At 27.2% G+C, this 57,671-nt stretch carries 52 protein-coding genes and 1 other annotated feature (2 of these 53 cut by a window edge); of the genes, 6 read left to right on the top strand and 46 right to left on the bottom strand.

Annotation, left to right across the window (positions count from 1 at the left end; translation table 11 throughout):
* The 4 genes from GOM42_RS04000 to trxA form a co-directional block, all read right to left on the bottom strand.
* Positions 1-665, bottom strand: the beginning of a protein-coding gene (locus tag GOM42_RS04000; RefSeq protein ID WP_252597704.1) for an alpha/beta hydrolase fold domain-containing protein. 1,057 nt of this gene lie to the left of the window's left edge; only the first 665 of its 1,722 coding nucleotides appear in the window; its start codon is at positions 663-665; its stop codon lies off the left edge, out of view.
* Between the two features lie 527 nt (positions 666-1,192).
* Positions 1,193-2,404, bottom strand: a complete 1,212-nt coding sequence (locus tag GOM42_RS03995; protein ID WP_078233420.1) for a cytochrome c biogenesis protein/redoxin — start codon at positions 2,402-2,404, stop codon at positions 1,193-1,195.
* 26 nt (positions 2,405-2,430) lie between these two features.
* Positions 2,431-2,763 (bottom strand): helix-turn-helix domain-containing protein, encoded by a 333-nt coding sequence (locus tag GOM42_RS03990; protein ID WP_003457093.1) that lies wholly within the window; start codon positions 2,761-2,763, stop codon positions 2,431-2,433.
* Positions 2,764-3,072: 309 nt separating this feature from the next.
* Positions 3,073-3,387, bottom strand: a complete 315-nt coding sequence (gene trxA, locus GOM42_RS03985; RefSeq protein ID WP_042266153.1) for a thioredoxin — start codon at positions 3,385-3,387, stop codon at positions 3,073-3,075.
* Positions 3,388-3,734: 347 nt separating this feature from the next.
* On the opposite strand from trxA, the gene GOM42_RS03980 reads away from it, so the two are divergent.
* Together GOM42_RS03980 and GOM42_RS03975 are read left to right on the top strand one after the other, a co-directional pair.
* Positions 3,735-4,013, top strand: coding sequence for a CD3324 family protein (locus GOM42_RS03980; RefSeq protein ID WP_003461479.1), 279 nt, complete (start codon positions 3,735-3,737; stop codon positions 4,011-4,013).
* Between the two features lie 273 nt (positions 4,014-4,286).
* Positions 4,287-4,949, top strand: a complete 663-nt coding sequence (locus tag GOM42_RS03975; protein ID WP_003453093.1) for an elongation factor G-binding protein — start codon at positions 4,287-4,289, stop codon at positions 4,947-4,949.
* A 157-nt stretch (positions 4,950-5,106) separates the two neighbouring features.
* On the opposite strand, the gene GOM42_RS03970 is transcribed toward GOM42_RS03975, so the two are convergent.
* The 3 genes from GOM42_RS03970 to GOM42_RS03960 form a co-directional block, all read right to left on the bottom strand.
* Entirely contained in the window at positions 5,107-6,438 is a 1,332-nt protein-coding gene (locus GOM42_RS03970) for an APC family permease (protein ID WP_078233418.1), read from the bottom strand.
* 87 nt (positions 6,439-6,525) lie between these two features.
* Complete coding sequence (locus GOM42_RS03965) at positions 6,526-7,812, bottom strand: YeeE/YedE family protein (protein WP_061426674.1); 1,287 nt, start codon at positions 7,810-7,812, stop codon at positions 6,526-6,528.
* Positions 7,813-7,917: 105 nt separating this feature from the next.
* Positions 7,918-9,618 carry an FAD-dependent oxidoreductase gene (locus GOM42_RS03960; RefSeq protein WP_003472186.1) on the bottom strand — a complete coding sequence of 567 codons (1,701 nt, stop codon included), beginning with the start codon at positions 9,616-9,618 and terminating at the stop codon, positions 7,918-7,920.
* A gap of 349 nt (positions 9,619-9,967) precedes the next feature.
* On the opposite strand from GOM42_RS03960, the gene GOM42_RS03955 reads away from it, so the two are divergent.
* Positions 9,968-10,864, top strand: a complete 897-nt coding sequence (locus GOM42_RS03955) for a LysR family transcriptional regulator (protein WP_252597703.1) — start codon at positions 9,968-9,970, stop codon at positions 10,862-10,864.
* Between the two features lie 213 nt (positions 10,865-11,077).
* On the opposite strand, the gene GOM42_RS03950 is transcribed toward GOM42_RS03955, so the two are convergent.
* The 16 genes from GOM42_RS03950 to GOM42_RS03875 form a co-directional block, all read right to left on the bottom strand.
* On the bottom strand, positions 11,078-11,761 hold the full coding sequence (locus GOM42_RS03950; RefSeq protein WP_011590334.1) for a diphthine--ammonia ligase: 684 nt from the start codon (positions 11,759-11,761) through the stop codon (positions 11,078-11,080).
* 127 nt (positions 11,762-11,888) lie between these two features.
* Positions 11,889-12,065, bottom strand: a complete 177-nt coding sequence (locus GOM42_RS03945; RefSeq protein ID WP_003452895.1) for a hypothetical protein — start codon at positions 12,063-12,065, stop codon at positions 11,889-11,891.
* Between the two features lie 373 nt (positions 12,066-12,438).
* Positions 12,439-12,903, bottom strand: coding sequence for an N-acetyltransferase (locus GOM42_RS03940; RefSeq protein WP_004460028.1), 465 nt, complete (start codon positions 12,901-12,903; stop codon positions 12,439-12,441).
* Between the two features lie 103 nt (positions 12,904-13,006).
* Positions 13,007-13,834: an SDR family oxidoreductase gene (locus GOM42_RS03935; RefSeq protein ID WP_078233417.1), complete on the bottom strand. Its 828-nt coding sequence runs from the start codon at positions 13,832-13,834 to the stop codon at positions 13,007-13,009.
* A 412-nt stretch (positions 13,835-14,246) separates the two neighbouring features.
* The gene (locus GOM42_RS03930) at positions 14,247-15,401 is read right to left on the bottom strand and encodes a cyclically-permuted mutarotase family protein (protein ID WP_110035009.1); all 1,155 of its coding nucleotides are present in this window, start codon (positions 15,399-15,401) and stop codon (positions 14,247-14,249) included.
* Positions 15,402-15,448: 47 nt separating this feature from the next.
* The gene (gene nanI, locus GOM42_RS03925; RefSeq protein WP_078233415.1) at positions 15,449-17,533 is read right to left on the bottom strand and encodes an exo-alpha-sialidase NanI; all 2,085 of its coding nucleotides are present in this window, start codon (positions 17,531-17,533) and stop codon (positions 15,449-15,451) included.
* A 663-nt stretch (positions 17,534-18,196) separates the two neighbouring features.
* Positions 18,197-19,219 carry a spore photoproduct lyase gene (splB, locus tag GOM42_RS03920; protein WP_011590330.1) on the bottom strand — a complete coding sequence of 341 codons (1,023 nt, stop codon included), beginning with the start codon at positions 19,217-19,219 and terminating at the stop codon, positions 18,197-18,199.
* Between the two features lie 203 nt (positions 19,220-19,422).
* Positions 19,423-20,211, bottom strand: coding sequence for a Cof-type HAD-IIB family hydrolase (locus tag GOM42_RS03915; protein ID WP_011590329.1), 789 nt, complete (start codon positions 20,209-20,211; stop codon positions 19,423-19,425).
* Between the two features lie 118 nt (positions 20,212-20,329).
* A complete protein-coding gene (locus GOM42_RS03910; protein WP_011590328.1) occupies positions 20,330-21,094 on the bottom strand; it encodes a DeoR/GlpR family DNA-binding transcription regulator in 765 nt (254 codons plus the stop codon).
* A gap of 187 nt (positions 21,095-21,281) precedes the next feature.
* Positions 21,282-22,121 (bottom strand): zinc transporter ZupT, encoded by an 840-nt coding sequence (gene zupT / locus GOM42_RS03905; protein ID WP_003456958.1) that lies wholly within the window; start codon positions 22,119-22,121, stop codon positions 21,282-21,284.
* 198 nt (positions 22,122-22,319) lie between these two features.
* Positions 22,320-23,495, bottom strand: coding sequence for an AI-2E family transporter (locus GOM42_RS03900; RefSeq protein ID WP_003453008.1), 1,176 nt, complete (start codon positions 23,493-23,495; stop codon positions 22,320-22,322).
* A 171-nt stretch (positions 23,496-23,666) separates the two neighbouring features.
* Complete coding sequence (locus GOM42_RS03895; protein ID WP_252597702.1) at positions 23,667-24,671, bottom strand: glycosyltransferase family 2 protein; 1,005 nt, start codon at positions 24,669-24,671, stop codon at positions 23,667-23,669.
* Between the two features lie 54 nt (positions 24,672-24,725).
* Complete coding sequence (locus GOM42_RS03890) at positions 24,726-25,928, bottom strand: DHHA1 domain-containing protein (protein WP_004458224.1); 1,203 nt, start codon at positions 25,926-25,928, stop codon at positions 24,726-24,728.
* Positions 25,929-26,148: 220 nt separating this feature from the next.
* Complete coding sequence (locus GOM42_RS03885) at positions 26,149-27,561, bottom strand: DUF4179 domain-containing protein (protein ID WP_011590326.1); 1,413 nt, start codon at positions 27,559-27,561, stop codon at positions 26,149-26,151.
* 75 nt (positions 27,562-27,636) lie between these two features.
* Entirely contained in the window at positions 27,637-28,155 is a 519-nt protein-coding gene (locus GOM42_RS03880) for a sigma-70 family RNA polymerase sigma factor (protein ID WP_003452919.1), read from the bottom strand.
* Positions 28,156-28,376: 221 nt separating this feature from the next.
* Entirely contained in the window at positions 28,377-28,880 is a 504-nt protein-coding gene (locus GOM42_RS03875; RefSeq protein ID WP_078233414.1) for a GNAT family N-acetyltransferase, read from the bottom strand.
* Between the two features lie 490 nt (positions 28,881-29,370).
* Here GOM42_RS03875 and GOM42_RS03870 point away from each other — a divergent pair, with 490 nt between their 5' ends.
* Together GOM42_RS03870 and GOM42_RS03865 are read left to right on the top strand one after the other, a co-directional pair.
* A complete protein-coding gene (locus GOM42_RS03870; protein ID WP_057257990.1) occupies positions 29,371-30,513 on the top strand; it encodes a glycosyltransferase in 1,143 nt (380 codons plus the stop codon).
* Between the two features lie 49 nt (positions 30,514-30,562).
* The gene (locus GOM42_RS03865; RefSeq protein ID WP_223932429.1) at positions 30,563-31,036 is read left to right on the top strand and encodes a hypothetical protein; all 474 of its coding nucleotides are present in this window, start codon (positions 30,563-30,565) and stop codon (positions 31,034-31,036) included.
* Positions 31,037-31,092: 56 nt separating this feature from the next.
* On the opposite strand, the gene GOM42_RS03860 is transcribed toward GOM42_RS03865, so the two are convergent.
* The 12 genes from GOM42_RS03860 to GOM42_RS03805 all read right to left on the bottom strand — a co-directional run bounded on the left by GOM42_RS03860 (position 31,093) and on the right by GOM42_RS03805 (position 42,738).
* Positions 31,093-32,118: a phospholipase C gene (locus GOM42_RS03860; protein WP_078233413.1), complete on the bottom strand. Its 1,026-nt coding sequence runs from the start codon at positions 32,116-32,118 to the stop codon at positions 31,093-31,095.
* A 114-nt stretch (positions 32,119-32,232) separates the two neighbouring features.
* Positions 32,233-33,411 carry an aminotransferase class I/II-fold pyridoxal phosphate-dependent enzyme gene (locus tag GOM42_RS03855; protein WP_003471875.1) on the bottom strand — a complete coding sequence of 393 codons (1,179 nt, stop codon included), beginning with the start codon at positions 33,409-33,411 and terminating at the stop codon, positions 32,233-32,235.
* Positions 33,408-33,890, bottom strand: a complete 483-nt coding sequence (locus GOM42_RS03850; RefSeq protein ID WP_003453052.1) for an Lrp/AsnC family transcriptional regulator — start codon at positions 33,888-33,890, stop codon at positions 33,408-33,410. The genes GOM42_RS03855 and GOM42_RS03850 overlap by 4 nt, the downstream gene beginning before the upstream one ends.
* A 94-nt stretch (positions 33,891-33,984) precedes the next feature.
* Positions 33,985-34,326: a binding site (T-box leader), on the bottom strand.
* Between the two features lie 349 nt (positions 34,327-34,675).
* Positions 34,676-35,665 (bottom strand): choloylglycine hydrolase, encoded by a 990-nt coding sequence (gene bsh / locus GOM42_RS03845; RefSeq protein ID WP_003461725.1) that lies wholly within the window; start codon positions 35,663-35,665, stop codon positions 34,676-34,678.
* A 114-nt stretch (positions 35,666-35,779) separates the two neighbouring features.
* Positions 35,780-36,991 (bottom strand): ABC transporter permease, encoded by a 1,212-nt coding sequence (locus tag GOM42_RS03840; protein WP_011590321.1) that lies wholly within the window; start codon positions 36,989-36,991, stop codon positions 35,780-35,782.
* A 1-nt stretch (position 36,992) separates the two neighbouring features.
* Positions 36,993-37,883, bottom strand: a complete 891-nt coding sequence (locus GOM42_RS03835) for an ABC transporter ATP-binding protein (protein ID WP_011590320.1) — start codon at positions 37,881-37,883, stop codon at positions 36,993-36,995.
* A gap of 125 nt (positions 37,884-38,008) precedes the next feature.
* Positions 38,009-38,188, bottom strand: coding sequence for a hypothetical protein (locus GOM42_RS03830; RefSeq protein ID WP_011590319.1), 180 nt, complete (start codon positions 38,186-38,188; stop codon positions 38,009-38,011).
* A 167-nt stretch (positions 38,189-38,355) separates the two neighbouring features.
* Positions 38,356-38,850, bottom strand: coding sequence for a hypothetical protein (locus GOM42_RS03825; protein ID WP_011590318.1), 495 nt, complete (start codon positions 38,848-38,850; stop codon positions 38,356-38,358).
* 211 nt (positions 38,851-39,061) lie between these two features.
* The gene (locus GOM42_RS03820) at positions 39,062-39,919 is read right to left on the bottom strand and encodes a permease prefix domain 1-containing protein (RefSeq protein ID WP_252597701.1); all 858 of its coding nucleotides are present in this window, start codon (positions 39,917-39,919) and stop codon (positions 39,062-39,064) included.
* Between the two features lies 1 nt (position 39,920).
* Complete coding sequence (locus GOM42_RS03815) at positions 39,921-40,253, bottom strand: PadR family transcriptional regulator (RefSeq protein ID WP_011590316.1); 333 nt, start codon at positions 40,251-40,253, stop codon at positions 39,921-39,923.
* A 126-nt stretch (positions 40,254-40,379) separates the two neighbouring features.
* Positions 40,380-40,895: a hypothetical protein gene (locus GOM42_RS03810; RefSeq protein ID WP_011590315.1), complete on the bottom strand. Its 516-nt coding sequence runs from the start codon at positions 40,893-40,895 to the stop codon at positions 40,380-40,382.
* A 736-nt stretch (positions 40,896-41,631) separates the two neighbouring features.
* Positions 41,632-42,738, bottom strand: coding sequence for an NADH:flavin oxidoreductase (locus GOM42_RS03805; RefSeq protein ID WP_252597700.1), 1,107 nt, complete (start codon positions 42,736-42,738; stop codon positions 41,632-41,634).
* Between the two features lie 255 nt (positions 42,739-42,993).
* Between GOM42_RS03805 and GOM42_RS03800 the strand changes: the two genes are divergently transcribed.
* On the top strand, positions 42,994-43,335 hold the full coding sequence (locus tag GOM42_RS03800) for a helix-turn-helix domain-containing protein (RefSeq protein WP_003457038.1): 342 nt from the start codon (positions 42,994-42,996) through the stop codon (positions 43,333-43,335).
* A gap of 20 nt (positions 43,336-43,355) precedes the next feature.
* Here the strand turns inward: GOM42_RS03800 and aroQ are convergent, their stop codons facing one another.
* The 11 genes from aroQ to fsa all read right to left on the bottom strand — a co-directional run.
* Entirely contained in the window at positions 43,356-43,790 is a 435-nt protein-coding gene (gene aroQ / locus GOM42_RS03795; RefSeq protein ID WP_003457042.1) for a type II 3-dehydroquinate dehydratase, read from the bottom strand.
* 195 nt (positions 43,791-43,985) lie between these two features.
* Positions 43,986-44,501 (bottom strand): shikimate kinase, encoded by a 516-nt coding sequence (locus GOM42_RS03790; protein ID WP_078233410.1) that lies wholly within the window; start codon positions 44,499-44,501, stop codon positions 43,986-43,988.
* Positions 44,502-44,756: 255 nt separating this feature from the next.
* Positions 44,757-45,572, bottom strand: coding sequence for a shikimate dehydrogenase (gene aroE, locus GOM42_RS03785; protein WP_078233409.1), 816 nt, complete (start codon positions 45,570-45,572; stop codon positions 44,757-44,759).
* An 821-nt stretch (positions 45,573-46,393) separates the two neighbouring features.
* Positions 46,394-46,687: a chorismate mutase gene (locus tag GOM42_RS03780; protein WP_003476986.1), complete on the bottom strand. Its 294-nt coding sequence runs from the start codon at positions 46,685-46,687 to the stop codon at positions 46,394-46,396.
* Between the two features lie 168 nt (positions 46,688-46,855).
* A complete protein-coding gene (aroC, locus tag GOM42_RS03775; RefSeq protein WP_078234317.1) occupies positions 46,856-47,929 on the bottom strand; it encodes a chorismate synthase in 1,074 nt (357 codons plus the stop codon).
* Positions 47,930-47,992: 63 nt separating this feature from the next.
* Complete coding sequence (gene aroA / locus GOM42_RS03770) at positions 47,993-49,267, bottom strand: 3-phosphoshikimate 1-carboxyvinyltransferase (RefSeq protein ID WP_078233408.1); 1,275 nt, start codon at positions 49,265-49,267, stop codon at positions 47,993-47,995.
* Positions 49,268-49,516: 249 nt separating this feature from the next.
* Positions 49,517-50,569: a 3-dehydroquinate synthase gene (gene aroB / locus GOM42_RS03765; protein ID WP_078233407.1), complete on the bottom strand. Its 1,053-nt coding sequence runs from the start codon at positions 50,567-50,569 to the stop codon at positions 49,517-49,519.
* Positions 50,570-50,689: 120 nt separating this feature from the next.
* Positions 50,690-51,703 (bottom strand): 3-deoxy-7-phosphoheptulonate synthase, encoded by a 1,014-nt coding sequence (aroF, locus tag GOM42_RS03760; protein WP_003457101.1) that lies wholly within the window; start codon positions 51,701-51,703, stop codon positions 50,690-50,692.
* Between the two features lie 165 nt (positions 51,704-51,868).
* A complete protein-coding gene (locus GOM42_RS15670; protein ID WP_003452864.1) occupies positions 51,869-52,000 on the bottom strand; it encodes a hypothetical protein in 132 nt (43 codons plus the stop codon).
* A gap of 174 nt (positions 52,001-52,174) precedes the next feature.
* Positions 52,175-57,235 carry an endo-alpha-N-acetylgalactosaminidase family protein gene (locus tag GOM42_RS03755; protein ID WP_252597699.1) on the bottom strand — a complete coding sequence of 1,687 codons (5,061 nt, stop codon included), beginning with the start codon at positions 57,233-57,235 and terminating at the stop codon, positions 52,175-52,177.
* 399 nt (positions 57,236-57,634) lie between these two features.
* On the bottom strand, positions 57,635-57,671 hold the final stretch of the coding sequence (gene fsa / locus GOM42_RS03750) for a fructose-6-phosphate aldolase (protein ID WP_003453088.1). Its footprint extends 611 nt past the window's final position; 37 of the gene's 648 nt are visible here — the last part of the coding sequence; its start codon lies off the right edge, out of view; it ends in the stop codon at positions 57,635-57,637.

Raw genomic sequence — 57,671 nt, 5'->3', positions numbered from 1 at the left:
CTCATGTGGTCAAGCTCAAAAGGTTTAAGTCTTTCTACAATATAATCTAAAGAAATATTTTCTACTATATATTCTTCTAATTCTTTATCATAATTAATCTCTTTCTTATCTTTAGAAACACCTAGTCTCTTTTCAACAATTTTGTCTAAATCTAAATATCCATCTAAAAATGTACTCTTTTTAATCCAAGAGTTTATTTCATTTCTTACATACTCTAAATTTTTATTTTCACCACTAAATGGAGGTATTGTTGTAAATATAATTCTCGCCCTATTTTTATGAGCAATCTCTATTAATCTCACAAATCTTTTTATAATTAGATTTAAATTTTCCTCATCTTCTTTTAATTTATTGCACTCTAACCTAATTAAGTCATTAATACTATTTACAACTAAAACTAAATTAGCATTATTCTTATTGAAAACCTCTTCATCAAATCTATCAGATAATACTTTTTCAAATTTTATTTCTGAATTATCAGTGCCATAATATTTATGTAATCTTTTTAAAATTCCTAGAGATAAATAAGAATTTTCATCTACTTCTTTTCCCCAAAGTACTAGGTTTCTAACTCCTTGTTCAGTATTAAAATTTGCTTTAGCTATTCCAGTTAAATTGTCCTCTGTTACTTTAATCCCATTAAAACTCTTTAAATTTTTGTCCATTTTAACCTCATTTCCTCTCTTTTTAAATAAAACTAATAACCTTTTAATTATTTAACCACCTTAAAACTATTTTATTATACCCATTTAGTTAAAGATGATTTTTTAGCACTATACTTAAGTCTTACGATTAATTTATTATAACTAATCTTTATTTAAGTATAATAAAAAACTGCACCAAAACTCAATTATAAAACCTATAAATTAGTATTAAAAAATTTTTATTATCATAATATATAGATTTTATTAAATTGTTTTGATACAGTACTTTTAAATGAAATATTGATATGAAAATTTTAAATTTGTATAACTATAAATTCTTAATAGTTTTAACTAACTATCTAAATATAACTCTTTAGGATGTAAGAAACTACTTAAGCTCTTATAAATTCTATTTCTATATGAGATTTAATCTCTTTTATATAATTGTCTTAAGATTTAATAACAATAAATTAATTAAGATATCCAAATAAGATTCTAAGTTCAATAAAGCAAACTTTAAACTTAATAATACTGTAATAATCCCATTGTTATCTTTCACTTTCAATTAAAGTTTTCATGGTTTCCTTTGTCATTGCACCTGGAATATATTTAGTTATATATCCTTCTTTATTTATAATGAAAGTTGATGGAAAAGCATTTATTCCATACTGGTAAACCATAGCTCCATTTTCATCAAGTACAACTGGAAAAACATGATTTTCTTCTTTCAAGAAATTCTTTATATGATCTTCTGAACCTTCTCTTCCTAAATTAGGTGAAGCTACTCCAAGGATTACAACATCATCTTTATTTTCATTGTATTCTTTGTAAAGCTCATCTATATAAGGCATTTCTCCTCTACATGGCGGGCACCAAGTTGCCCAGAAATTTAAGAATATAGTTTTTCCTTTATATTCACTAAGAGTATGTTTATTCCCATACTGATCATATAAAGTAAAATCTATTGGAGGAATTTTATTTTCCTCTTCTTGCTTCTTATTGTCACTTTCATTTTTACTATCTTTATTTACACTTTCGCTCTTATTTATCTGAGGGTTATTATTAATCTTTATCTCATTATTCATATTTCTTATTCCACCTACAAGCATTATTAAACCAGCTATTATGATGAAAATTCCGCTTATCTTCTTAATTAAGTCCATATGCTTCTTTATTCCATCGAACTTTTTAAATAATTTACCATAGAATAATGATGCTATTATAAATGGCAATATAAAACCAATTGTATAAACTAATATTAATAAGTTAGACATTAATAGATTTTTTGAACTTGATGCCATTACAAGAACTGATGCTAATATAGGACCTATACATGGTGTCCATCCAAAACTAAATGTAAATCCTAACACAAGGGCTGATAATGGTGACATATTCTTATATTTAAAATTCAATCTTTTTTCTCTGTTTAATATATTTAAGTTTATTACACCTAAATAAAATAAGCCCATGAATAATATAATAACTCCACCTAAAATCATTATAATATTCTTGTTAGTATTAAAGAATGAGCTTAAAGCACTTATTGATGAACCTAATATAAAAAATGTAGTTGATATTCCTAAAGTAAAGAATAATGTATTTCTTATTAAAACACCACTTTTAAAATTAGAATCCCTTATATCCTCTACACTACTATTAGATAACATACTTAAGTATATTGGTAGTATTGGCAATATACACGGCGAGAAAATTGATAAGATTCCCTCTATAAAAACAATAAAGAAATTAATATTTTCCACTAAACCTTTTCCCCCTTTATTTCTACTTATCCCTCACAAGATAAATTTATGTTTCCCCAAGATATCATCTTCTCTAAAATAGGTAATAACAACATCCCAGATTCACTTAAATAATAAGTTGATTCAACTATATTATTTATAGTTTTTTTATCATTAATTATTATGTTATTTTCCATTAATAATTCTAATTGTTGACTTAGCATCTTTTTGCTACATCCTTTTAATAATCTTTGTAATTCTCCAAACCTAACCTTATTATCTTTAATTCCCCATATTATCTCAGCAACCCATTTTCTTCCTAAAATATTTGATAAGGCTTCAACTGGACACTCATAAGTATCATTCTCTACTTTATACATTTTTATCCTCCTCAATTCCTTATAAAACATAATTAAAATTCAACCTAAAATTACTAAAAGTATATGTAAATATTATGAATTTATTTTAAATAAGTCTATATATTACTTATGGCCTTGTATTAGCTATTAGTTAAATTTGATAAATTAACTTCTTCCTAAAACAAAGCCATATTTACTAATTAAATCAATATCTTTATTAAATGTGAATTATATACCATATTTCAAAGTAGTTTTGACTAAGTAGATTAAAAAATATCTTAATATCTAAAAGACTATCCAAAATAAATATTTATATAACTTAATAAGTAATTATAAAGTTTTTTCTATCATCTCTTTTAATAAATTTTTAGGTACAAATCCTACATTTGTAGTAATCTCTTCTCCATTTTTAAATATTTTTATTGTTGGTATATTTTTAACTCCATATTCAGAAGCCTTATCTGAATTTTCATCTATATCTATTTTAACTATTTTTACATTCTTCATTTCATCTTGTACTTCATCCAAAACTGGTGCTAGCATTTTACAAGGTCCACACCAAGTTGCAAAGAAATCAACAACAACTACTCCTTCTTCATTTAGTACTTCCTTTTCAAATTCATCTTGATTTATATGTTTTACCATTTTCATGCCTCCATTTTTAAATTCATATTTCATTTCTAAAACAGAATCTCTTTAATCTCTAGCTTAATTCTATCAACATATGATTTTTTAACAATTAGGCACTTTTTAGTTACCACTTAAATTTAATGTGATATAATACACATTAAATAAAGGAGGTGTTTTTCTTGAAGGTAAATAATACATTCAGTTATAAATCATCTTGCTCCTTGCAAAGATTACTAAGAGTAAGCTATGCTTTGTTTGGAGCCTAATGTATTGAGTTAGCTGAATATAAATTAGGTTCTGTGACACATAGCTTTTAGTATTCTTTGCTTCAATAATATTATGTAAATTAAAGGAGCAAGGAAATGAAATATGTAAAAGCACAAGATGTGTTACCAGAGGAAATCATTGAAATATTACAAAAATATGTGGATGGAAAATATCTTTATATTCCAAGAAAGAATGAAAATCAAAAAGCTTGGGGTGAAAATAGTGGAATAAGAAAAAGCCTTAATGCTAGAAATACTGAGATATTCAAAAAATATAAAGACGGAACCTCCATAAATACTCTTGCAAAAGAGTACTTTCTTTCTGAGAAAAGTATAAGAAGAATTATAAGTGATAAAAAGAAACTATGCTCATAATCATTACAGAATTAATTATTAGATTGAATACTTATTTTAAAAGATGTTATTATCTCATTAAAGCAGTACTTAAAGTAATAACATCTAAATTTAAAACAAGCTATTAAATAATATGATTATGAATATATTACATTTTAAATATAGATGATTATTATTTCTCTAATTTGAGTAATAATAATCATTTTTTATTTTAGTTATTATTTAATTTTATCTATGAATTTAATAGTTAATATATAATATAAAAAATCAAATTTCTAAAAGGAGGTATATTTAATGAAACCTTTTATAAAAAAAGAAGATTTTAATTTTATAAAAAAATGCATCACTGATTTACATGGTACCCTAAGAAACTGTACTGATCCTAATATTATAGAAACAAATAAAGCGTATATAAATGAAAAAATATTAAGTAGATTTTCAGAATTATCTAATGAAGAAAAAGAATTAATTGATATTAATAAAATAACTGATCCACTACATATTGATAAATATTTAGAGGATTTAAATGAATATGTCTATGGAATGACTGCTATTAAAAGCAATGCAATTACTAAATTATTTAGAAAAGAAAAAAAATTAAAAATTCCTAATTTAGACTTTGAAAGCTCAAAAAAAGTTTACTTAGGATGGATTGATGAGGGAAGTAGAAAGTTATTTATAGCATATAACTTAAATGGTAAGCTTACTGGTATGGCATGTAAAATACCAAGCTATAATTCAAGCAATAATCACATTTGTACTCTTTGTAACCATATTGGAAATGATACTGAAGTAGCGTTTGTTTCAGCTATCTGTAAAACTTCTAATCCAGAGCAAGGAACTTATAGATCAATAGGTTTTGATATTTGCCTAGACAGTGAAAAATGTAATGAAAGAATTACTTCAACTGATAAGCTTGAAAAACTTTTGAAAGATGTTAATAATATTAAGAAATAATTGAAATCTTACAAAGTGTAATATTGATAATATCAAAAAATAACCTAAGGCTTATAATACTTACCTTAGGTTATTTTCATGTTTGTTTCAAGATGATATTTTCTATTTTAAATATTAACTAAATAACTTTATATGTTTTATTTATCATAAAATAAGGTTATACTTCTATATTATCCTTTTGAATTTTATAGTATGCAATAAAACCTATTATACACCATGCTATTAAAGCTATTAAAGATTCTTTAGACAAGGCTGCTGGTGAAATAGGTAAAATTAATAAAAGCATAAAAATTATACTTATTATCACTCCTATTCCCGATAAAATTTTATCTTTAGTATTTTTAGATTCTTTTAAAACTATAAAAGAAACATAAAAATATGCAACTGATGCTCCTAAAGAGGACATATCTACAATCCAAATTATTGCTTGTCTCCCAAACCAAGGGGCTATTAAACTTACTATAGTTATGAAAATTATAGCATTACTAAAGACTCCATTTTTATTTATCTTTCCCATCTTAGAAGGAAGCATTTTATAATTTGCTATAGATCCTAATAATTTTGAACTACAAATCATAAATCCATTTATTCCACTCCACACAGCGGCAGTTAAAGCTATTATAAGTAAAAAGAAGGCTCCTTTGCCTAAAGTTCTCAATACAGCACTTCCTGCTGCCCATTCTAAAGAACTTGCTTGTTCTGGTGAATAAGCTAAGGCAGTTATAATATTTAATATATTATAAATTAATGCACCCATAACTAAGGAAATCACTGCTACCCTTGATGCCTTTTTCTTAGAAAAGTTTAATTCTTTACTTAATTGTGGAATAGCATCAAAGCCTATAAAAGCAAAAGGTGTTATAGCAAATACTTTTATTATTTGACTTAAATCAAAAGAATATTTATTAATATATGTATTAATAAAATCTATTCTGTTTCCTTTAATTATCATGCCAACTAAAACAATAAAAGTCATTGATATTAAGCTAAAAATTATTAAGTTCTGAACTTTACTTGTTTTCTTTATCCCATTTAAATTTAATGCTGCAAAAGCAATTATTATTATACTTGATGTTAATATTTCTCCTAGATAAATATTATATCCAGCTACATTATATAAATAACCAAATTCTAAAATCCCACCAAATATCTTCTTGATTACAAGTGGAAATGCAGTTGCATTTAATGGAATCATTGTAAAATAAGCCAAAGTTAAAAACCATCCAACAATAAACCCATGTTTTTTCCCTAAATTATTATAAGTAAAAGAGAATTCTCCTCCCTCTTCATCGTGAGTTTGCATCATTATTAAATAATTTTTTTCAATAATAATTATACATATTACCCCTAAAAAAAGCCCTAAGAAAGTATTTATTACTCCAGACTCCTTTAAAAATTTAGTTCCAGGTAGCATAAATGATCCCCATCCAATTATGGCTCCCAAAACTATAGAAAATATATCTATTCTACTTAGTTTAATTTCTTTCATCATTATCTCCATCCATTTAAGAAAATAAAGCTATAATTAGTTTATTTTATATTAACCAATTATAGCTTTTTAAACTATTTTTTATCTCTATTTATTATTAACTTCTACTTTACAACACTTATTACCCATAATCTTTTTATAAACTATATTTCCTAAAACTCCTCCTACTACTAAGAATACAAGGAATATCCAACCTGATAATGAAAGGTTAGCTATTGGTGTATAAAGTGCTCCTACGTTACATCCATTTGATAATCTTGTTCCGAATCCCATGGCAAAACCACCAACGATGTATAATAAAGCTTCTTTAAAACTTATTTGTAAACCAGCTTTGAAAGTTTTCTTGAAGCTTCCAGCTAAAAGTAACGCAACTAATGTTCCTAATATTATACCAAAGTTTTGTACATTCATTCCATTTGAGAAAAATGGAGCCGTAAACATTTCTACTGGTTTTCCTGCAAAAGTTGCTACACTCTCTGGTGAAACTCCAACAGCTACAAGTGCTCTACCAAACCAGAATCCATAAGGTGTTGATGCTCCCCATCCTGCTTTAGTTACTCCCATTAATAGTATGAATATACCTCCTATTACTAAAGCTCCAGTAGCAAGAGTCCATGGTCTTACAAATAACTTTTCATATGTAGCTTCACTAAATAATTTAAATTCACCTTTTTCTTCATGTTTCTTTTCTTGAAGAATTTCTGTGTCAACTCCAGTATAAGTATTATTTGCTTTTCTCTTTTCTTCATATAACTTTGCCACCCAAATTGTTAAGCAAGCTAAGATAATAGTTACTATTATTGCTCCTAAATATCCTTCTAAACCATCCCATTTAAATAAGTCTGGTAAGAATACACCATTTTCAAATGTTCCTGTACATATCATTGTATCTTTTACCCAAGATGCTGAGTTTTGAACTGGGAATCCTAAATATACTCCCATTCCAAAGAATATTAATGTTATGAAAGCACGTGGTAATCCTGTTACTACGTCAGTAAGAACCCCTGATGCACAACAACTAGAGAATGCCATACCAAATCCGAATAATAATCCACCTAATATAAGTCCTAAGTTAATTGGATTAACCCATAAGTCATATTCTGTAGGGTCTTGTCCTATAAAGAAACAAACACTTACTATTGCTGTTCCTACAAATAATATCATTAACATTCTCATTAATTTTGTAGATCCTGTCTTATAACTTCTGTTTACTCCACCTGCAAATCCAAAGAATGATCTTGTAAGAGCATATCCTAATCCTAAACCTGCAAGTAATCTAAAAAATAGCATTGAACTACCAAGATTAATTTTACCTATTATTATTATTGCTGCTAGTAATATAAATCCAATAATATATTCCGTATATTTCTTCAACTTAATTCCCCCTATTAATTTGTTAATTAACAAACTATTTTATTTTTAATAATATTATTTTTTATCATGGTGTTTTAAAATTAATTAAAACACCATGGATTTACTCTAATTAAAATTATATTCTGTAACTATAGGCTCTCTATCTTGAACTTTATCATTATAGTATTCATAGAAGCTTATTCCCATGAATCCACCTGATACATTATAAATGTTATCAAATCCTAAATGTTGTAATGCTAAACATGCATTATAACTTCTTTGAGCACTTCTACAATGTAAATAAACTGGTCTATCAGTTGGTATTTCATCTAATCTATCTCTTATTTCACTTAAAGGAAGATTTTTGGCTCCTTTTATATGTCCTGCTTCATATTCACTTACTTCTCTAACGTCTATTATACATGCTCCACTTTCAACTAAATCCCTTACCTCATGTACATAAACTTGTTTAAATGTTCCTTCTAAAAGATTTGATGCAACTAATGCAGCATGATTTACTACATCCTTAGCTGTTCCGAAAGGAGGGGCATAACAAAGCTCTAAATCTTTTAAATCTTCTACAGTTCCACCCATTTTTATTAAGGTAGCTATTATATCAACTCTCTTATCTGCATTTCCTTTACCAATTGCTTGTGCTCCTAAAATTCTTCCTGTTGGAACTTCAAATATTAATTTAAAATGTAATGGCTCACTTCCTGGCATTAATCCTACCTTATCTTGAGGTATAACCCTTACAACATCATAGTTTAAGCTTAAATTCATAGCTTTTATTTGACCTTCTGTTAAGCCTGTTGAAGCTCCATTATAATCAAATATTTGAACACAGGATGAACCTATATATCCACTATTTCTTGATGGTCTTCCATGTATATGATCTGCTACTGCTCTCGCTTGTTTTTGTGCGGGTCCCGCTAATGGTAATCTAGATATTGAGTTTGTTAATGAATTATAAACTTCCACAGCATCTCCAACTGCATATATATCCTTATCATTAGTTAAATAATTTTGATTAACTTTTATTGCTCCAGTTTGTCCAATTTCTAACCCAGCTTCCCTAGCTAAATCTGTTTCTGGTGCAACTCCTATAGCCATAACAACTGCATCTGAATTTATTTTCTTTCCTGATTCTAATACTACTTTTCCACTTTCAAAAGAGCTTACTTTATCTCCAACTATTAAATTTACGCCCTTATCATACATTTCTTTATGTAAAACTTGAACCATATCATAATCAAATGGCTTCATTATTTGATCCATTGCTTCTATTAAAGTTACGTTATATCCAGCTTCATGTAAATTCTCTGCAACTTCAACTCCTATAAATCCTCCACCTATTACTGATATGTTCTTACTATTATTATCCTTTATAAAAGAATCTAATTTTGCTATATCCACAACATTTCTAACTGTAAATACATTAACATCTTCAATTCCTTTTATTGGTGGTACTATAGCCTTTGCTCCTGGTGAAAGAACTAATTTGTCATAGCTTTCAGTATATTCTTGTCCACTTACTACATTTCTTACTGTTACTTCTTTAGCTTTTCTATTAATTGATACTACTTCTGTATAAACTCTCGCATCAATTCTATATTGGCTATAAAATTTTTCAGGAGTCATAAGAACTAAATCTTCATGATTTTCAACTTTTCCACTTAAATAGTATGGTAGACAACAGTTTGAAAAGGATACGTGAGGCCCTCTTTCAAACATTATTATTTGATTGTTTTCATCTAATCTTCTAAGTCTTGCTGCTGTTGAAGCTCCACCTGCTACTCCTCCAACAATAACTATCTTTTTACTCATTATATTTCCACCTTTCTTAGTGAATATCTAAACAAATTCTCTTTGTTAAATTTTTATCTAATATGTGTGTAATTTAATTACCTCTACTTGATAGTATCATATAACTAGGTTTATACCATAATAAAAGTATGTTATACTTAATAACACTTTGTTATATACCTTGCTTTAAACAAAGAATTTACTTTAAAATTGATTTATATAATACTATTTATTTTTTAATGTTAATTATTTTAACAAACTAAACTTTTAAAATTATCTAGAAAACTTCATTATTTTTATATAAAAGTATGAAATAATAAAAAGACTACCTTTAATATAAATAGTAAAACAATATTTAGGAGGTGAACTCATGAATTTAACTTATCTTAGATCTTTCTATACAACAGTTAAGTGTAATAGTATTTCTAAAGCTGCAAAACAATTGCATTTAACTCAACCAGGAGTTAGTATGCAAATTCAAAAACTTGAAAATGATATAAATTTTAAACTTTTAAATAGAAGTAATACAGGAGTAAGTTTAACAAGTGCTGGTGAAATAATCTTTGAATTTGCTGAATCAATGTTATCCATAGAAGATAACCTACAAAAAAAATTAGATGAATTAAAAAATATTAATTCAAAACTTATTATTTCTTGTTGTAAAAGTTTAGGTGAGCATGTAATGCCTTGCAGTATATATACATTTAAAGAAATTCATTATAAGACTGATATCTCTATGGAAATAGATAATACCTCAGATATATTAAAAAAATTAACTAATCATGAAACAAATATAGGCATTATTCAAGGTAAACCTAGTGATTGTAAAAACTTAGAACTTATTCCATTGATGACTGATAAGCTAGTTTTAGTTGGTGGTAGAAATACTTCATTTAAATCAGTAAATGTTGAAGAACTTTATAAACTTCCTTTAATAACAAGAGAAGATGGATCAGCTAATAAATTATTGGTAGAATCAAGCTTAAAGAAAAATAAAATTAATATAGATAATCTTAATTTTGTTTTATCACTTAATTCTCCTCAATCAATAAAATCTTCTGTATCTTTTGGACAAGGATATTCATTTTTACCTGCAATTTCTTTAAACCATGAATTGAGAAGTGGTGAATTAAAGAAAATCGATATAAATGATTTAAAACTTCCTTTCCAATACTATATTGCACTTAGAAAAAACTATAAATTAGATTATTATGAACAAAAATTTGTAGATTTTCTAATCTCAAAAAAAAGGTGTTTTTGTTACTAATATTGTTTAATTATAAAGAGTCAAGATAAGTCTTATAAAACTTACCTTGACTCTTATTTACTAATATTATTAACTTTAATTAAAAAGCGAGATATAATTTTTTACTATTATAATTATTGAAATTCCTTTTAAGATAGGTTTATTATAACTTTTTTTACTCATTATTTTCTCCTTAGTAATAAATTATACCTCTAAATACTACTTCTCTAATAACTAAAGGTTCTCTAACTCTAAAGTTAAATACATATAGTTTCCCTCTGATATAATTTCTCCATGTTTAACTCTTAATTCTTTTTTAAAAAGTGGACCACCTATAACTGTTGAATGAAATTCACCTGCTTCACCACAAGGATCAATTCCTCTTTCTTCTAACTCTTTAATATAATCAAAGGTAAGAATCCTTCCAAGGTCTTCTTTTTTCATTCCTTTATTTAGGTTAACAGTAACAATTTTTGTTACAAAGCCTAAATTTACAAACTCTTCCACTACTTCTTTATGATTCTTTCTCCAAAGTGGCATACCTAGTCCAAGTCCAATACTATTAGTAACCCTTTCATGCCAACATTCCTCTTCTGGAACATCAATATCCCCTGTAACAAGCACTTCTGCCCCTAAATCTTTTGCTTCTTTTAATTTCTTCACAAAAACTTTTTCATAGTCATCCCAATTTGTAACTGCTGTAAACAAAGGTAATCCAATAGCCTCTGCTTGTGCTTTCAATACAGATGGAAATAGACTATGTGCTCTTGATCTCTCTCCATCTTCCTCCATCATTACAATTATCCCTATAGCTTTTCCTTCTTGCATAGCTTTATATAAAGCTAAAGTACTATCTTTACCACCACTATATGATGCTATAAATTTTTTACCTTTTGCACCATTACTCCATTTTTTCATACTTTACTAATGCTACTAAAAAAATATATTATCTATTAAGTAGCTTCTCCTTCCTTATAAAAAAATAGTTTTTTAAATTAAATTTCCTATAAACTCAAAATTCCTTTAAGTATAAAACCTATCTTTATTAATCATCACTACATACGCAGAAAGAGTTTTGAACTTCTATGTACTCTTCAGGAGTTAAGGAAAGTATGTATTTATCAAAATGATCTTCACTACAAAAATATCCTACTTTATTTTCTATATAATTTTCTTTTGGTTCTTTCTCTAAATCTTTTCCACAATATAAACATTTTTTCATTTTTCTCTCTCCTTTTTATATCTCATGTATTTCATAGCCTATTTATATATCATGCATTTCATAACCTAAGTCTGTATTTTACTTAATTTATACATAAATGCTTTATAAAAAATATAATAATAAGATTTATTTTTATGCATTCCATATAATTTTTCCTATATGTAAATTATTGCACAATTACACTACATATTTCTATATTCATATAAAAAGTTATCAATTAACCCCCTTAACTAATTAGTTTTATAAATTTTTAATTTCTACAAAATTTAACCTCTTTCTAAGTTTAACCTCTTTCTAAATCTAATTTCTTCATTATAAATACTAATAAAAAACACCTAAGCCCATTTACAATAAACTTAAGTGTTAATAATTTTTATTGGTTCTTACTACTATTTTTAGAATATGACATTAAATATTCTAAATGACCTGAATCTTCGTTTTCTTGCTCTTTTATTATTTTAAAATCATGTTTCTTATAAAATTCAACTGCCTTTTTATTATCTTTATAAACAGCTAATTCTATATTTTCATATCTATTTTTAACATATTCAAGTAAGCTTTTTCCTATTCCACGTCCTTGACTTTTAGTGTGAACAAATAAAGCACCTATAAAGTTACTATCTATTATACTTATAAATCCCTTTATTTTCCCTTCACCACAGTAAACAAAAGTTTTAGCCATTGGAATATAAATATCTCTTACAACTTCATAATTTTTCTTCCAATATTCTTCTTTAATAAAATAATGAGCTTCTATTGTACTCTCCAACCAAATTTTCATAATATCATCTATTTCACAATTTTTAAGTTCTCTAATTTCCAAAACTCTTTCCCCCATACTATTCCTATAACCTCTTTAAATTATCTAGTCCTTTGTAAAAATATCTTTTTTATACTTTGTATCTTAATTTTATAAAAAATTTATTAGCTTATTCAATATCTTATCTAAAAAATGTTTTAGCCATTAATTTATCTATTGCAGAATCTCCTAAAAATCTTTTTATTAATTTACATAACTTACAATCAATATTTATAGAATAATGTTTTTTAGGGTTTTTCTTAGAAATTATTTTTGATACAACTTTAGCTACCTTTTCTGGAGGTGGCGAACTAAGAATTAATTTAGTAGAACTCTTTCTAAAAAATTCAAACTCCTTCTTATAAGCCTCAGCATTTTTAGCTTTTGATGCTTTATTAAGTGAATTCATAAAAGGATTAATAAATTCTGTATTAATAAATGAAGGTTGTATTTTCACTATTTTAATTCCACTTTCCTTATTTTCCATTCTAAACCCATCTATCATTCCCTCTAAAGCATGTTTGGATGCTGGATAAAATGACATCATAGGGGTTGAAACTATTCCAACTAGAGAAGAAGTAACAATAATATATCCATATTTTTGTTTTCTCATTTGAGGCATTACAGCCTTAATCACTCTTGCTACTCCAAACAAATTAACATCAAATTCTTCCCTTGCATCATCTATATTTACAGTTTCTAATGCCCCAGCACAGGCATATCCAGAGTTAGCAAAAACCACATCTATTCTAGATTCCATTCTAATTATAGTATTTACAACTTTTTGTACTGCCCTTTCATCCTTAACATCTAAAAATATTATCTTTCCACCTAACCTTTGAAGTTCTCTCATGTTTTCTACTCTTCTTGCAGTACAATATACTATATGTCCGTCTTCTAATAATAATTTAGCAGTTGAATAACCTATCCCCGAACTAGCTCCAGTAATTAAAATAACTTTCTTATTCATTTTATCCTCCTACTAAAAATATTAAGTATATAAATCTAAAACCTCACTAAAAATAACCTTTAATAACCATATTACTTACTTTATATAATGAAATTATTTTTCCTATAACAACAAATTCTATACCTATAAACTAAAAAACCAATAAATGAATTTAATAAAGCTATCTAATACACCCAACAAAAAATTTAATTTTATTTATAAAAAATTTCCCTAAATCAAAATATTATCTTCTCTTAAGTTATTCATTAAAATATCAAAGATTATAATTGAACGACTAAAAAGGCATGTATCAAAATAAATTTCCTTAAAACTCACATACATTCTAAAGCTGATCTAACAACTATTAGAAGCTGTAAGTTTTATTGTATTTTGATACACGCCTATTTTTTTTACTTTCTCAATCTCATTTTATTTACTTTTTATATATTAATTCACCTGAATAAATTTTATTTGTTCTAATTCCTGGTTTGATTTCTCCATTTATTGAGAAGATATTATCTCCATCTAATATTAATGCTTCTCCACATGGAGCATTAAATGGTACATCTCCAATTGACTTCCACTCGTTATTCTTTGAGTTATAAATTAGAACTTTTGTATTCCAAGCAAAATCTTGAGGGTCTCTTTCAAAATACTCTTTCTTGAATTCAGCTAGACTTTCATCTTTTAATGTATTTAAATTTTTTACAGCATCATCATAAACTGCTTTATTAAATCCACCTATAACAAGCATTTCATCTTCATTTAATTTAACTGAATTAGCACCTAAAAGTGAAATTTCTTCACTTCCTATCTTAACGTCAGCTACTTGAGTCCATGAATTATCTTTAATGCTATATTTATAACCATCTGTGTAAGCAATTTTATCTCCACCACTAAATACGTATATATCGTCACCTAATAATTGAGCAACGGCTTGATTTCTAGTAGGTTCTCCTGGTATTTCCTTTAATTCTTCTGTTTTTCCTGTTTCAACATTAAATTTATAAACCTTATTACTAGCTTTTCCATCTTGTTTTCCAAGTCCTAAATAAATATCTTTATCTTTTTTAACTGCAAAGCCATCACTAAATGTAAAAGGTAAATCTCCAATATGCTTTAAACCAATTTTACCTTTTTCATCAGTTGTAATAAGAGAAACGTTATTTCCTTCTTCTTTATTAGGACTTCCACCTACATAATAAATTCCTTCCTCAGTAGTTATGGAACTTCCATAACCTATTTCATAATCTAATGTTGTATGATCTACTTGCTTTAAATCTCCATTTTCATTTTTTAATACATATATATCAGGATAAAGCTTTTTAGCTCCTCCTTTTGCTACTGGCTCCTCTGGAAAGTTAGCTCCACCTCCCACAACTATATAATCTTTTGTTTTACCATAAAGTAACCCTGCTGTTCCTATATTTTTGCTTTGACCTTTTTGAGCCTCTAACGCTCCATCAACAGTCCACTTAATTGAAGTAATTTCTTTATTTTTATTACTACCCTCTGAAGGCTTATTTCCACATCCCGCTAAAACTAATGGTAATGCAAGTAATACCCCATACTTCCATATCTTTTTCATAATCTTTTACCCCTTTCAAACCATAAAATAATATTTTTAATAATTTCTTATTTATTAGCTCCACTCTCTAAATATTTTAAATTCATTTCAATATAAGACATTTCTTCACTTGGTGTACCCTCATATAATAATCCAATATTTCCATTGCTTAATTCTGTTAAGCAAGAATAAGCATAATAACCTGGTTTAACTAATTTATTATATTTCCAATCAAATTCATATTTAGGTTCACCATTTTCGTATGTTCCAACTTGATTAATCAATCCAATTCTCACAGTACCATTTGATCTACTTCTTGCATTTGGATTTGAGAAAATAACAGCATCCTTTCCATCTACCTTTTGACTATAATTTATAACACTTAGTTGGCAATATGGCTCTAAAACATTAGTATCTTTCTCTACTGTTTCATCCCAAGTAGCTCCCCCATCAAAACTTGTAGCAATATTTAAATATCCACTTAAATTTCTCATAAATAATTTTAGTTGACCGTTTGGCATTTCTACTACTTGACATTCAGTTAATTGAGGTGCATCATCTGATAAGGTTTTAGAATTTATTATTTTTCCATTTTCTAATTTTCTATTATCATTTGGAGATTCTCCTATTGTCCAATTCTTACCACTATCATCACTATATATTACAGCACTAGATTGTTTACCTTTTTCATTTGTATAGTAAACAGGAACTACTATTCTTCCTTTATGTTCTCCATTTTTTATTTGTATTCCTCTACCTGGAGCTATTCCTAAAAACTTCATCCAATCCTTTTTAACTTGGAAATTAATATTTTGTGGCTCACTCCAAGTCTTTCCATCATCATCACTATATACAAGATTTATATAGCTTGTCCCTTTTGCTTTTAAAGGTGCTGTACTAGAATTTATATTATCTATCTTAGTTCCATTTTTAAATAAATCTCCTAAAGCATTTGTTGTATATTCTGTTTTATTGCCATCTTTGTCATATACTACATTTTCTCTTACAGTAAATTCTTTACCTGATGAATCGTAAAGACATAAATATTCTTTTCCATCAATATTTTTAAATCCACTTCCTAATCCAGCATTCCAAAAACCATATTTTGAAGGGAAATGAGTTACTAACAAGAATATTCTTCCTGTTTCATCATCTTGAATTAAAGTTGTATCTATAACAGAGGATTTATCAGGATAGTCCATTATTATTTGTCCTTCATCCCAAGTTTTCCCTCCATCTTCACTTCTTCTAACTGCTGTATCTATATCATTATTAGGAGCATCGGCCCCTCCATGTCTTCTTGCATCTATTGAAGCTATTAAAGTTCCTTCTTTTGTTTTAAATAAGGCTGGTATTCTGTAATTACTAGAATTTAAAAATCCTGGATGAAATAAATCAACTGGCTCTGTCTTTACAGCTCCCTCTACAAGAACTTCTTCTTTAGCTTTTGTCTCTCCAGTCTTACTAAGTAAATAATCATCGCCTAAAGGTTCATTATATATATTCATAAAACCTATATTGCCCTTAAAATTATATTCATTAGATTGTCCATATCTATTAGTTTTTCCAATAAAAGCACTATCTAAATTTTCTATATTATTTAAAAACTTTGTATTTGTATCTTTAACTTCTTTTATGATTTTTCCATTAAGGAAAAGCTTATAACCTTTATTTTTTTCAATCTTTAAGGCAACAGTATTATCCCCCTCATTTAAAGCAACATCTTTATACATATGTACTAGATTCTCAGTTCCATTTTGTGTATTTCCCTCATTTTTTTGATTTCTAAGCTCAAAACCAACTCTTGAATTAGTAACATAAAAATTAAAATATCCATTTTTAGTCTTGCTATTACTTATTCCTAATAAGCTTTGTATTTTAGAATCTTTGGAATTAAATCTTACAACAATAGTACCTTCATCTAAATTTTTATATTTTTCTAAATCATAAGTAATATTAGAAGCATTTGAACTTTCTAAATTTATATCCTTATATTCTCCTAGTGAACTTAAATTTTCACTATTATTTACTTTAATCTCATACCCACTATTATTTTTCCCTGAGTCTAAAGTACTTCCTTTAACCAATACATAATTACCACCACTTATAACCATAGCAGCTGTTAAAATTAAAGTTATCCCTTTGTAATTCATTTTACATCCTCCCATAAATAATTTTTTATTATTTTGAAATAGTATTAATTTAAAATACTATGACATACGAAGTAAAATTTTTATTATTGTATTTGTAACTTTGGATTTATAACATAGAATATCTTAAATGCTTCTTTTAGTAGAATTTTGCCTTAATTTGAAAAAAGATTTTTACTCTTAGTTCTCCTTAAATCTTTTATGAATATACTTCTTGAAATGCAACGATTAAAATTTGAATACTAAAATATTTCATTTTTATGAAAAGTATTTTCAAAATAAGAATAATTTGAAAATATTTTTCTTATATTTAACATCGTAATCCTTTTCTAAAGAAATTTCAATATAATAAAGATATTTTTATGGTAAGTTTTTCTATAAAATTTTCTTATTCTTTCTTATTATTCTTTAATTATTGATACATAAACCTTATTTCAAACTACTTATTATCTAACCTTTACTGCTATACAAACAATTACTCTTGGAGTTACAGAAAGAAAATATTTCTTAACTCTAAATAAAAAGAAAATTATTTTCGCAAATAAAATTTATTGAAAATAATTTTCTTAAAACTTAAAGGTGTTTTTTTAATTTCTTTTAATTTTAGATACTTAAAAAAATTATACTAAACAAACTCATTTTAAAAACTCTAAGTGTACTAATTTTTTAAATAATATATTTTATTTCACTCATTGGAAAATATTTATCTATTATTTCCATAAAAAACTCTTTTATTTCATGTATATCTTCTTTTTTATAAACATATTTTCCATAACCAAATTGACCATATTTAAAAGTCCTCTTTTCATCATCCATAGGCAATTTATTATCTGGAAATATATCCATTATTATATTTTTAGCTCTTGTAGTATACCTATGGGAAATAACCTCAAAGGTTAATTTGTGTTGTAAATCCCTTGGTAATTTTTCTTTTAAATCCTTTAATAAGTTCTCATAATCCTCTTTCCATCCCTCATATATAAATACCGGAGCAATTATAAATCCTAATGGATAATTAGCCTTAGCTATTTTCACACTGGCATTTATTCTTTCACAAAGAGATGCTGTTCTTCTCTCATAATTATTTATTACAAAATCAGTATTTATAGTAAATCTTACTTCTGTTTTGCCATTATGATTTAAACCTAATAATGAATCAACATCTGTATATTTTGTTACGAACCTAAATCTTGCAAAATCATTATTTGCAAAAAATTCTATTGCTATCTTTAAGGAATTTGTATATGGCTCAACTGGTATAGGATCAGATGTGGCTGAACCTTCAAATATGGTGATATTAGGTTTTCTTTCATCAATATATTTCTGAGCCTGATTTAATATATCCTCTACATTAACATTTATTTTTACATAAGGTTTATCCCCTAAATTAGTATTTAAATAACAATATTGACAATTACCAACACAGCCACTTAGTAATGGTAATTGCCAATGTGCTGATGGTTTACAAGACTGAAATTTTCCTACTCTCTTAACCCCAACAACAATTGTACTCTTTCCTTCTTTATAAAATTCCTTTATATCATCTCCAGGTATATTTTGCTTTATTCTATTATTTTTAAGCTCAATAATCTCTATATCTTTATATTCCTTAAAATAATTATAGATATTTCTTCCCATTTCATAATTTAATGAATTTTTCTCAAATAAAATTCTTTTTGGCTTAAACATAAACATTATCTCCATTCATAATATTTTTTAATTTACTAAATATAAATAAAAAAAATAATAGTAGTAAACACTACTATTATTCTTAATTTTCATATATAAAATGTATTATATTTTAAATGACATATAGAAAATTTCACCTATGGAGTAAATACTATTAATAGTAATAAAAAAAGAGTTGATTTAATACAACTCTTTAATTTATTCTATAATCCTATAACTTCTTTTATTTGATGCATAACTCCATCTTCATCATTATTTTTATGAGTTATAAATCTTGAAACCTTCTTTAAATCTTCATGAGCATTTTCCATTGCATAACTATGATAAGCACTTTCCATCATTTCTAAATCATTTAAATAATCTCCAAATACCATAGTTTCTTTAAAGTCTATTCCTAAAAGATCTTGAATTTCTTTTATGGCCACTCCTTTATTAACTCCTCCAGCAGTTATATCTAACCATATATCCCCTGAAACAGTTACTTGAAGCTTCTCTCTATACTTATCAAAATATTTATTACTATTTTCTTCTGAACCATTAAAATCACACATAGTAACTTTTAAAACTGTATCATCTACTTTTTCTAAATCATCTACTATTTCGCATCTTTCATAGTATTTTCTAACTTCTCCTAAGAATCTTTCATCACTACTTTCAACATATGCTGAATTCTTTCCACATAAAACTACATTTGAATTTTCTATAGTTCTTCCTATTCTTATAAGTTCATTAGCTAATTCCCTGTCTAATCCATTAACAACAAGTTCTTTTTCTTTATAAACAACAAAAGTTCCATTTTCAGCAATAAATAGCATGTCCTCTTTTATATCATTAAACTCTTTAGCTAAAGTATAATATTGTCTTCCACTTGCAGCTGCAAAAAGTATATTTCTTTTCTTTAGTTCCTCAAATACATCATAGAATTCTGGACTTAACTCTTTCTTACTATTTAATAAAGTTCCATCCATATCTGTTGCTATAAATTTTATCATATATATATCCTCCTAAGTAAAAGTATAAATTAAAGTTAATTTTATATATTTAATATAAATTGTAAAATAATTTATTTAAAATAATCAAAGTATAAATTTAGATGTAAAGTATTAAGTCCTAGTATATTATAGAAATATTTCTTTCTTTTAAAAGCTTTAAAATTTCTTCATTAGGCTTTTTATCACTTATTATAAAGTCAATATCATCACATTTAGCAAATTCACAAACACCATCAATATAAAACTTTTCATTTTCAGCAACTAAATAAGTTTTTAAGCTAGATTTAATTATAGCATTTTTCATACTAGCTTCTTCTAAGTTAAAGTTACTTATGAAGTCTTCTACTAAATTTATTCCTCCAACCCCTACAAACGCCTTATGAAATCTATAACTTTTAACATCCTCTATAGCTTTACTTCCTATAGTTCCCCCTAAGTTTTTATTATAAATACCACCAATACAAATTACATCTATAGATGAATGTGAATCAAAAAGTATTGCTATCCTATTCATATTTGTTACTACAGTTACCTGCTTTTTTGTATTTAAAAGCATACTAGCAATTGAATAGTTTGTTGTTGATGCATCTAAAAATATAAAATCTCCATCTTTAATTTCATTTAATGCTAATTTTGCTATAATGTCCTTTTCACCTAAGTTTTTCATTAATCTAGGCTTTATATTATCATCATGAATAGTTTGTCTTTCTAATATAGCTCCACCATAAGTTCTTTTTAATAATCCTTCTTGCTCAAGTTTTTGTAGATCTTTTCTGATCATTCCTTCAGTAACATTAAATTTAACACTTAAATCTTTAACTAAAACTTTTCCATCCTTTTTTAATATTCTTAAAATCTCTTCTAATCTTTCTTCCATAAACATTACAATATACCGCTATTCCTTTACGCTTAAGTAACCCCTTATTAATAAGAATAATCTTTTATTATTTAGTATCTTTTATTATCATTTATTCTTATTTATTATTATATTCTTTTATTTTTAAAAAAGCAATAATGAATAAAAACCTCCGTTGAAATAGCTCTTTAAATCAACAAAGGTTTAAATTAATCTATATAAATAATAATAAACTAACTGCCATAACAACCATTCCTGCAATCAGACCATATATAGCCAAATGATGCTCCCCGTACTTTCTTGCTGTTGGCAATAATTCATCTAAAGATATAAAAACCATTATTCCAGCCACTGCTGATAATAATATTCCTAAAGTTATATCATTAAAAATATTTCTTAGTAAAGTATATCCTATTATCGCTCCTATTGGTTCTGACATACCTGATAAGAAAGAATATAAAAAAGCTTTCTTTTTATCTCCAGTAGCATAGAAAATAGGGACAGATACTGATATTCCTTCTGGTATGTTGTGAATTGCTATAGCAATAGTTATTGGAATTGCTAAGCTTGCTCCTTCTAGTGCAGAAACAAATGTAGCTAATCCTTCTGGAAAATTGTGTATGGCTATAGCTAGAGCCGTAACTATTCCTGTTCTCATAAGAGTTTTATCTTTAATATCTACTTTTCCCTCTTTATTTTCACCATTATATTCCTCAATTTCATTTTCCACTTCTTCAACACTTCTAACCTCATGAGGATTTTCTTCTTCAGGTACAAATTTATCTATTAAAGCAATTATTGCTATACCAGCAAAGAATGAAATAACAGTAATCCAATTTCCTGCCTTAATACCCATAACCCCAACAAGGGATTCCTTAGCTGTTTGAAACATTTCTATCATTGAAACATAAATCATAACTCCAGCAGAAAAACCTAAACTTACACACAAAAACTTTTTATTAGTCTTCTTTGCAAAAAAAGCTATGCAACTTCCTATTCCAGTAGCTAATCCCGCTAATAAAGTTAATAGAAAAGCCATAAGTACATTATTCATATTATCTCCTCCTTTCATACTTACTCCGTAATCAATTGATAATTATTTTCAATTATAAACTATAACTCTGCATTTGTCCACTTATTTAATTACTCTCTCCCATAAAACCTTATTTAAGATACTATATTCAAAAAAATAAAAAGAAGGAATTATATCTACTTTATAATAAAGTTTTGATAAAATTCCTTCTTTTATTATTTATACGTGAATTTTTCCACTGTCTTCTATTTCTTCTTCATCTATTTTTATACCTTTTTTGCTTAATCTCTTATTAGTAACACTTCCGAATACGCAGTATATAACAGCCGCTGTTGGAACTCCTACTAACATTCCAATAAATCCAAAGGCACTACCACCAATCATAATTGCAAGCATTACCCATAAGGATGATAATCCTACAGATCCTCCTACAACTCTTGGATAAATTAAATCTCCTTCAACTCTTTGAAGACAGAATATAAATACAATAAACCAAAATGCCTTAATAGGATTTATTATAAATATTAAGAAAAATGAAGGTATTGTTCCTATAAATGCTCCTAAAATAGGAATTAAGCTTGTTGTACCAACAAGAACACTTATTAAGAAAGCATATGGCATTCTTAATACTAACATACCTAAAAAGCATAAAGTACCTATTATCAGTGCTTCGGTACATTGGCCAATAATAAAGCCTGAAAATACTCTGTTGGTAGTTTGTCCAATTTCTAATATTTTATCTGCTATATCTCCTCTAAGATATGCATACATAACTTTCTTTATTTGACATATTAATTTTTCCTTACTTGAAAGCATGTATATAGCTAATACAAAAGCTAAACAAAAATCAATTATAGCTGTTGTTACATCTACTGTTAAGCCAACAAGGTAAGATGCAATTCCACCAAATAAATGAGTAACTGTTTTTAATATTTCTTGCCAAGTATTCATAACCTGATCCCAAACTTTACTTAAAAGTACTGTGGAATCAGCATAATTATTCATATTAACTTCAAAGGATTTTAAATAAGTAGGAATACTTTCTGTAAGTTTAACTACACTTGAAGTTAGTTGAGGAACAACAAATAAGATTATGGCACTTATGGCTCCAACTAAAACTATTATTGTTACTGTAATAGCTAAAGGTCTTTTTGCACTTCTAACCCATGATTTTTTGCTATTTTCTAAATTTCTAAATAACTTTCTCTCAAAAAACTTCATAGGTATATTTAATACAAAGGCTATTGCTATACCTAAAATTAATGGTTTAACAAGACTTGTAATATAACCTAGTCCCCCAAATACTGTAGAGTATTTCATAAATACAAAGTGTAAAATAATAGCATAAGTAACAACTATTAGGGCTCCTTTTAACTTTTTATCATTAAAAAACATATTTTCACTTCCTTATTTTAAGATATTTTTCATCTTTTCAAAAAAATAATTTTATTATTAATGAAAATAACTTATATCTACTTATATCTACTTATATCTACTTAAATATACCATATTGTTAACTTTTTGTTAATAATATTTTCTTTTATCCTTAATAGAATATGTACTTCTCTATTTTCCTGTATTTTTTAAATATGTTTTTATAAATAAATTTGGAAAATATGCAGCCATCTTCATATAAGTGTACATACTTCTTCCATATCTATTTGTTTTAATAGTTGCTTTTTTTAAGTACTTTTTAACATTTTTATTTTTAAGAACACTTAAAGTATCTTTCTTTGTTTCACTATTTAAATATCCTAATATTTGATACATAATATGCTCACAAGTAAATTCTTTTTCTATAGCTTCTTTAAGCTTTTTATCTAATTTATTTTCATCAATAAATTTAGCTATATCCTCCATTGATTCTACTACAGTTATATTCTTATATATGTCTGGATTATTAGTTAAAGAATCTCCCCTTTGACAATAAAATACTAAACTATCTTCTATTCCTCTAACCTTCTTTGAACTTAAAAGTGCTTTAAATATAAAATTTAAATCCTCTGCTCCATGAGCTCCTTCTAAAAATCTAAGTTTATTTTTATTTAAGAACTCCTTATTGTAGACAAGACTTCCAGTCCAAAGTCTTATTTTATTATCTTTATAAGCATTAAAGACTTCTTCCCCTGATTTTATTTTTCCAAACTCAAAGTTTTGAGCTATATTCACATTTACACTGTCATCCTCTTTGATTCTCTTATAATCAAAAAATACTATATCAGGTTCATTAAACATATTTCTTTCTAAAATCTGAACTAAATTATTCTCTGCAAAATCATCTGAATCTAAAAATAAGATATATTTTCCTCTTGAATAATTAATCCCAATATTTCTAGCAACACTCTGTCCCCTATTTTCTTCACATCTAATCACTCTATGATTTATTTTAAAGTTTTCTAAACAAGCTTCACTTACTTCACAGGTATTATCTGTTGAACCATCATCAACAACTATTACTTCAAAATTATTTGATGTTTGTCTTGATAAAAACATAAGATTTTTTTCAATATACTTTTCTGAATTATATGCAGGAATTACTATACTTAAAAACTTATCACTCATTAATGCCATCTCACTTCAACTCCATTATAGTTTTTAAATTAAGCTTATAAATAGTTTTAAAATTTAAAGTAAAATATTTCTTATTTTATTAGTAGCATAATCAATTGCAACTTCTGTATTTCCATTATTTTTTCCTCCACCTTGAGCTGCAAACTGATTTCCGCCACCTCTTCCATCAATTAAAGTTATGGTATCTTTTAATATATCACTCATATTAACTTTTTTCATATCTTTAGAACTATTAAAAATTAAATTTACTCTATCTCCATTTTTCACTGCAAATAAAACTATTGCTTCATATTCCTCAGTTATTTTATTAGCTAACTTTCCTATATGTTTTGTATCCTCACCATCAAAAATTTCATTAACTAAAGTTATACTTCCTATTCTTTCTGATTTATTTAACATCTCTTTTATCTTATAATCGCCTATTTCAGCTTTAACTTTTCTGTTTTCATCTACAAGATTTTTATTATTTTCTAAAAGATTCTTAACAGCGTTTAAAGTATCACCTTCTCCTGATTTTAAAAGCTTGCATATTTCTCCTAAAATTTCATCCTTAGTGAAAAAGTCAGATACAGCTCTATTTCCAGCTACATATTCTATTCTTGTAGCATTTTTATGCTTTTCCCATCTTCTTATCTTTATAACTTGAAGATCTCTAGTATTTCTTGGATGAACTCCACAACAAGCATTTAAATCTAATCCTACAATTTCAACAATTCTTATTTCTTCATCAGTTTTAGGCAATGCTCTTCTAGTTTTTACTTTCTTTAATTCTTTTTTGCTTGGAGCATAACTTTTTACTTCTAAGTTCTCAAAGATTAATCTATTTGCCTCTTTTTCAGCTTCTCTTATAGTTTTTTCATCTAAAAAACCTACAATATCAACTGTACTTATTTCTTTTCCTAAATGAAAACCACAAGTATTTGCACCAAATAAATCATAAAAACATCCAGAAAGTAAATGCTGTCCTAAATGCTGTTGCATTCCATCAAATCTTCTTTCCCAATCTAATTCACATTGTAGATTTTTCAATTTTTTAGGTTCTTTTTCAAGAACATGATATACTTTTCCTTCTTCTTCATAAACATCAAGGACTTTAATTCCATCAATAAGTCCTAAATCTCCCATCTGTCCTCCCCCTCCTGGGAAAAAGGCAGTTTGGTCTAAAAGAACATGGAATTTTCCATCAATTTCTTTAACCTCAATTATTTCTCCTTTAAACTCCTTTATATATTGATCTTCATAATAAAGTTTTGTCATTTTATATCAACACCTCAATTGTCTTCTTAATAATAAGAGCTTAAACTTAACTTTTATAAAAATTAGCTCTAAAATAAATTATATCATTTATTTATTAAATTAAAACTTATAAATATTTACTAAATTCAAACATCCAAACTAAAAAATTAATGATTATATTAATTCATAAAATTATGAAAAGCCAGAGAATTTTAAAAAACTCTCTGGCTATTTAATAAAATTATTTTAAATCTATTTTAATACTCTCACCATATGGCTCATAATTGCTTCTGTCTGAAAATACAACGGTATAATTATTTCCTACTAATTCTTCTTTGAAATCTATATAGAACTCATTTCCACTTACGTACTTAATATTATCTGTATATCCCCCTTCTTTATTTCCTATAGGTTCAATTTTCTCTCCAGTTTCATTATTTATAATATAACTAGGTGCTCCATATATTGAATACTTAGATTCATAATATAATCTTGTTCCCTTTTCAACACTTTCTATTTTTTTAATTTTAGAATAAATTTCTCCATTATCTAATCTAATCTCTGTTTCTCCATTTAAATTTAATTTTTCTTTAAATTCCTTAGGGAAAGTAACTTCATTAGAATCACCTTTCTTATTCATATCCTCTCTTTGAATATATGGAATTATAGTTAAACTCTTACTATCATCATAGACCTCTTTAAAATTATAACTTGTAAATAGCTTAGAATTTTCATTTTTTTCAATATCTCCAATTCCAGTACCACTTTTTGAATATAAGTATCTTCCTTTATCATCAAAAATAACAAAACTTAAGGTGCTATAATCATGTAAATCCCTTGTCTCTGTAACTTGCAGAACTGTATTTATAGGTGTTTGTATTAATTTATTTAATTCTACACCCTTTAATTCATCTCCTAAATTTATGTTAAGATTTTGTTCTTTTATATTTTCTCTAACTAACTCATCACTTATAGGTATATTAAAATTCCAATCTCCCTCTATCTTAACATCCTCTGTAATATTTCCTAAACTACTTATGTTTATGTTTAAATCAAAATTATTAGGAATTTTTATATCTTCTCCTAATATATTTTTCTTAAGCTCTCCTTTGGCAAACTCTTCATTAGCTATAGAGTAATCTTTAACACCAACATAGGTAAAGTCATCTACCTTTTCTCCTCTACCACCAAACCCAGAACTTATAAAATTATTATTTATTCCTAACTTAATATCTAATAAATCTAGTCCATCTTCTAAAGGCTTATCTGATTGAATAGTATAAAAAACCTCTAAATCTAAGGTATCATAAACAATTTTATTTATTGTAACTCTATACCCATTACTTTCTTTAGTAATATTTAAATCCGAAGCATATTTATCATAATTTTCATATATTCTGCTGTCAAATCTCTCAAATATTTTCCCTAAAATAGGGATGTTTTGTGCATATGTGGGCATTGTTACTCCAAAAATAATAGTTCCTGCTATACAAGCTGCACATATACCTGAAGCTTTTTTATAATTTCTTTTTCTCTTTCCTAAATTATTTATGGTGTCATCTATCTTTTTATTAATTTCCTCTGGTACTTTCATATTTTCCATTTTTAATCTATTTCTAATATCTTTATCAAATAAATCATCATTATTTTTCATTAATTAACCCTCCATAAAATAAGTTGATTAAAATTTAGTTTAATCTATTAAATAGCTATTTTTAATATAATTATGTTATATAAAATCTCTAAGCTTTTCCCTTGCCCTAGCCAGTCTTGATCTTACTGTTCCTTCAGCTATATTTAACATTTCTGATATCTCTTTAGTAGACATATCTTCAAAATAATATAATACTGTAGTTATTCTTAAATCCTCGCTTAATGAATTAACTACAGATGTTAACTCAATATTCCCATAGTCATCACTATAGGACTTTTCATTTTCTAACTTATCTAAAAATATGGTCTTTTTATTTCTTCTTAATATCAAATTACACTCATTTATTAAAATCCTTATTATCCAAGTTTTAAAGAATTCATCCTTTTTTAAAGTTCCTATCTTCTCATAAGATTTTATTATTGTATTCTGAAGTGCATCTTCTATGTCTTCCTTGTTATTTAAAATTCCCCTAGCAACCCTATAGATACTTAATCTATTCTCATCTATAAGACTTAAAAAGGCATCCTTATCTCCTTTCTTTGCTTGAGAAACCATTGAAGTTTTTCTATGTTCTAAAAATGATAATAACTCCACAACTTTCCTCCTAAATTTTAATAACTTAGCTAAGCTTTATACTTATTAGATGGTTTAATTAATAAAAATGCTCCCTAAAAAAATAATTTTTTTATAATTTAAGAAACTTAACTCAATAAAAAAAAGATAAAACTTATATATATATTCTTAGAATTAATGAAATTTACTAAGAATTATAAGTTTTATCTTTATATTTTATTTTTTATATTATTTTATATATTCTAGTAATTTTGATCGTACTGAAGTCTATATCTAAACTTTTCTAATTTATAGTTTCCATTCTTATCTAGTTCTTTAAGATTATATTTATGATTAAATCCCATTTTCTTATAAAAATCACAGGCCATAGTTGATGATTTAACTTCAACTCTTCTTGCTCTTATATAATATTCATCCCTTTCTAGGGTCTCCATAATTTTTTTGCCTATTCCCTTACCTTGAAATTCTGGTAAAACAAATATAGGTAATAATATACTTTCATCTTCTTCCCCTAAAAAACTAGCTATAGCTCCACAACCAACTATTTTATTATTTAAAACTGCTACATACATATGTGAGTTTTTAGCCATATTCAAAATTTTATTTTCAGTATAGTTAGAAGCTAAATTTCTCATATCTTCTTTTGAATAACCTTTTATATTTGTATCTAAAAAATTTTTTTCAATAAGTTTAGAAACTTCTCCCCCTTCATTTTCTTCAAATCTTCGTATTTTTAAATCCTCCATTAAACAATTCACCTGACTTCCTAAATTAATAATTACCCTAAAATATATTAATTGAGTTTTTTAACTTATTTTAAAATTATACGTCTTTTAGATTTATTTTAATTTCAAACTGTTTTTAAAGTTAAGAAAACTCTCTATTAATACCCAATTTAATGTAAATTTATTACTTTTAGATAAATTTACGAACTTCTCTCTTATGATAAAATTTATTATACACCTTTTCTCTTTATTGTAAACATTATGAAACTAATAGTTTCATGCTACAAATTGAGTATTCATGCCAAATTCATTAACACATCTTATCAAAGATAATAATTTATTTATTTAAAGCTATAACCATAAAAATCTTTATAATATTTAAGCTTTAAATTTAACTGAATTGCTTTATTATTTATTCAAAATTTATTTACATTTTTAATATTTTCTTAATCTCCTAAGGAGATTTTTCTGTTAAAATTTATCAAAAGATACTTAAAAAGGAGGGTTCATTATGAAGGTTATAATTTTTTATGCAAAAACTGGTGGTGGACATTTATCTGCTTGTAAATCATTAGAGGAAAGTCTAAATTCACTGAATATACCTGTAGTAACTTTAGACTCTCTAGAATTTGCAGGTCATCTTGTATCTAAAGAAATATGTTCTGCTTATACTTATATAGTTAAATCTGTTCCTGAACTTTTTGGTGCTCTTTATAATGCCGGCGAAAAAATTAGTGATCATAATAAAAAATCTATAATTTATAAATTAAATTCTTTTTATGCCGACAATATATTAACAGTCTTAGAGGAGGAACAACCTGATATAATAATCTCAACTCATATATTTGCTACTCAAAGTATTAGTTATTTAAAGCAGAAAAACAAAATAAAAGCTTTAACAGCATCAATAGTAACTGATTATACTTGTGCACCATTTTGGGAAGAAACTGATTTAGATTATTATTTCTTACCACATAAAGATTTAATAAAAGAATTTGAAGATAAGGGCTTAGACTCTTCAAAACTAATAGCTTTTGGCTTACCTATTGATTCTAAATTTAAAGTAAAGACTCCTAAGGAAAAAGCTAAAGTTAGCTTAGGTCTTGAAAAAAATAAACCTCATATTTTAATAATGGGTGGAAGTATGGGAGCTGGCTCAGTTAAAGATACTACACTTTATATAAGTAAGCATCTTAAGGAATGTAATATAACTACTATATGTGGAAACAACAAAGAATTATTTAAAGAAATATCTGAAATAGAAAAGTTAAATCCTAGAATTCATGCACTTCAATTTACTCATGAGATGAATGAACTTATGGATTCTGCAGATATATTAGTAACTAAACCAGGTGGCTTAACCTCTACAGAGGCTATGAATAAGTCACTTCCAATAGTAATGATTAATCCTATTCCAGGAGTTGAAAGCGCAAATTGTAACTTTTTTATGAAGCATAACTTAGGTGTTAAGTCTAACTCACTTCATGAAACTTTAAAAATTTGCGAAAAACTTATTTCTGATAAAAATTTCTATGAGAAAATCGTATCATCTCAAAAACTTAATTCTAATATAAATGCCGCAGAAGATATATGTAAATTTTTAATAACAAAATACCATGAAATTCAATACAACAGTGACAATAATAGTCTTTGACTCCTTGAAAAAATTATTGTAAACTTATAAATAAAATCTAAGAATACAGGTGATTCTATTGGCATTTATTATTTTAGGAATATATATTTTAATAAATATAGTTTTACTTCATGGAACAAAAAAAGCTAGAAAAGGCAAAAAGACCGTAACTATAAAAATAATGAGCCTTATTTCTATAATTATGTTTATATTGTCATTGCTAATACTTTTATTTGGTTGTATGTCTTATTTACATCATAAAAACATGCTAAATTTAATAATATCAATTATTTATTTATTTGTTTTAATTTTTATATCCTATAAATTATCATGTTTTTATATAACTGAAGATACTATAATCTATGGATATAACTGTTACAACTTTAAAGATATACAAAAAATAGAAATTGAAAAGGTTAAAAATAAATTTACTATAACAATATACATAAAGGGAGCAAATACATTATATTTTAAGCTAGATTATCTAAAGAAGAAAAAGCTTTTAAATGCTCTTCACGGTAAGGTTCTGTGTATAAATTTATAAACAAAAGACTATCTAAACACACTACAAATATTAATGTGTTTAGATAGTCTTTCTTATTAACTTACTCCTAAACTTAAATTATATAATTTTAATTTAGGCTCAACAAATCTTTCTTCCTTAAGATTATAATTGCAGAAATAATATAAAAATCTAGCTAACTGAATCTCTGCCATATTAAGTGCCTTAATAGCTGCTAAAGCTTGTTCTCTAGTATCATCCTTAAAGGCATCATGAATTAATTCTTTTGCATATTCTGAACTTTCATTACCTAAATATCTACAATAATCAACAAAATCAAGATTACTATTTTTATAATATATATCTAAAACCTTTTTCTTATCATCTTCATTGAAAACATTAATGCCTTCATCCTTTAGAATATAAGAAAAGATTTCACCTTTAGTAGGTACTCCTTTTAAAAGAATATTTTCATCTTTATCCTTATTTTTATCTAATAAAAGAGTTATATCTTCATCTCCCTTTATCCAAGCTTGTGCTAAGTTTTCAAACCTACGATGATTAGAAAAATTTCCTTTTCCTATTTTATTTATATCAAATCTTTTTAATACATTCATTATTTTTTCATTTGGGCTAGCAATGTGATGAGTAACATGATGTGGTTCACTCATATCAGCTAAATAGTGACAAGAATAACTTAAATACTTCATGCATTTTCTTCTCTTACCTTTATCTCTATACTTTAAGGCTTTTCGTCCGAAAAAAATAAATTTACACATTGCTGTTTTACCTTTTCCAATTCTTCCAAAGTAATTATCCTTATCTTCACCATGATAAAAATGAAAAGAAAATAAGGTTACTACTGACCTAAGCATTATATCTGGTTTTCTAGAATATGAGGGCCTAATCCATCCTAAGCTTTTACTGACATTGTAATTAAGTTCAAGTATATCCATACACCATTTAAGAGATTTAGAAAACCACTTATTATTTAAATACAAATTATTATCATTAATCACCATTCTATTTGCTTGTTCTAATAATACATCATGGGTATTAGATTTTTTAAAAGATTTTTTCATAACCTTTGGCATTTTCTTTAATATCTTTTTCATGTTATCCATGACCGTCGCCTCCCACCTAAATACAATTATAGCACCAGACATAGAAAATATTTAACGTTAAAAAAGGCAGTAAAAGCTAAATTTAAGCCTCTACTACCTATTAAAAAGATTTATCTATTTCCCTTGCATATTATTTCTTTCAACAAATCTTCTTATTCTCTTTATAGCCTCCATTATGTCTTCCATTGAAGCTGCGTAACAAGCTCTTATAAAACCTTCTCCACACTCTCCAAAAGCATTTCCTGGAACAGCTAGTACCTTCTCTTCAAGAAGAAGTTTTTCACAAAATTCATCTGAACTCATACCAGTTGACTTTATACATGGGAATACATATAAAGCTCCTAATGGTTCAAAACAATCTAATCCCATACTTCTAAATCCATCAACTAATACTCTTCTTCTTCTATTATATTCCCTTGCCATTTCAAAAACGCTCTCATCACCATTTTTAAGAGCCTCAATAGCAGCATACTGAGCCGTTGTTGGTGAACACATTATTGCATACTGATGTATCTTTTTCATAGCATCTATTAAAACTTTATGAGCACATACATATCCTAATCTCCATCCAGTCATAGCATAAGCTTTAGAGAATCCATTTATTACTATAGTTTTTTCCTTTACCTCCGGGAAACTAGCTATTGAAACATGGTCCTCATCATAGGATAATTCTGCATATATTTCATCAGAAATAATTATTACATCCCTATCCTTTAAAACATCCACAATCTTTTGAAGCTCTTCTCTATTCATTATTGCTCCAGTAGGATTATTAGGGAATGGAATTATTACCACCTTTGTTTTCTCAGTTATGGCCTCTTCTAAAAGTTCTGGAGTTAATTTAAAATCATCACAAGCTCTTAAATCTATTGTCTTGGCAGTTGCTCCTGTAAATGCTGTACATCCCTTATAAGCAACAAAGCTTGGCTCAGGTATTATAACCTCATCTCCAGGACCTACTAAAGCTCTAAGTGCTAAATCTATCCCTTCACTTCCCCCAACAGTAACAAGTATTTCATCCTTTGGATTATATCTAAGAGAAAATCTTCTATTTAAATACTTTGATATCTCTTCTCTTAATTCTATAAATCCTGCATTTGATGAATAGTGAGTATGTCCTTGCTCTAGAGAATAAATCCCAGCCTCTCTAACATTCCATGGAGTTACAAAATCAGGCTCCCCAACCCCTAAAGAAATAACATCCTCCATTTCATTTATTAAATCAAAATATTTTCTAATGCCTGAAGGTGGCATATTTTTCACATTATCTAATATCATATTCTCTAGTATCATATAAATAACATCTCCCTATCATCTGTTTTCTTTTCTCTAAATATTGTTCCATGATCTTTGTATTTTTTAAGTACAAAGTGAGTTGCTGTTCCTGTTACATATTCTTGAATTGAAAGTTTATCTGAAACAAACATTGCTACTTCTTTCATTGTTTTTCCTTCTACAATAACAGTTAAGTCAAATCCACCTGAAGACATTAAATAACAAGCTTTAACCTGTGGAAACTTATATATTCTCTCTGCAACCTTATCAAAACCAACACCTCTTTGAGGAGTTATTTGTACTTCTATCAAGGCTGTAACTGTCTCTCTTCCTGTATTTTCCCAATTTATAAGAGTAGTGTAACCAGCGATTATGCTTCTTTCTTCATAATCTCTTATGGCCTCTCTAACCTCTTCCACTGTTTTCCCTGTCATAACTGCAATTTCTTGATCTGTATACCTACTGTTTTTTTCTAAAACTTCTAAAATTTCTTCCATGACACATTGGCCCCCTTTGTTATTGCTTATTTTCTATTTAAATTGTTTGATTGTGTTTAAGCATATTAATAATAAAAAAGTTCCTTCATCCCTAAAAAGGGACGAAGGAACTACTTCGCGGTACCACCCTAATAAGTAAAATTACTTTTACTCACCTCAGTTAGAAATCTTTAATAGTATGGCTGAAATTTAATAAATTTATTCCTTACTTATTACTCAATTTCTATCCTCTTTAACGGGAGGAAATCGTCTTAATCTAATTAAAAGTTATGTACATCTTAATTTTAAAACATACTTACTAAAATACTCTATTTAACCTTTAGTTCTCAACAAGAAACTCCGAGACTGCTTCAATTAAGCTTTCTTACTAAATCTCACCAAACTTTAGCTCTCTGAAAAGTCCACCTAATTTACTCTTTCTCTTCACTGTTTTTCATGATTTTTTCGTTTTTTATAATTATATACACAAATTTTAATAAATTCAATATTTTTTTATAAAAATTAATGCAAATTTGTTTTTTTATATAAAAATAGGGCTGTATCAAAATAACTTTTAATAAAGCTTACAAACATATTCCGAGAATTACTAGATTTCACTAAGAATTTATAATTATTACTTCGAAGATATCACTAAAGCTTCGAAACTTGCTACGCTTCGAACAGTCTCAGCTTTTTTACGTGATATCTTCTACGTAATAATTTAAATTCTAAAGTTCATCTAGATATTCTCTTCATACTGTTTATAAGCTTTATTATTATGTTTTGATACACGCCCATGCAACAAACTAATTTACATGATTAATACTTAAAGTTTTGTTGTATTTATATGTTTTAATTTCATTTCCATCTAAGTTTTCTTTATTCATGTCTATTGCATTAATTTGATTATTTTCATAGGTATTATAATAATAAATTCCTTTTTCTAAGCACATGCAACTTGTATATTGAGTAAGATCACTTTTTTCTTCTACAGTTCTAGTTGATCCTCTTACCATAGCAACATTATTTAATATATGGAAAAATTCAATTAAGTCTATTGAATCTTTATCATTTTTTATCATTGCATCTCTTAAAAATGCTACTCTTATAAATCTAGATGCAGGTGTAAAGTCCCCTGGTAATCCTACTAAACCAGTTCCTTGACCTAGAGCAGTTAAAGATTGATCTCCTAACTTAAATTCTGGAACTTGATTATATCTCAAACCTACATATTGATTTAAATTTGCTACATGCCAATCAAAAGTAGGTGAATTAGTTAATACTCCAATATTATTATCAAAGACATTTAATTTTTCCTTTGTTTGTTCAACTACAATAGACTTTCCTGTTATATCGCTTATCATCCAATGAAGAGTTGTATTAGGAATATTTTCGCTAATAGGTATATCCACTATATTAGCATTTTTTAATGCTTCCTTTACCTCTTCTACCGAGCTAAAATTAGCTAAAACCCATAATAAGAAATTATATACTGGAATATTAGTTTTACCTTCTATATCTTCTTTAGAATAGCTAACATAAACAGGGAAATTTAAGCCAGCACATCCTAATCCCTTTTCATTCATACCATCTGCAAAGGTAGGATAATCATCAAAAATAGTTCCCATTCCAAGAACAGCATATTTTGTTGTTAATTCTTTTTTGTTTGATTTGTTTACACATTTAAAGTTTCTAGGAATAAATATAATAGATTGATTAAATGAATATTCAATATCCATATTTCTTCCAAATAAATGCAATCCATCTTTTGTTTCTAAGGCTAATCCTGTACACATAAAAACTCACTCCTCATTAGATTTTATATAAGTAAATAATACTATATTTATTTTCAAATTTACATTATACTCAATTATTATATTTCCAAGAATTTATGTTTTTTATTAAAAATTTTATTCTTTACCTCTTATAATTTTTATTAATGAAGCCTTTTTACCATAATGTAAAGTTCCTTTTTTATATAATTTACTACTAAAGAATCCAACTAAAATTATGAATCCAACATTAATAATAGTAGTTATTAAAATTTCCATAAAAGTAACTTTTGATAAAACTATTCTCTCAAACATTATTAAAGGAGAAGCAAATGGTATATAACTAAATACTTTAGCTAAGGTTGATTCAATATTAAACATACAGTTCATTGCAAGTAAGAAGACTCCAACAAAGACTAAGGTAATTGCTCCCATTGATGAATTGACATCTTGAGAACTTGTAGCTAAGGAAGCCACTGCTGCATAAAGCATTGAGAATGTTAAATATCCTAAAAGGAAATAGGCAACAAACGCAAATATTATACTAGCATTTAAATTTAATGAACTTAAAACTTCTAAACTTGTACCTGAAGTTTTAAGCATTATTAAGCCAGAGCCTAGGATTACTGCTATCTGTGTAAGCCCTACAGCACAAATTCCTAATACCTTACCAAAGAAAAGTTCCATTGGTTTAGCCATAGTTATTAAGGTTTCCATTATTCTATTACTCTTTTCTTCTATAACTGAATTAGCAACCATAGAACCAAAAGTAAGAGTTATTATATAAATTCCAAAAACAAGAGCATAAACTAAAGCCATTCTTTCATGTGAAGCATTTCCTGTTTGAACCACATCAAGCTGAGCTGGAGTCATTATATTAGCATACTCTTCTGGTGTTATATTAAACTTCTCCATTGAAAATACAAATTTAGTGTCATTTAAAATTGTATTTACTTTCTTCATTAAAGAATCTCCAGGTAGTTCATTAACATATAATTTTCCTGACACCTCTTTACCTGTTGAAACTTCAAGCAAAGCTTTATAATCTGACTTTCCATTTTCTATTTCCTTTTTAACCTTATTAGTTTCTTCTGAATCTTTGCTTAAAACAACTTTAAAATCATCATCATTTAAACTTTCTAAAGTATTAGAGTCAAAAAATTTATTATTAGCTTCTGTGCTTACCATTATTAAATCTTTAGAGCCTTCCCTATTAAAGAGCCCTACTATTTTATCCATATTAAAGAATCCTAGCATTACAATTAAAGTAATTATTGTTGATATTATAAGAGCTTTATTTCTAATAGTCTCTTTATAGGTAAAAGTAAAAATACTCCAAAACTTTTTCATACTAATCACCTAACCTTTCTATGAAAATATCATTTAAGGATGGTCTTTCAAAATAAAATCCCCTTATATCTAAATCTGTGTTAGTGATTTTTCTTAAAAGTTCTTTTCCTTTTTCTAAATCTTTAAGATTTACTCTATAACTTCCCTTTTTAAATTCTAAAGCTTCAAAACCTAATTCTTTTAAGAAATCTTGTACTTTTTCTTCTCCTTCAACTACAAGACCTTTAATTCCATAATCTTCTTTAATCTTATCAAGATTTCCTTGAAGCATGGTTTCTCCTTTTTTAAGCATTATTATATCATCACAAAATTCTTCCACATCAGCCATTCTGTGACTACTAAAAATTAATGTTTTGCCTTTAGCTAATAGTTCTCTTATTACAGTTTTAAATAATTCCACATTTACAGGGTCTAGTCCACTAAATGGCTCATCTAAAATTATAACTTCTGGATCATGCATTACTGCAACTATTAACTGTATTTTTTGTTTATTACCTTTTGATAGAGTTTCAACCTTTTTATTTAGATACTCACTTATTTCAAACTTTTCAAGCCAATACTCTATGCTATTTAATGCCTCTTTTTTCTTCATTCCATAAAGAGAAGCAAAATGCATAAGTTGACTCTTAACTGTGTATTTAAGATATAATCCTCTCTCCTCTGGTAAATATCCAAAAGCATTTTCATCAAAGCTTAGCTTCTTATTATCCACTAAAACCTTTCCCGTATCACTTGGTAATATTCCAAGTAATATTCTTATTGCAGTGGTTTTTCCTGCTCCATTTCTTCCTAATAACCCTAAAGCCTTTCCTTTTTCAATGACAAAGCTTAAATCTTTTAAAGCTTGTACCTCTCCAAAGGTTTTGCTTATATTTTGAGCCTCAACTCTCACTAAAAATCCCCCTTTTCATTTTGATAAACATGTTAAAATTTACTGTTACATAAAATATTACCATTTTTCACACTATTTTTAAACATATTAAATAATATAGGACTAAAGTATTACTTTTTAACTACTTAATAAATTTTTGTTTCTTCATTGGTATTTTTATTAACAACAAAAAGCTCAAAATTATTAAAATCAATTGAATCTACATCATATAATAAGTCAACTACAAAAAATTCTACAAGCTTAGTATCCTTATTTATTTTATTCCATTCAATAACAGCTTCTACAGCCTTCCCATCAAGCCCCATAATCTTTCTTATTTCATATGTTTTATTAAAATCATTTGATTTTAATTTAACACTATAATTTTCATGAAAATTTTCTATCTCTTCATCTTCTAAGTTTTCAGTAAATAAATTTAAAATAGATCCAAATTCAAAATTTCCTAAATTACTAACAGTTAAATTTATATCATCTATTTTAATTTTTTTTTTAAACGTATATAATTTTCATTACTTAAATTAACAACTCCTTCTTTTTTAATCTCCTTAGTTCCATCAATATACTTTCCAGCTAAGGCATGTCTAATTTTCACTTTTTCTAAGGGCTTTTCTATTGCAGCAACAAAATCTATACTTATTTCTTCTTTAATTTTATTATCAATTACTTTTGATGAAATAATATGTGGTCCAAAACTAAACGCACTATCATATTTAATTATGAATGTAGATAAATTTGCTTCATTTTCCCCTATATAAGACCCATCTTTTCTCCTTATCTTATATTTAGTCAACAAATAATTATCATAAAGCTTAGAATACTCAATTTCAATGTTGTAATTATCAACCTCAAACTCATAAGGAAAACTTATAGTTTCATTTTCTTCAACTAAATCAGTAGAACTAATTCCCACAAATATAATTCCAATAATCACAAATATCCAAATTACTTTTTTATTAATTTTAACCATTTTTAACCTCCTTTTTTCTATTTTAGCATCCTAATAAAACCCATAAATACCAAATAAAAAAAGTTAATACTTTATTCAAATCAAGAATAAAGTATTAACTTATACTTTTATTTTCAACTTTTTAATTTTCTCTAATCTATTTTAATTTATATCTAAAATTACTAATACATATTTAGTCTTACTTTTTATTTAAATACGCTCTATTAAAAATTTAAATATGTTTTTTAGCTATTGAATTATATAAAAAATAACCAAGTAAAACTCCAATTATACTTATCACCCAATAATCTATTCCAATATAAATTATTGGTACAGAAATTAATCCAAAACTTAATATTAATTCTAATATAGGAACTATAAAATAAACTATAGAAGCTATTAGTACACAACCAGCTATATTATTAAATTTTCCTTTTAGAAATGCTGGATAAAATCCTAAAGGTATAAATAAAATCAATCTAATAATTATCCATTTCATAAGATATCCTATAGTTATTCCCCTATTCATTAATTCAATATAACTTTTAAAAGGAATTAAGTCTACTTGAAGATTAACATTTGAGCTTCCTCCAACTTCTATAGGGAATATATACCACCCAACTAGAAATATAAAATAATTAGCAAATAAAAATTTATATAATTCCTTTTTCCAATCTATATTATATTTTATACCCTTTACTTTATAATATATTAAAACTCCACCTCTAATTATTATATACATTGGAACAGCAATAATTATTAAAGCTATCAATTTTATATAATCAAATCTCATAAATATTAAATGAGTAAAAAAGGCTATAAGTATTATTAATGAAATTCCCACTGTATATAGTAGTGGTTTTACCCCTCTTTCCACTACAGTTTTTAGTTCTCCTCTAATTTCATTTATTTCTCCAAATCGTTCTAAAGCAATCTTAATACTCTCTTTTTCATTAAATCCTTCTAATTTTAATTCTTCTACAGATTCTATTAAATGAGTTCTCATAGTTTCCTTTATCTCTTTATTTTCTTTTGAAATTCCATCAATATTCTTATATAAAGAGTCAATATAATTATCTATCTCTCTCATTTTATTCTCCCCCCAAAAAAATATTCATAATACTCTTTAGAAATTCCCATTCACTCTTTTTTTCTTTTAGATAATTAACTCCATCCTCTGTAATTTTAAAATATTTCCTTCTTCCACCACCACTTTTACAATCACCCCAGTATGATATTACAAGTCCTAATTTTTCTAACCTTTTTAAAACAACATATAAGGTTCCATCCTTGACCTCAAAGGCTTCTTTACTGTTTTCTCTAATTAATTTTGAAATCTCATACCCATATAAATCTTTTCCTTGTAAAAGTGATAATATTATACTTTCCACATGTCCTTTTATAATCTCTTTATTAAGTTCCAATATTATCCCTCCCAAGTATAATTATACCATAAAGTACTCTATAGTATAGAATACTCTATGGTATAATTTACAAAAACATAATAAAAAAAAGCTGTATTCCAAATAAGAATACAACTTCTTTTTATATTAACTATTAACTTTATCTGACTTTAAACTTTTCTCTAACTTTTTAAGAGTTATTTGATGAAGATAATATCTATACATTTGAATTATTTCTAAACTATTATATTGGCTTAAGTCATCAATTGTATCTTTATTATTACCATTAAAAAGTAGTCCTAAAGAATATCTTAAATAAACATTACAATAAACCTCAAAATATATAAATTCATATTTATATTTTTCTTCATCATAATCATATTTTGGATCATTACATAAAGACTTCGCTTCTTCTGATAAGCTTGACCATATTCCTACAAAATCATTATAATCTTTTGGAAAGTTTTTTTTCTTAAAAAATTCTTGAAATTTTTCTTCTACTAAAGCTCTTAAACATTTTAAATATCTTACTTCCCCATGTAAATTTTCTGATACAGACATTCTTAATCTTAAGGAATCTCTTAAATCACCCTGAATTTGATCATCTGTAGATGACAAAATATTTTTTATTATTCTCTGTAAATTCTCAATTCTCTCCTTCATAAAAATCCCCTTTTATCCTTATAATAAAATTTATATTCAACTTTAAACTATTCTAACTTCTCTATTCTCATTTGCTATTTTAACCAACTTCCTATATCTATCCCCTACAAACTTTACTATATACACAGCTAAATTTTAACTATTAACTAAACCCTTTTTAAATTCATTTTATAAATACCTATAAATTTTATAATATCTTCTTAAATAAATACAAATAACAAGTAAGTCAATATTTCTCACTATTTTCTATTCCTCAGATTTAAATAAGACGCCTTAGCATATGAACCTCCAATCAAAGTCCAACTATTGTTATCCTTATATATATCTTGCTAATACATAAAACTAAGTAATAATAATATTATTATTTAAAATGCTATTTAAATAAAAGTTTATAAAATTTATGGATTTTATATAGTTACTTAGAGTATATAAATACTTGTAAAACCTAATTAGTTATTTTATACCTAACAGCATGCAAAACCTAAATTTTCTCATATAAGCTATATTAAAATCCACAACTTTATAATATAATGATACCTCTTTCACCTTAAATATTCCTCCTAATTATTTTAACTTACTGTAAACTTATTCTAAATCTAGCTATAACTAAGTTTTTAGTACTATAATTAACCTCAAAATTCATATTCTAACTAAACTTTTTTACCTAAAAAAAGGTACATCCTATAATAAGGATTGTACCTTTTAATAAGTAATACTTCTTTATTTTTTAATTAATTTATTTAATATTGAAAATAAATCTCTTTCCATAAGTTTTATAGCATTGATTACATGACTTACACTTAGGTTTCTTTAAATCTCCTGAATACCATTTATTTATTAAGTCTGGCTCTGCTGTTAAAGGTCTTGAAAGTGAAAAATATTCTATATTTGTATCATTTAATAACTCTTCCATAACATCAAAGTGTCTATTACCACCTGATAAAATTACAGGTTTGTTTATTCTTTCAGCTAGCTTTATAGCATATTCTTTAAAATAAGATTCTCTATCCTTTGAAATAGCAACTTTAGTTCTTGATGGTCCTAAGTTATTTTTCATAACTTCTTCTATGGATTCATTTCCTCCAGTAACCTCAATAGCATCAATTCCTAATTCAGCTAATCTTTCAGCTACATATAGACTATCCTCTATAGTTAATCCACCTTCTTTTACATAGTCTGAAGAATTTAATTTTATTAATATTGGGAATTTTTCTCCAACTTTTTCTCTTATTGCTTTAAATATTTCAAAAACAAATCTTCTCCTATTTTCTATACTTCCTCCATACTCATCTGTTCTTTTATTATAATAAGGAGATAAGAATTGACTTACTAAATATCCATGTCCTCCATGTATCTCAACTCCATCAAATCCTGATTTTTTAACTCTTAAAGCTGCTTCTGCATATGCATTAACTAAATACTTTATATCTTCCTTAGTCATTTCTCTTGATAAAGTTCCTGTAACTTCATTTTTAGTAGTAGAAGGTCCCCATATAACTCTTTCTCCTACATTAAATTCAGTCATAAATCCACCGTATACTATTTGCATTATTATATTAGATCCAAGTCTATGAATTTTATCTGTAAATTCCTTATATTCTGGTATAAAAGAATCATCATATATTCCCATCATTCTTGGATTTGGCTGTTCATTCTCGGTTACAAAAGCATATCCTGTTACTATTGTCCCTACTCCACCTCTAGCCAATTCTTCATATACGTCTGATAATTCATTTGTCATATGACCTTTCTCATCAGCTAAAGCTGTCCATAATGCTCCTCTTAAAAATCTATTTTTCATGTTAATTGTTCCTAAGTTAGTTTTATCAAATAATGTTTTCATATTTTCCTCCTAAAAATAATACTAAATTTTATTTTTTATATTAATAAACTCAGTTTTTCTTTTATTGGAATAATAGTTTATAAGCTTATAAATTTTTTCTCATTATATGAACATAGTATATAAAATTAATATTATTTATGTAAGTACGCACTTTTTAGTAAGTGACCTCTTATAATTATTTGAGTTATAAAAATCATTAATATATAATGTTATCATGGATTTTAAAATAGAAACAAATTTTGGAGATGATAAACTTTGTTGAAATATAAAGATAAAAACTATGTTTGCCTATTAGATTTAGCAATGGAACTTATACGCGGAAAATGGAAGGCAGTTATTTTGTGTCACTTAAATAAAGGGAAAAAAAGGTTTCTTGAACTTCAGAGAATTACATGTGGAATAAGTCATAAAGTATTAACTGAAAAACTTAAGGAATTAGAGGAAGATGAACTTGTTAAAAAGATAGTTTACGATGAGAATCCTCCAAGAGTTGAATATTATCTAAGTGAAAAAGGAAAAGAGCTTGCACCCGTCTTAGAATGTTTGGAAGATTGGTCTAGAAAATACTTTGGAAACTTAGAAACTCCTTCAAAGTAAAACTTTGAAGGAGTTTCTTTTTATTTAATCTTATTTTTTAATGCATTCATTGCCATAATATACCCATATTCACCAAATCCACTTATCTGCCCAATACAAGCTGGGGCTGTAACTGATTTATGTCTAAACTCTTCTCTTTTGTGAATATTGCTTAAATGCACCTCAACAGTTGGTATTTCAACTCCTTTTAAAGCATCATAAATAGCTATGCTATAATGTGTGTATGCTCCAGGATTTATAATTATCCCATCATACTTTTCAAAGTATGCATTATGAATAAAATTAATTATTTCTCCCTCTATATTGCTATGGAAGCAATTTACCTCTAACCCTAATTCTTTTCCTTCTTCTTTTATATAATCAATGACCTGATTAAAATCTTTAGCACCATAGATTTCTTTTTCTCTAATCCCCAAAAGATTTAAATTAGGTCCATTTATAACCATTATTTTCATAATATCTCTAACCAAATTATTAATTTTTTCTTTGGTTAAAATCCACCTACTTTCCATTTAGGATTTTTAATAGAATAATACTATTAAAAACAAACTTTTTCATAGAAAATTTCACAAGTTTATTTAATAATAACTTCTTGAAAGATTACAATTTATAATCTTAAATCACTGAAAAAATTCTTATCTATAAAAAAACTATTCTTTCTCTTGTAAACCAAAATCAGAAATAGCTTTAACTATTTCTCTAATAGCCTCTTTAGTAGTACCATCATTTATAATTTCTATATCACTATGCTTTTTATATAAATCAATTCTATCTCTATATAAATTAGTAAGTCTTTCTTTACCATCCCACAAAAGAGGTCTTCCTTCTGTGTCTATATCTTCCATAATTAAATCTAAAGGCCTGTTTATAAAAACAGTTATAAACTCCTTAAAATTCCCCATATTTTCTTCTCTTGTAACTATTCCACCACCAGAAGATATAACCACATTTTTTAAGGTTGATAAAAGTTCACAACTTTTACTTTCTAAATCTCTAAAAACCTCTTCTCCCTGAGCAAAAAGTTCTTTTATTTCTTTTCCTGTACTTCTTTCTATGAATTCATCCATGTCTAAAAAATTCATCTTTAATACCGTTGAAAGCTCTCTTCCTATGGTTGTTTTTCCTGCTCCAGGCATTCCAATTAAAAGTACTCCTCTTTTTTTCATATCCTAATCCCCTTTTTTGTATTTTACCCAATAATATTATTACAACTTTTAAAATTCATTTTAGTTTTTATTCCTATTTTAAAACAGTAATTATTTATAATAATACCTAGAAATAATTACTGTTTTAAAAAGAAACTCTTAATTCTATTAATTATAAAATTAAGTACAATTTAAAAATGTAATCTATACTTATTTTATATCATATTTGGCTAAATTTAGTATTCGAATTAACATTTTCTTATTACAAAATTAACTTTAAAATCTACATTTCAATTCTTCATATATATCTTCTTCTGTAGACTTATCTACTTTTATTCCATTCCAAATCTCTTCAGCTTTAACCCCTTGTCCAACTAACATAAATAATCCATCCACTGTTTTAAGACCATTATCCTTAGCCATTTTTAAAAACTTAGTTTCCAAAGGATTATAGACTATATCCACAGCAACCTTAAACTTTTTAATTACCTTTTCTGAAACAGCTACTGAATTTATATTAGGATACATTCCACAGGGAGTTGTATTGATTAAAGCAAACTCTTCATTAATTTCTTCAAGATCACCATAACTCATAAAATTAATATTGAAATCTTCAAATTTTTTAAAAGCTTTATCTTTGTCCCTAGAAACCAAAACTATTTTTTTAGCTTTGCTGTCCTCTAAATATTTTAAAATACTTCTAGCAGCCCCTCCTGCTCCTAAAACAAAAAAGCTATTTCCTTCAATATTAACCTTTGCTCTTTCTAGCATCTTACCAAATCCATAATAATCAGTGTTATAACCATAGGATTTTCCATCTTTTATTAAAATAGTATTTACTGCTCCTATAGCTTTGGCCTCATGTGAAATAATATCTAGCTGATCCATAACCTTCTCTTTATATGGTATTGTAACATTGGCTCCCTTTACTCCTAAGCATTTTAGACTTTCTACAATATTATTTTCAAAATCTTTTTTTACAGAAAAAAGATTATATAATCCATCTATATTATTATCTTTAAAAACTTTATTATGTATCTCTGGAGATAAACTATGTCCTAACTTCTCACCTATTAATCCAAATAACTTCAAAACTCCACCTCCTTAATCTTTACAATTTAATTCTAACAAAAACATTGAATAAAGATAAAACTCTTACACTATACAATAATTAAGATTTAAACTTTAATAATAAAACTCCATAATTAATTCATAATTCTATGATTAAATTACCATACAAAACTTATAATAATCTTTTTACATCCCCTGTTGAAAGATTAATGATAATTTTAAGTTTTTGTTTAAATATCCAAAACCAAATACACAAGTTCATGTAAGACACTTAGTTACCCTACTAGGTGTCTTTTACATTTTAAATAGTATTTTATAAAAAGCTCTAGCTTTTTAATCATAGAATATTTACTAAGCAAATTATTTATATATTTTTTACCTTATAAAATATAATAATAAAAATCACTTCTACAACAATTAAAAATGCCCTTATGGCAAAATTAGTAGTAATTAACGTATATATAAGAGTTATTACCATTACCAATTTTAAAAATTTAATCAAAGCTTTAATTTCCAAATTTGATACCCTCTTTTTCTATAGTAATTATTTGTTGACAATCATTATTCTACTCTCTTATCCATTTTCTATAGGGTATTTCAAAAAAAGTTTATGCTTTATTAAAATAAATGGATGTCCTGTTAATTTGACACCCATTATTATTAACATTTTAAAATTACGCTTTTTTATAACATACTAAAATCCTATAATCGCCTATTGAATCTCTTAACCCCTCTAAAATATCTTTTCTCTCTAATTCTAATTAAATTATGCTCTATTATTTAATTAAGTCCTCTTCTCTAAATAATCCTTTTTCCCACTTAAAATACAATTTTATTTCATTTTACTTAATGAAATTTTCTCTCATCCCTATTTTATATTGTTGATATTCTTTGCTTATATCCATTAATGCATGAAGCATCTCCTCTGCATAAGGTAAAAGTTCTTTATTTTTTACTCGACTTAGATTTTTCTCTATAACTTGATTTTCTCTATCTTTATGAAAAATTTCCATATTATTTTCTTTTTTGTATCTTGCAACATCCAAAACAACATTCATTCTTTCTTCAAAAAGTTTCATAAATTCCCCATCTATTCTATCGATTTCTTTCCTACATTGAGCTAACTTGTCACTCAAAATTTCACCTCTTTTCTTTTAACTTCTTTAATCTTTTTTAAGTAAATACTAATTTAATCTAGAACTTTTATAAAGTGAATCACTTTGAAATATTTTAAAATATAGTAGACAAAGATTAACTTTAATTAATATCCCCTTCTCATAAAAGTCTACTATACTTTAAACTTTTTATTTTATTAACTCTAATATAGAAATAGCTGCAATGGCTTCTATAACAACTAAGGCTCTTTGAACTATACAAGGATCGTGTCTCCCATTTACACTTAGAACTTCCTCTGTCATATTTTTTATATTTATAGTTCTTTGTTCTTTAGAAATAGATGGTGTAGGTTTTATAACAACTCTGAATATAACTGGCATTCCATTTGATATTCCACCAGTTATTCCTCCATTATTATTAGAGTATGTCTTAACTTTTTCATCTTCTATGAAATATTCGTCATTTGCTTCTGATCCTTTCATATTTGCAAAGTCAAAACCTGCTCCAAATTCAATTCCCTTTACAGCTGGTACTGAAAAAGCTAAATGAGCTATGGTACTTTCTAAAGAATCAAAGAATGGATTTCCTATACCAGCCTCTAGTCCTACTATGGCGCACTCAACAATTCCGCCAATAGAATCTCCTTCCATTCTATATGAAGTAATCTCTTCCTTAATTTCTTCTATTTTATTTGTATCTATTACTGGAAGTTCTTTAGTTAAAAGTTCTTCTAAATCTTCTTTCTTTAAATTTAATGCATCAAAGGAAGAATCCTTAACTTTTCCAACTTGCTTAATATGAGAACCAATAGTTATACCTTTTTCCTTAAGTATTTCCTTAGCTAAGGCTCCAGCAAAAACTAATGGAGCTGTTATTCTTCCTGAGAAATGTCCTCCCCCTCTATAATCATTAAAGCCATTATATCTTATGTATCCTGGGAAATCTGCATGGCCTGGTCTCATTACATCTTTTATTTTTGAATAATCCCTAGATCTTTTATCTGTATTTCTTATTATCATTGAAATAGGAGCCCCTGTGGTGATTCCATTAAATATTCCACTTAAAATTTCTGGTTTATCCCCTTCTTTTCTTTGAGTTGATAAACTATTTCTTCCTGGTGCTCTTCTTTCCATATCTTTTTCTATGTTATCCATATTTATTTTTATTCCAGGTTCTATTCCATCTATTACTATTCCTATTCCTTCTCCGTGGGACTCTCCAAATATGGATAATTTTATTTTATTACCCCAAACTCCGCCCATTTCTTTGCTTTTAAAGCATATTATCTCTAAAAGCTTCCTCCTTTCTGTCAAATATTTTATATATTATTCTTCTCTTAAAATTCCACCTAAGCTCTTAAAATCTTCCCAAAATCCTGGATAAGATTTTTTAACACAATCTGGTTCTTTTATAATAACCTCTTCCTTGCATCTTGTAGAAGCAATAGCCAAACTCATAGCTATTCTATGATCTTTATGACTATATACTTCTCCTCCTATTAACTCTTTAACTCCATTTATTATAAGTCCATCTTTTAATTCCTTTATATCTGCACCTAGTTTATTAAGCTCAGTGCAGATAGCATTTAATCTATCACATTCTTTTATTCTAAGTCTTTCTCCGTTTATAATCCTAGTCTCTCCCTTGCTTAAAGCAGCAACCACTGTCAAAACTGGAATTATATCTGGGCACTGTGAAGCATCTATAATTGTTCCATTTAAATCCCCATGAATTATACTTAAAGACTCTTCTTGATTTTTTATAAGCCTAGCACCCATACCCTCTAATATTTCAATGCATTCCTTATCCCCTTGATAAGAACTTAAATCTAAATCAAGACAATTTATTTCTGAGCCTAAGGCCCCTGCTGAAAAATAGAAAGCAGCCTGTGAGTAATCACCTTCAACCTTATAATTCATAGGCTTATAACTTTGATTACCTTTTATTAAAAATTCTCTATAATTATTATTTTTTATTGTAACTCCAAACTTTTCTATCATGTCTAAAGTTAAATCTATATATCCTTTAGATTCAAGTTCTGTAGTTATTATTATTTTAGAATCCTCTTTTAATAAAGGAAGAGTAAATAATAAACCACTTATAAATTGAGAACTTATATTTCCCTTAACTTTGAATTCTCCACCTTTTAAGCTTCCTTCTATATTCAAATCAAGATTTTCTTCCTCATAGGAATACTTAATTTCTTGCTCCTCAAAAATCTCATAATAAGTTTTTAATGGTCTTTTCCCTAAATTTCCTCTACCGATAAAATTAACTCTATTATCTTTTATTAAGGAAATTGGAACTAAAAATCTTAAAGTGGAACCTGATTCATTACAATCAATAACTTTATAATTAGAATCCTTTAAAATATTTTCTCCATTTATAATTAGTTTATCTTTTTCTACTTTTATATTTGCTCCTAAAGATTTCATACCTTCCATAGTTGCAATAATATCTTCTGAAAAATCTATGTTAGAAATAACACTTTCTCCTTTGCTTAAAGAAGCACAAATAATAGCTCTATGAGCCATACTTTTAGAAGGTGGTATTTTTACACTTCCCTTTAACTTACTAGGAGTTATAATTACCTTTTTCACTTTTTACCCGCTCCCTATACTTATTTTTAAATTACACTATAAATTTTATCCTCTGTTTTAAACCAATATTAATTTTCATATACAACCCTAAAGCCTTTCTAAGAAAATTCTTTAGAGAATTAATATATTTCTAAATTTAAAAACTAGAGAAATAATTAAATTAGCTCTAAATTCCTTTATGAAACCAAGTTGTTAAGTTATTTATAAAGTAATAACTTTAAATTAATATTCACTTAACCCCCTATGCATTTATTCAAAAAATTCTACAGTTGTATTATATATATATCCTTCCCCAATATCTTTTAAAAGGATAACATTTAAATTTCCATTTAAATTCTTCTTATCTAATTTTATAGCTTCTCTAGCTAATCCATTATCTTCAATGTTAACATCAGTATTTAATCCATACTTCTTTAATAAACTCTCAATTCTTTCTGCTGTTCCTTTTTTAGTAAGATCCTTTTCTTCTGCAATCTTGCTTATCATATTCATTCCTATGGCAACAGCTTCCCCATGAGAATAAGTTTCATAATTATAAATTTGCTCTATGGCATGACCTAAAGTATGACCAAAGTTTAGAACCATTCTTTCTCCTAAATCTTTTTCGTCATTTTCAACCACTTCTCTTTTTATATTGCAACATTCATAAATAATTTCTCCAATATTCTCTTTTAGATCCTCTTTATTTTCAAAGCCCTCTAACTTTTCAAATAACTCTTTACTCTTAATACATCCATATTTTATTACCTCTCCAAGGCCATCATTAAAATATTTTTCTGGAAGCGTTCCAAGCATATTGGGATCTATTAATACTAATTCTGGATGATAAAAGCTTCCTACTAAATTCTTACCTCTTTCTAAGTCAACAGCTACCTTACCACCAACGCTAGAATCAACTTGAGCTAATAATGATGTAGGTATTTGTATAAAGCTAATTCCTCTTAAAAAAGTTGATGCAACAAAACCTGCAAGGTCTCCAACAACCCCGCCACCTAGAGCTATGATTAAATCGCTTCTAGTTAGTTTAAAATCTAAAAGTTTATTATATATTCCTGGTAATACACTAAAAGATTTACTCTTTTCTCCTGGTGTAACAGAAATAACTTCAACTTCAAATCCTTCATTTTCTATGTTTTTCTTTATAGCCTCTCCATATATATCATTTAAATTATCATCAGTTATAATAGCTACTTTTTTCCCATCAAATACAGTTTTTATGTATTCTCCAAAATAATCTTTTAAATCCTTTTGAATTACTATATCATAACTTTTTTCATCTAAATTTACTCTTAAAACTTTCATTTTTATCACTCCAAACCCTTTAATTTTATGTTTTATAAAAATATTAATTTTATTATGTTATTTCTATTTAAGTATAAATTTAATGGGAGTTTAAACACTCCCACTAAATTAAATAATATTCTATAACTCTCTACCAACAGCCTTTGCGATAGCTCTTAAATCTTCTAAAAGCTTTCCGTACTCTTCTGGTTTAATTGACTGTTGACCATCACATAAGGCATTAGCAGGGTCATTATGTACTTCTATTATTAATCCATCTGCACCTACAGCTATGGCTGCCTTTGATAAAGGGTCTACCATCCATGACTTTCCTGCTGCATGGCTTGGATCAACAATTACTGGTAAATGACTTAGTTTTTTAATAGCAGGTATTGCACTTAAGTCTAAGGTATTTCTTGTATAAGTTTCAAAGGTTCTAATTCCTCTTTCACAAAGAATTACATTTTCATTTCCACCGGCCATTATGTACTCTGCTGACATTATAAGTTCCTCTATTGTAGCTGACAATCCTCTTTTTAAAAGAATAGGTTTTTTTGTCTTTCCAAGCTCTTTTAAAAGATCAAAGTTTTGCATATTTCTTGCTCCAACTTGAATAACATCAACATCTTCAATAAACTTTTCTATCATACTAGTTGACATTATTTCTGTAACTATAGGAAGACCTGTTTTTGCCTTAGCCTTTTTTAGAAGCTCCAATCCTTCAAGTTCTAACCCTTGGAAACTGTATGGTGAAGTTCTTGGTTTAAATGCACCACCTCTTAAGAAACTTGCCCCTAATGCCTTAACTTCTTTGGCTATTTCAGTTATTTGTTCCTCACTCTCTACGGAACAAGGGCCAGCTATTAATGCTATTTTCTTATCACCAATTTTATTTCCTAAGACATCAATTATAGAGTTCTCTGGATGGAATAATCTATTTGCCTTTTTAAAGGGCTCTTGAACAGGCATTATTCTCTCTACATTTTTGTTTGCTTCTACTTTAGCAGGATCTATTTTACTTGTATCTCCAACTAAACCAATTACACACATTTCACTTCCAGAAATTCTTTGAGTCTCAACTCCAAGTGATTCTATCTTTTTTATCAATTTTAAAATCTCCTCTTCCTTTGTTCCTGGTTTTAATATAACTATCATAATTCGCCCTCCTTTTTTATTTTAACCTTTTTATCTAAAATAGTCTAAATGTAAAATTAAACTGTTTAAATTATACTATTGCAAAAAAATAGAACCCACTTTAATGAGTTCTATCAAATAAATTATAATACAATATTACTATAATATTAATATCTATCACGCTAATTATACAAACCCATTAGTTAAAAGAGCATAGTTTTTGTTGCACATAAAAGATCCAGCGCTAAAATGAAAGCCCCAGCTAGAGTAAAAGCTATAAAATTGTGCTACTAATCCCTTTACTAATAAATTTAGCATAACATCCTCCAAAAAATTTTTAAACAGTTATTTCTAAACTTTTTTAAATTTATTATACACTTTGTAATTTCAAAGTCAATAAAATTTAAAACAAAAGTAGTATAAGACTCTATATAAAATCTTATACTACTTGCTTAAAATTTACTTCAATCTAATTAAAATAATTAAAACTTATTATCTAGCAGTTCTAACAGTTATTGATTCCTTAGTTGAAAGTTCACCATTAGAATATTTAGCAGCAATCTTAAAGTTATAAATAGTGTGTCTGTTTAATCCCTTAAATGTAAATTCAGTTTTATCAGCACCTATTTCTTTAACTTTCTTACCATCTTTATAAAGAACATAACCTTCTAATCCATAAGTTTTTTCTGGCTCTTCCCAGCTTACAGTTACATTTTTCTTAGTCTTATCAGTAACCTTAAAGTTTCTTACTGGGTTTACTATAACTTCTTCCTCCTCAACTTCTGGATTTCCAACCTTAACTCTTACTGTATTTGAAGAAACTTTATTTCCATTAACAGTAATATTTACTTGGACATCAGTAAAGCCTTCAGAAGCTCCAGTCATCATTCCATTTTCAATAGTTAAAACTTCTGGTTTTGAAACTTTATATTCAACTTCAGCTTCTTCTAAGTTAACATTTGCACCATTATTCATTAATGCATTTATAGCAAATGGAACGCTTTGTCCAACTTCTAAGTCATGTTCTACTGTATTTAAGTTTACATGAGCTAATTCTGGTGATTCAATTGACTTATCTATTTCTTTAACATAAATATTATCTAATATTACTTCTTTAAATCCATCACCTTTTTCTAAAGTAATATAGTAATCTCCAGCGAAATCTCCAGTTGTAAACTCGTGAGTTACAGATTTAGTTTTAGTGAAAATATCTTGTGCATAATTTGAACCAGTAGCCTCTAAAGGAATATTTACAATCTTTTCACCATCTCTATTCTTAATATTTACAGAATATCCTGGAGCAGCATTTTCTAATGAATATAAGAATCCAAATTCATAAGTTTTATTTGGTTCTAATTTGAATGATGAAACATCTGTAGTTAACATTTCACCTATTTCCTTTGGTTGTTGGTTAGATTTTAATGAGAATCTTCCATCAAGTACCCAGTTCATTCTTTGATTAGCATCTATAGATATATCCTTCTCAGCTAAGTGAGATCTATTTGAATGTCCTCTTCCTGGAGATAAATAAAATGGTGATATACCTTCATCTACATTTTCAAAATCTTCGTAGAATACATATCCATCTCTATTAGTGTGTCCTGGATGATCCCATATTCTAAAGTCATCAACTAGTACAACTGAGTCAGCATCTCCTTCTGAAGCCTTTAAGTAAACATCAGCTGAATTTACTCCTTTATGTACAGTAAATTCTACTTCCATTCTCACGAAAGTATCGTCAATATACTTAACACCTTCTCCTTGTCTTACTTTACCACCACTTGTTATTACATTAGTGAAATCTTTTCCACCAACATTAACTCCTAGTGTAACTTCTCTATTATTATCATTTTTAACCCATGCAGATACTGAATAAGTTACTCCTTCTTCTAATCCACTTATGCTTTGAGAAATTTTAGCATCAGCGCCTTCATTTCCACTTATTTTAAGAACATCATTACCTAATCTCTTTTGAACACTTTCATTTTCAATAGTTATATGATCTGTATTTTCAGCAGTAGATTCTTTATTCCACTTATCAAAAGTTTGAGAATCAAATCCTGGATCAGCTATTTCTGAGCCATATCCCCAATCCTCTATTCTCTTCTCTTCAACCTTTTCCTTAGTAACTATATAAGGAGTATCTTGTTTTACTTCTAAATTAACCTTTCCATCTACAACTGGTACTTCCTTAACTAAAGTTCTTCCTAGATCTGATAATTCATATAAATAAACTTTGTCATTAGAAGTCCATCCTTCTGGTAAAGTCCATTCTGAAGTAGTTCCTAATGGATTCCAGTGATATATCTTTTCACTATTTGCCTCATCAACAGGATTCCATGGTAAGAATAATTGAGTATCCCCTATACCAGTATTTCCAATTGAATTTTCTGGAGTAGTGGCAACTAATCTATCATTTCTATAGTAATTTATATTAGAGTTTTCTCTAACAGCCTTAACTCCATTTTCAAATAATACTTCATTTTCGCTCATCTTAGTTATTTGGAAATGTTGTAAATACTTAGTAGGTAATACTTGATTATAGAATACTTCTGTACCATAAGCACCTTCTATATCATGTCTAGTTCCCCATCCACCTGATAATAAATGCTTATTACCTTTTACTAATGGATCTGCTAAGAATGAATCTTGAGTATCATTTTTCATAAATCTCATTATTTTACTTGCATTTCCCTTGTTTGGATATGCAGGATCTCCACCCCAGTGAGTCCATGGAACATGTTGCTCTAATGGTCCATTCATTTCTGTTGCAATCATAATTCCATAATCATTTATCTTTTCTCCTAATTGATGAGCATTCCATCCATTACCTGTATAAACGTCAACGTAAATCCATCCTAACTCTGGTGCATCTTCCATTAACATATCAAGTCTTCTGAATAATTCACCACTAGTTATATCTCCTCTTTGATTTACATAATAAGCTTGGTCTAACCATCCCCATCCTGGAGCATTTTCGTTAACTAATTCAGTTGGATATTCAAACGCATCCATAGTATATTCAGTTGCATTTATATGAACACCTATTTTAGCATTATATTCCTTACCTTGTTCTATTAAGGTATTGAAGTCTTCCTTACCACCTTGTCTCATACCAATATGTCCACCATAGTCTGGATGAGAGTCATCATGTCCTTCTCCTTGATATCCTTTATGAAGAACTAATTGTCCAAATCCATCTGTGTAATTTGAAAGCTTTTTAATTGTATCTAATGATCTTAGGAATGGATTTTGAGTGTATCCAATATTAAAATCAATATATGACATTTGATTTTTTATTTCTTCTCCACCTACTGGAATTTTCATATTTTTTCTATATTGAATAGCACCATCTTGCCAATCTACTTGACCATCTTCATTCTCATCTCTTGCTATAATTACTTCTGACCATGGCTTTTCACCTTGATATAGCTTACTTCCTTGCTCTGTTGTATCTTGAAGAATTTCTTTATAAGTCCAAGTACCGTTTGATATTCCAACTTTCTTATAGTTTGTATTATCAGGAAGAGTATCATTTTCTGTTGTTAATACAACCCTATTTCCACCTTCAATAGTATTATTATTTATAGTAACAGCAAACTTATCATCATTTATAAATGCATAAGTTTTACCCTTAACCCCTGGTTTTGCCTTAGCAACATCTGTAAACTCTTCATTTATGTTATTCCAGTCACCAGTTGTTAGAACAGAGGCTGTTTTACCATTATTTAAACTGCTTACTGAAGCTAAACTATGATTTGGGAAATTTAATGTTTGAAGTTTAACATCTCCTTCTTGAATATCAGTAACTTCCATTCTTAATTTATTTTCATTAACAGTCATCTTTAAAGTAATAGTCATTCCTATATCTTCAAAGTTTAATGTATATATACCTTCATTATTTGCAAATTCACTAGTTACTTTTGGAATTCTCTTTTCACCATTAATTTCAACCATATATTGAGCTTCTAAATCATCTACAGATGCTCCTGATAAAACATCTTCAGTTCCTTTCCACTCATATCTAATAACAGTTGGGAATCTATTATCTAAAACAACTTTCATAGAATCTGATTCTATACTTTGTTCTTGTAATGGACCTACTTCTGGTGCCATTATTCCACCTAATTCCTCAACAACAAGATTATCTAAAGTAACATTTTTATTTCCAAACCATCCAGTTAAGCCAACTTTTCCTCTTACATCTGGTAAATTAGATACTGCAACTTGCCCTATCTTCTCTCCATCAACCCACATAGTAATATTTGTATCTTCTACTTTAATCTTTATTCTGTAAGTTTTTCCCGGATCTGGTGTAAATGTTCCTGGGAAATTACCATATTTGCCATCTCCAGTTTTCCATACCCAAGAACCATTATCATAACAAACAGCTCCCCACTCAGTTTCTGATACATATCTAAATAATAGACCTATTCTTCCTCCATTATTATCAACAGAAAAATCAGTTTCATAAGTAAAGTTCTTAACCTCTGGAGAATTCATATCAACAGCTATTGATACTCCATTCATAGGTATTTTTACTTTACCCTCTTCATAACTTGGAGATCCTCCTCCTTGTACAACTTGCCAATCTCCTCTTGTTTCTTCTGTTTCAAAATTAGTTTCATAATATGCTAAATCTGAACTTACAGTTACATTAGCTATTGCTTTTACATCTGTACCTTCAACTGTACCTTCAATTTTGAATGTACCTGGCTTTGAATAACTTTCCTTAGGTATATAATTCCAAGAAACATCCTTAATACTAGACATACCATTTTCATGATTTACTGTAACACTTGATGGTAAAATAGGCTTAACTCTTGGATAAGTTTCTACATTTACTTCATTTATTGATACTATAGGCCCCTTATCTATAGTCATAGGAGCATACTTAATATAATCAAATTTGGTAGTTTTAGCATTACCCCATCCTCTATATCCAACTTTACCAGCTTGTAATGGAATTAAATCTGATTCTTTATCATATATAGTTTCAAATTCTCCATCATTTACAGAAACATTAACAGTTAAATGCTTTTCAACAAAAGTAGCCTTAACTGTTACAACATCTCCATTATTTAGTCTTGGTCCTGTAATATCCTCCCAACTATTTTTATTTTCTATAACCCAGCCAGTACCTGAGTTATAGTTGATCATTCCATAGTTTGACTCAGTTGCTCTGAATATTATTCCAGTTTGAGAACCTCCAACTGTAAATTTACTTTCTAACTCACCATTTTTTATATTAGGCGATTGATCTTCCATAATTCTATAATCTCCATTATTGGTAACTGATAAAAATCCATCAGTTACCTCAACACTTCCTGAGCCTGCTAATTTTGTCCAAGTAACCCCCTCTGGTCTATCATAGTTTTGAATATAAGCCTCAGCTTCTTCATCACTATTAGTTAAAATTTCATCTGATTCACTATTAATCTCATCTCCAGCTTCATTAACAGGTGTAGCAAGTACTGAAATTGGTAATTGTCCTACAATAACGGCAGCTGCTATTATTGCGGCAATCTTCTTATTCATGCATTTTCTACCCATTTTTCTCCCCCCTAATTTCATGTTAAATGTTTATATTTATAATTTTATCCTTTAATACCAATAAATAACATGTATATTTTCTACTTTAGTATGTATTTTATTTACAGATACTTTATTTAAGATTAAATTATTTTTATAAATAAAAAGAGTTATCTATTCTTTAGATAACTCTTTTTCATATAATACTATTCTTCTTAAAATCCATAATATAAACTATGAACTTATGAAAATTAATAATAAAAATAACCTTAATATAATAGATACTAGATAATCTACCAAAATAAAAGAACTATCTAAATTAGATAGTTCTTTTAAGGGTTAATTGTTGACTATAAGTAAAATATATTCTTTTATAAATATAATTTAATGTATTAATTTATATTGTAAATGCAGATTATATTATTTATTGAAAGCTTTGTTATAATCTTCAATGAAT

The organism is Clostridium sp. 16K-1-R1 (assembly GCF_023921145.1).
GTDB classification, from domain to species: Bacteria; Bacillota; Clostridia; order Clostridiales; family Clostridiaceae; genus Sarcina; species Sarcina perfringens.
Note: the sequence above shows the minus strand (reverse complement) of the source record. Positions and strands in the feature narration are given on the sequence as shown.

What these genes read in the sequence shown, in the direction of transcription:
- GOM42_RS03885 (WP_011590326.1), bottom strand. Translation starts at nt 27,561, where the DNA reads ATGAAAAATAATGATGATTTATTTGATAAAGATATTAGAAATAGATTA.
- GOM42_RS03915 (WP_011590329.1), bottom strand. Translation starts at nt 20,211, where the DNA reads ATGATAAAATTTATAGCAACAGATATGGATGGAACTTTATTAAATAGT.
- nanI (WP_078233415.1), bottom strand. Translation starts at nt 17,533, where the DNA reads ATGAATTACAAAGGGATAACTTTAATTTTAACAGCTGCTATGGTTATA.
- bsh (WP_003461725.1), bottom strand. Translation starts at nt 35,665, where the DNA reads ATGTGTACAGGATTAGCCTTAGAAACAAAAGATGGATTGCATTTATTT.
- splB (WP_011590330.1), bottom strand. Translation starts at nt 19,219, where the DNA reads ATGTTTAAGCCAAAAAGAATTTTATTTGAGAAAAATTCATTAAATTAT.
- GOM42_RS03970 (WP_078233418.1), bottom strand. Translation starts at nt 6,438, where the DNA reads ATGAAAGAAATTAAACTAAGTAGAATAGATATATTTTCTATAGTTTTG.
- GOM42_RS03935 (WP_078233417.1), bottom strand. Translation starts at nt 13,834, where the DNA reads ATGAATAAGAAAGTTATTTTAATTACTGGAGCTAGTTCGGGGATAGGT.
- GOM42_RS03755 (WP_252597699.1), bottom strand. Translation starts at nt 57,235, where the DNA reads ATGGGTAGAAAATGCATGAATAAGAAGATTGCCGCAATAATAGCAGCT.
- GOM42_RS03960 (WP_003472186.1), bottom strand. Translation starts at nt 9,618, where the DNA reads ATGAGTAAAAAGATAGTTATTGTTGGAGGAGTAGCAGGTGGAGCTTCA.
- GOM42_RS03900 (WP_003453008.1), bottom strand. Translation starts at nt 23,495, where the DNA reads ATGTTTTTTAATGATAAAAAGTTAAAAGGAGCCCTAATAGTTGTTACT.
- GOM42_RS03830 (WP_011590319.1), bottom strand. Translation starts at nt 38,188, where the DNA reads ATGGGGCTTGATGGGAAGGCTGTAGAAGCTGTTATTGAATGGAATAAA.
- GOM42_RS03890 (WP_004458224.1), bottom strand. Translation starts at nt 25,928, where the DNA reads ATGACAAAACTTTATTATGAAGATCAATATATAAAGGAGTTTAAAGGA.
- aroQ (WP_003457042.1), bottom strand. Translation starts at nt 43,790, where the DNA reads ATGAAAATAATGGTTATAAATGGACCTAATTTAAATCTTTTGGGGATT.
- GOM42_RS03945 (WP_003452895.1), bottom strand. Translation starts at nt 12,065, where the DNA reads ATGAAAAAATGTTTATATTGTGGAAAAGATTTAGAGAAAGAACCAAAA.
- GOM42_RS03870 (WP_057257990.1), top strand. Translation starts at nt 29,371, where the DNA reads ATGAAGGTTATAATTTTTTATGCAAAAACTGGTGGTGGACATTTATCT.
- aroC (WP_078234317.1), bottom strand. Translation starts at nt 47,929, where the DNA reads ATGGGCGGAGTTTGGGGTAATAAAATAAAATTATCCATATTTGGAGAG.
- GOM42_RS03895 (WP_252597702.1), bottom strand. Translation starts at nt 24,671, where the DNA reads ATGGCATTAATGAGTGATAAGTTTTTAAGTATAGTAATTCCTGCATAT.
- GOM42_RS03910 (WP_011590328.1), bottom strand. Translation starts at nt 21,094, where the DNA reads ATGTTTATGGAAGAAAGATTAGAAGAGATTTTAAGAATATTAAAAAAG.
- zupT (WP_003456958.1), bottom strand. Translation starts at nt 22,121, where the DNA reads ATGAATAATGTACTTATGGCTTTTCTATTAACTTTATTAGCGGGATTA.
- GOM42_RS03950 (WP_011590334.1), bottom strand. Translation starts at nt 11,761, where the DNA reads ATGAAAAAATGGAGTAATGGTGCAAAAGGTAAAAAATTTATAGCATCA.
- GOM42_RS03825 (WP_011590318.1), bottom strand. Translation starts at nt 38,850, where the DNA reads ATGGTTAAAATTAATAAAAAAGTAATTTGGATATTTGTGATTATTGGA.
- GOM42_RS03805 (WP_252597700.1), bottom strand. Translation starts at nt 42,738, where the DNA reads ATGAAAACATTATTTGATAAAACTAACTTAGGAACAATTAACATGAAA.
- GOM42_RS03820 (WP_252597701.1), bottom strand. Translation starts at nt 39,919, where the DNA reads ATGAGAGAGATAGATAATTATATTGACTCTTTATATAAGAATATTGAT.
- GOM42_RS03980 (WP_003461479.1), top strand. Translation starts at nt 3,735, where the DNA reads ATGAAATATGTAAAAGCACAAGATGTGTTACCAGAGGAAATCATTGAA.
- GOM42_RS03975 (WP_003453093.1), top strand. Translation starts at nt 4,287, where the DNA reads ATGAAACCTTTTATAAAAAAAGAAGATTTTAATTTTATAAAAAAATGC.
- GOM42_RS03930 (WP_110035009.1), bottom strand. Translation starts at nt 15,401, where the DNA reads ATGAAAAAGATATGGAAGTATGGGGTATTACTTGCATTACCATTAGTT.
- GOM42_RS15670 (WP_003452864.1), bottom strand. Translation starts at nt 52,000, where the DNA reads ATGCTAAATTTATTAGTAAAGGGATTAGTAGCACAATTTTATAGCTTT.
- GOM42_RS03850 (WP_003453052.1), bottom strand. Translation starts at nt 33,890, where the DNA reads ATGGAAGAAATTTTAGAAGTTTTAGAAAAAAACAGTAGGTATACAGAT.
- GOM42_RS03875 (WP_078233414.1), bottom strand. Translation starts at nt 28,880, where the DNA reads ATGGAGGATTTAAAAATACGAAGATTTGAAGAAAATGAAGGGGGAGAA.
- GOM42_RS03860 (WP_078233413.1), bottom strand. Translation starts at nt 32,118, where the DNA reads ATGGATAACATGAAAAAGATATTAAAGAAAATGCCAAAGGTTATGAAA.
- GOM42_RS03855 (WP_003471875.1), bottom strand. Translation starts at nt 33,411, where the DNA reads ATGATACTAGAGAATATGATATTAGATAATGTGAAAAATATGCCACCT.
- GOM42_RS03840 (WP_011590321.1), bottom strand. Translation starts at nt 36,991, where the DNA reads ATGAAAAAGTTTTGGAGTATTTTTACTTTTACCTATAAAGAGACTATT.
- GOM42_RS03810 (WP_011590315.1), bottom strand. Translation starts at nt 40,895, where the DNA reads ATGAAGGAGAGAATTGAGAATTTACAGAGAATAATAAAAAATATTTTG.
- aroF (WP_003457101.1), bottom strand. Translation starts at nt 51,703, where the DNA reads ATGATAGTTATATTAAAACCAGGAACAAAGGAAGAGGAGATTTTAAAA.
- aroB (WP_078233407.1), bottom strand. Translation starts at nt 50,569, where the DNA reads ATGAAAGTTTTAAGAGTAAATTTAGATGAAAAAAGTTATGATATAGTA.
- trxA (WP_042266153.1), bottom strand. Translation starts at nt 3,387, where the DNA reads ATGGTAAAACATATAAATCAAGATGAATTTGAAAAGGAAGTACTAAAT.
- GOM42_RS03940 (WP_004460028.1), bottom strand. Translation starts at nt 12,903, where the DNA reads ATGGGGGAAAGAGTTTTGGAAATTAGAGAACTTAAAAATTGTGAAATA.
- GOM42_RS03790 (WP_078233410.1), bottom strand. Translation starts at nt 44,501, where the DNA reads ATGAAAAAAAGAGGAGTACTTTTAATTGGAATGCCTGGAGCAGGAAAA.
- GOM42_RS03955 (WP_252597703.1), top strand. Translation starts at nt 9,968, where the DNA reads ATGAATTTAACTTATCTTAGATCTTTCTATACAACAGTTAAGTGTAAT.
- GOM42_RS03990 (WP_003457093.1), bottom strand. Translation starts at nt 2,763, where the DNA reads ATGTATAAAGTAGAGAATGATACTTATGAGTGTCCAGTTGAAGCCTTA.